The sequence below is a fragment of the Pseudomonas frederiksbergensis genome, from assembly GCF_003732705.1.
In the GTDB taxonomy this organism is placed as follows: domain Bacteria; phylum Pseudomonadota; class Gammaproteobacteria; order Pseudomonadales; family Pseudomonadaceae; genus Aquipseudomonas; species Aquipseudomonas frederiksbergensis_F.
Genome location: NZ_MOBR01000005.1, coordinates 562 through 57,754, shown reverse-complemented (window position 1 = coordinate 57,754; position 57,193 = coordinate 562). Strand labels below are relative to the sequence as shown.

Genomic DNA, 57,193 nt, shown 5'->3' with positions numbered 1-57,193 from the left:
GAGTAGAAATTCAACTGCGTCCCGGAAGCATCGCTGCTCAAGTCCACAAACACTTCCGCCGACCGGGTGTAGACCGTCGAACCACCCTTCTTGCCCGGTTGCAGATAAGCCCCGGCATCCACCCCGAACACCGCTTCGTCCTGCCAGGCGAATTGCACGCACTGGGCGACGACTTTTTCCGGTTTGTCCGAGTTCATGACCTTGGTCGGGGATTTGCTGCGGGAGTCGTCCATCACCGAGCCCGCGCAGCCCGCCAGCAGGGTGGCGGCCAGCGCCACCATCAGAATTCGCATCGTGTTCGCTCTTCAAGAAAAAGCGGACTGTATCACCGTGGCGCGGCGTATCGTTCTGCTTTACTTCATTTATACCGCGACACCGCGTGACGATTCGCGCACCCTGTCGCGCAATTAACAGTGCATCACCTCTTTTTCTGGAAAGCCACATGACACCCAACGCCGAATTCTACAAACCTACCGCCGAATACGCGGACAAGCTGATCAGCCAGATCGGTCAGACACCTTCCTGGATCGCCAAGCGAATCGGCGTCACCGACAAGCGGATTCGTTACATCCTCGACGGCGAAAGAACCGTCAAGGGCGAAACCACGCCGATCCAGATGACCTACCCCGAGCAGTTCGCCCTCGAATGCCTGGCCGCAGCGGCCAAGGCCAAGAAGCAATCTTCGTAACCTGACCTGCAAGGAGCGACCATGGCAGTCACCGAACAGCGACACGAGCAGGCACTGAACAGGTTTCTCGATGAGCGCCCGGAACTGCGTCACGAGCTCGATAACCTCAACCCCCTGCTCGCCCAGGCCAAAGGGGAAACCCCGGCCCAGTACCGCGACGAGCGCTTGCACGAAGCCTTCGAAGCCGAGGCCGAGCGCCTGGATTTGTTTGCCTGGGAACTGACCCTGCAACTGACCGCGCCCACCGCCGAGGACTACCAGGTCCAGCGCATGGAAGTGCACAAGGAAGTCGCTGAAATGGCCGGCATGGACTGGCTGGAGTATTGCGAGTTATATGGATTGAGCAAGTGACCACCACGGTCGCTGCCTGAGGACGATTTACGCCGATGCTGCCATCCGCCTCGACTCACCGGGCCAGCCCTGGCCACCTGCATATCCAGAAATGGCGCGGGCGCATCGGCATGATGCTGGTCGCCACACTGTCGGTGCTCGCCGGCATGACCGATGCCATTGGCTTCATGGCCAGCGGCGATTTCGTGTCCTTCATGAGCGGCAACACTACCCGGCTCGCCGTCGCGATCAGTGATGGCGACCTGGGCCTGACCCTGCGTCTGTTGATTCTTGTGGCGACGTTCATCGTCGGCAACGCGCTGGGCATTGTCGTCAGCCGACTCGGCGGACGCCGGGCGTTGCCGTTGCTGCTGTGCATCGCCACCCTGCTCTGCGGTGCAGCCGCGTGGCCCTATGACGAACAACTGCCGGCGCTGCTGGCGGCGATCATCGCCATGGGCATGCTCAATGCCGCCGTGGAAGATGTGAATGGTTTGCCCGTTGGCCTGACCTACGTCACCGGCGCCCTGTCGCGCTTCGGCCGTGGCCTGGGGCGCTGGATGCTTGGCGAACGGCGCAATGGCTGGCGGGTGCAGTTGATTCCGTGGAGCGGCATGTTCGCCGGCGCGGTACTGGGCGCGGTGCTGGAACATCACCTGGGGCTCAAGGCGCTGTTTGTCAGCGGCTTGCTGGCCGGTGTGGTGGGATTGCTGTCGCTGAAAATCCCGCGGCGCTGGCAGTTGGGCTACATGCCGCGTTGACACAGTGATCGTTCCCACGCTCTGCGTGGTAATGCATCAAGGGACGCTCCGCGTTCCAATGGGACGCAGAGCGTCCCGGGCTGCATTCCCACGCGGGAGCGTGGGAACGATCACTCGGGAGCGTAATCGCCCTTCGCCGCTTCTGCGATAAAGCATTATCATGGCCGCAGTTTTGCTGATCGAGTCCGTCATGAAGTTCGCCATCGCGCTGTTTTCCGCCGCCCATGCGCCCTCCTCGCGCCGTGCCTTGCTGTTCGCCCAGGCTGCGCTGGCCGGCGGGCATGAGATTGTCCGGCTGTTTTTCTATCAGGACGGCGTCTATAACGCGTCCCGCAGCGTGGTTACGCCACAGGACGAGCAGGACTTGCCCAAGCAATGGCGCACCTTTGTCGCCGAGCATCAACTGGACGGCGTCGTATGCATCGCCGCTGCTCTGCGTCGCGGTGTGCTGAACGAGGAAGAAGCCAAGCGCTATCAACGTGAAGCGGTCGCCGTCGGCGCACCGTGGGAATTGTCCGGTCTGGGTCAGTTACACGACGCGGTGCAAGATGCCGACCGCCTGATCTGTTTCGGAGGCGCGTGAGATGGCTAAATCCTTGCTGATTATCAGTCGCCAGGCGCCATGGTCCGGGCCGAACGCGCGAGAAGCGCTGGACATCGTGCTGGCCGGCGGTGCGTTCGATCTGCCGATCGGCCTGCTGTTTCTTGATGACGGCGTGTTTCAACTCGCCGCAAAACAAGACGCCAAGGCCCTGCAACAAAAAGACCTGAGCGCCAACTTGCAAGCGTTGCCGATGTTTGGTGTCGATGACCTGTTCGTTTGCGCCGACAGCGCCGCCCAACGTGGTCTGGACCCGAACACTCTGGCACTGGAAGAAGCTCAGGTACTGGCCGCCGCCGAAATCACCGCCCTTATCGACCGTTATGACCAGGTGATCACCCTCTGATGTCGACTCTGCATGTGTTGTCTCATTCCCCGTTCGGCGACGATCGTCTGTCCAGTTGCCTGCGCGTGATCGGCGCCGACGATGCGCTGTTGCTGTCCGGCGACGCGGCGTATGCCTTGCAACCGGGCACGGCGCCGTTCAACACGCTGAACGCTCGCAGCCTGAAACTGTTCGTGCTGGCCGAAGATGTCCAGGCCCGAGCGTTGGTGGTGCCTGACTGGGCCGAGGCCATCGATTACCCGGCCTTCGTCGAACTGTCGATCCACTACGACAAGGTCAACAGTTGGCTATGAATTCCCTGACGGTCGGCGCCCACGCCATCGAGCTGGACAAGGACGGTTTCCTGGTCGAACTGAGCGACTGGTCCACCGACGTGGCCAGTGCTTTGGCCGCTGTCGAAGACATCGAGCTAAGCCCCGAGCACTGGGAAATCCTCGAACTGCTGCGCAGTTTCTACGCTGAATTCCAGTTGTCCCCGGCGACGCGCCCGCTGATCAAGTACACCGCGTTGAAGCTCGGTCCGGAAAAAGGCAACAGCCTGCACCTGAACCGACTGTTCAAAGGCACCCCTGCCAAACTCGCCGCAAAACTGGCGGGCCTGCCCAAACCGACGAATTGCTTATGACCGACTTCCCTGCACTGACCCTCGAAACCCCCGCCGAGCACCCGTTCGCCCAGTTCGTGCGGATCCTCGGCAAAGGCAAGCGTGGCGCCCGTGACCTGACTCGTATCGAAGCCAGGGAGGCCATGGGCTTCGTGCTGGACGACAAAGTCGAGGACACTCAGCTCGGCGCGTTTTTGATGCTGCTGCGGCACAAGGAAGAAAGCGCCGAGGAGATGGCAGGGTTCACCGAGGCCTTGCGGGAACGGCTGAAAGCGCCGGCTCTGAAGGTCGATCTGGATTGGCCGACGTATGCTGGCAAGAAGCGTCATCTGCCGTGGTATCTGTTGGCAGCCAAGTGTCTGGCACAGAACGGCGTGCGCATTTTCATGCACGGCGGTGGCGCGCATACGGCGGGTCGACTGTACAGCGAGCAACTGCTGGAAGCGTTGAAAATCCCGCTGTGCCGCAATTGGCAACAGGTGGGCGAAGCGCTGGATAACGGCGGTCTGGCGTTTATGCCGCTGGTGGATTGGGCGCCGCAACTTCAGCGCATGATCGACCTGCGCAACACCCTGGGCCTGCGTTCACCGATCCATTCCCTGGCGCGGATTCTCAATCCGCTGGGCGCGCGCTGTGGCCTGCAAAGTATTTTCCATCCGGGCTACCAAGCTGTGCACCGCGATGCCAGCGGCTTGCTCGGCGACACCGCGATTGTGGTGAAGGGCGATGGTGGCGAAATCGAGATCAACCCGGACGCCGACAGTCACTTGTACGGCACCACTGGCGGCGAAAGCTGGGACGAGGAATGGCCGCAACTGTCGGCGCAACGCCACGTCAAACCGGCGTCGCTGGATCCTGAGCATTTGAAAGCCGTGTGGCGCGGTGATGTGGTCGACAGCTACCCGCAAATGGCGCTGATTTCCACCATGGCCCTGGCCCTGCGCGGCCTCGGCCAGACCCGCGAACAAGCCTTCGAAACCGCCCAGCACTATTGGGATGCTCGGGACAGATCGATTTAACCGATCATAGCTGCCCAACCTTTGCGCTATTTAATCGAACCTATGCGCATAGACTCCTCTCCAACGCTTATCGGTTGAGGAGTCTTGAAATGGGTTTGTTAGTTGAAGGCCGCTGGCACGACCAGTGGTACGAAAGCAGCAAGGACGGCGCGTTCCAGCGCGAACAAGCGCAGCGCCGCAATTGGGTGACCGCTGGCGGCCAGCCGGGCCCGAGCGGTGTCGGTGGTTTTGCGGCCGAGGCCGGGCGCTATCACCTCTACGTGTCCCTCGCCTGCCCCTGGGCGCACCGCACGCTGATCCTGCGCAAACTCAAAGGTCTTGAATCCCTGATCGACGTGTCGGTGGTCAGTTGGTTGATGCTGGAAAATGGCTGGACCTTTGACCAGAGCCTCGGCTCCACCGGCGACAAACTCGACCATTTCAACTTCATGCACCAGCGCTATACCGCTGACACCGCCGACTACACCGGCCGTGTCACCGTGCCGGTGCTGTGGGACAAACAGCAGCAGCGTATCGTCAGCAATGAATCGGCGGAGATTATCCGCATGTTTAATAGCGCGTTCGATGACCTGACCGGAAATGACCTGGATTTCTACCCGGCGCCGCTGCGTAGCGAAATCGATGCCCTGAACGAACAGATTTATCCGGCGGTGAACAACGGTGTGTACCGCGCCGGGTTTGCCACGTCGCAGAAGGCCTATGAAGAGGCTTTCGATGATGTGTTTGCCGAGTTGGATCGTCTGGAATGGCTGTTAGGCGAGAACCGTTACCTGGTTGGCGAATACCTGACGGAAGCGGACATTCGATTGTTCACCACGCTGATTCGCTTCGATGCGGTGTACTACGGGCACTTCAAGTGCAACCTGCGGCGGATTGCCGATTATCCGAACCTGTCGAACTGGCTGCGGGAGTTGTATCAGTGGCCGGGGGTTGCCGAAACGGTGGATTTTGAACATATCAAAAATCATTACTACGGCAGCCACAAGACCATCAACCCGACGGGGATTGTGCCGAAAGGACCGGCGCAGGACTTTACCGCAGCGCATGATCGGGCGCGGTTGGGTGGGAAAGGGGTTTGGCGCCAGGCCTGACAGCAGATCGTTCCCACGCTCTGCGTGGGAATGCAGCCCGGGACGCTCCGCGTCCCATCAAAAGCCGAACGCGGAGCGTCCGTGGAGGCATTCCCACGCAGAGCGTGGGAACGATCGGTTACCGGGTTCAGACCTGCGCCTGAGCCCCTTCAAACCATGCCAGTTTCTCGCGCAGTTGCACCACTTCCCCAACGATCACCAGCGTCGGCGCATGCACTTCATGCTCCGCTACGAGTTGTGGAAGATCGGCCAACGTCCCGGTAAACACCCGCTGATTGACCGTGGTGCCCTGCTGAATCAGCGCCGCCGGCGTGTCCGCACCGCGACCATGCTTGATCAACTGCTCGCAAATGATCGGCAAGCCCACCAGCCCCATGTAAAACACCAGGGTTTGCGCGGGTGCAACCAAATCGGCCCACGGCAGATCGGTGGAACCGTCCTTCAGGTGCCCGGTGACGAAGCGTACTGACTGCGCGTAATCACGGTGCGTCAGCGGAATCCCGGCATACGCCGCGCAACCACTGGCCGCCGTAATGCCCGGCACGACCTGGAACGGAATGCCATGGGCCGCCAGCTCTTCGATCTCTTCACCGCCACGGCCGAAGATGAACGGATCGCCGCCCTTCAACCGCACGACCCGCTTGCCAGCCTTGGCCAAATCGACCAATTGTTTGTTGATCTGATCCTGCGGCACAGCGTGATCGGCGCGGCGCTTGCCGACGTAAATCCGCTCGGCATCGCGACGGCACAAATCCAGGATCGCCGGGGCGACCAAGCGGTCGTACAGCACCACATCGGCTTGCTGCATCAGGCGCAACGCGCGGAATGTCAGCAAGTCCGGATCACCCGGGCCAGCGCCGACCAAATACACTTCGCCCGTAGCTTTCGGGGCCTCACCGGCGATTTTCGCCAGCATCAAACGCTCGGCTTCAGCGCCCTGCCCGGCCAGTTGCCGGTCGGCAATCGGGCCCTGGAACACATCTTCCCAGAACGCCCGACGCTGCTGCACATCCGGAAACAGGCCTTTGACCTGACTGCGAAAACGCGCCGCCAGACCGGCCAGTTGACCGTACGTGGAAGGAATCCAGGTTTCGATTTTGGCCCGGATCAACCGCGCCAGCACCGGCGCATCGCCGCCGCTGGAGATGGCAACGATCAGCGGCGAACGGTCGACAATCGCCGGGAAGATCACGCTGCACAGGGCCGGCGCATCCACCACGTTGACCGGCATGCAACGCCGATGGGCATCGGCGGAGACTTGCGCGTTCAGCGGTTCGTCGTCGGTGGCAGCAATGATCAGCCCGCAACCGTCCAGATCCGCTTCGACGTAGCCACGCAACAGGCATTCGCCACCGCTGCCGGTCACCAGTTCACGCAATTGCGGTTCTATTTCAGGTGCGACCACCCGCAGCTGCGCACCGGCTTCGGCCAGCAGGCGGGACTTGCGTAAGGCAATCTCCCCGCCGCCGACGACCAACACACGACTGCCGCGCAGGTTATGAAACAGCGGCAGATAGTCCATTTAGCCGATGACCTCAAGGCCACCCATGTACGGTTTCAGTACGGCTGGCACACGGATCGAACCGTCGGCCTGCTGGTAGTTTTCCAGCACCGCCACCAAAGTACGACCGACCGCCAGGCCGGAACCGTTCAAGGTGTGCACGAGTTCAGGCTTGCCGGTTTCCGGGTTACGGAAACGCGCCTGCATACGACGGGCCTGGAAATCACCGCAGTTGGAGCACGACGAGATTTCGCGGTACTTGTCCTGGCTCGGGATCCACACTTCCAGGTCGTAAGTCTTCACGGCGCTGAAGCCCATGTCGCCGGTGCACAGCGCGATGGTGCGGTAAGGCAGTTCCAGCAATTGCAGGACTTTCTCGGCGTTGGCAGTCAGGCCTTCCAGTGCGTCCATCGAGGTCGATGGCTCAACGATCTGCACCATCTCAACTTTGTCGAACTGGTGCTGACGGATCATGCCGCGCGTGTCGCGACCCGATGCGCCGGCTTCGCTGCGGAAGCACGGAGTGTGGGCAACGAACTTGATCGGCAGCAGTTTCGAATCGAGGATTTCGCCGGAAACGATGTTGGTCAACGACACTTCGGCAGTTGGGATCAGGTACAGATCGGCTTCGCCTTCGCGGCTGATCTTGAACAGGTCTTCTTCGAACTTCGGCAACTGGCCAGTGCCTTGCAGGGCCGGCGCCTGGACCAGATACGGCGTGTAGGCCTCTTCATAGCCGTGTTCGCTGGTGTGCAGGTTGATCATGAACTGCGCCAGAGCGCGGTGCAGACGGGCGATCGGGCCACGCAGCAGAGCGAAACGGGCGCCAGACAGCTTGGCGGCGGTTTCGAAGTCCAGCCAGCCAAATTTCTCGCCCAGGGCCACGTGGTCCTGAATCGGGAAATCGAAGGCGGTTGGAGTGCCCCAGCGGCGCACTTCAACGTTGCCGTCTTCATCGGCGCCGACCGGCACGGATTCGTGGGGCAGGTTCGGGATACCGAGCAGGATCGAGTCCAGGTCAGTCTGGATCTGGTCCAGTTCTACCTTGCCGGCGCTCAATTCGTTCGCCATGCGCTCGACGTCCGCCATCAACGGCGCGATGTCTTCGCCGCGCTGCTTGGCCTGGCCGATGGATTTGGAGCGCACATTACGTTCAGCCTGCAGTGCTTCGGTGCGGGTCTGGACGGTCTTGCGCTGTTCTTCCAGCGCTTCGATGCGCGCAACATCCAACGTGTAGCCACGGGATGCCAGGCGGTCCGCTACGTCCTGAAGGTTGCTACGTAACAGTTTGGAATCGAGCATGTCGGTCTCTCGTTTATCAAAGTTTGGTCAAGGATAGGCCAGCCCACGTGGCGAGCAGCCCGCCGAATACGCTAATGGCCAAATAACCGAAGGCCATCGGTGCCTGCCCGGTTTCCAGCAGGCGCAACGTATCCAGTGAAAAGGATGAAAAGGTCGTTAGACCGCCTACAAAACCGACGATCAGGCCGGCGCGAATTTCGATCGGTATTTCCGGGCGCATCAGAAACCACCCGTAGAGCAAACCGATAATCAGGCAGCCCACCAGATTGACGGCCAACGTCGCCAGATAAAAATGCCGGGGCCAATTGGCGCTGACCCAAGTGCTGGCGGCGAAACGCAGTAATGTACCAGCGATACCGGCGACGGACACCGCAAGAATCGTTCGAATCACTATTTTCTCCGCTGCCGGGGGCTCAGACGATCAAGTTGGGCGAGGTGGTTGAGCTTCTCGCCGATCTTCAATTCCAGGCCTCGCGGCACCGGTTGATAGAACGGTTGTGGCTCGAGTTCTTCCGGGAAGTAGTCTTCACCAGCGGCATAAGCGTCCGGCTCATCATGGGCATAACGATATTCATCGCCATAACCCAATTGCTTCATCAACTTGGTCGGCGCATTGCGCAGGTGCAGCGGCACTTCCAGCGAACCGTGTTCGGTGGCGCTGCGCATCGCGGCTTTGAAGCCCATGTACACCGCGTTGCTTTTCGGCGCGCAAGCCAGATAAGTGATGGCCTGGGCCACCGCCAATTCGCCTTCGGGGCTGCCGAGGCGCTCCTGCACTTCCCACGCCGCCAGGCACAGGCTCAGGGCGCGAGGGTCAGCGTTGCCGATGTCTTCGCTGGCCATGCGCACCACGCGCCGGGCCAGGTACAACGGATCGCAACCGCCGTCGATCATGCGCGCGAACCAGTACAGCGCGCCGTCCGGGTTGGAGCCGCGCACGGACTTATGCAGTGCGGAAATCTGGTCGTAGAACGCTTCGCCACCCTTGTCGAAACGCCGACGGGTATCGCCGAGCAGACTTTGCAGCAGCTCGATGCCGATCTCGCTGTTGTCTTCGGCCAGGTCCGAGGCGTTTTCCAACAGGTTGAGCAGACGCCGGCCATCGCCATCGGCGGCGGACAGTAGCATCTGGAAGCCTTCATCGCTGAGGGTCAGTTGCCGCTTGCCCAAGCCCCGCTCTTCGGTGAGGGCGCGGTGCACCAGTTTGCGCAGGGCCGCTTCGTCGAGGCTTTTGAGCACGTAAACGCGCGCCCGTGAGAGCAAGGCGTTGTTGAGTTCAAAGGATGGGTTTTCGGTGGTCGCGCCGATGAAAATCAGCGTGCCGTCTTCAACGTAAGGCAGGAATGCATCCTGCTGGGACTTGTTGAAGCGGTGCACTTCATCGACGAACAGAATGGTCCGGCGACCGTATTGCCCGGCTTGTTGCTTGGCGATTTCTACCGCCTGACGGATTTCCTTCACCCCGGCCAGTACCGCCGAAACGGTTTCGAAGTGCGCATCCGAGACCTCCGCCAGCAACCGCGCGAGGGTGGTTTTCCCCACGCCCGGCGGGCCCCAGAAGATCATCGAGTGCAGGGCACCCTGCTCCAGCGCTTCACGCAAAGGCTTGCCGCGAGCGAGAAGGTGTTCCTGACCGACGTACTCATCCAGATTGGCGGCACGCAGACGGGCGGCCAAGGGCTGAGCAATCGGGGCACTGCGAAACAGGTCCATCACGTGCGTTTAAAACCTCACTGATTCTCTAGCCCCTGTAGGAGCGAAGCTTGCTCGCGAAAGCGGTGGGTCAGTCGCCTTTAATGTCGCCTGAAACACCGCTTTCGCGAGCAAGCTTCGCTCCTACAGAGATCTACGGTTATTCCTGGATCACGTCCGCACCCTTCGGGATGTCGAACTTGAACTTGGACGCCGGGATCGGCTCGTTGGCCTTCACGCCGGTGAACAGCAGGTTGGTGCGCTGACCGACGCTGTCGATCATTTGCATGTCATTCAGCAAGCCATTGCGGAAGGACAGACGCAGGCTGTCGAACAGGGTGTCCTTGGTTTTCGGCTTCAGGGTGAAGTCAATCACGCCGCCGGCTTCCTTGGCGCTGATGTCGAAGCTCTGGCTGATCTTGGACACATCACCGGACAGCAGCAAGGCCGGGGTCTGGGTCAGACGCTCGTCAAGCTTCTTGATGGTGGCCTGTTCCAGGTCCGGGTCCCACAGGGTGACTTTCTTGCCGTCTGAGACCATGGTTTGTTCAGCCGGCGCATTGGTGTGCCAGTAGAACAGGCCCGGACGCTGCAACGACATCTCACCGGTGGTTTCCTGCAACTGGGTACCGCTGCCATCGAGGGTCAGTTGGGAGAAATTCGCGGTCAGGGTCTTGGATGTTTCCAGCAGTTGGGTCAGGCGCGTCACGTCCTTGCCATCGGCGTGGGCCGAAAGCGTGGTCAAAGCCAGAACCGGCAGCAACAGCATGCGGATAAGACGCATGGGAGTCCTCTTGATATTCGTGGGGTTCAGGCAGCGCGTCACTGCGCCACCCTTTTTGATTCAATTCAGTCGCGCACCGGGCCAGGGGCCAGGACTTCGCGCGAACCGTTGGTGTTCATGGACGTCACGACCCCGGCCATTTCCATGGCTTCGATCATGCGTGCGGCGCGGTTGTAGCCGATCTTCAGCTTGCGCTGCACCGCCGAGATGGATGCCCGACGGCTTTCCAGCACGAACTGCACGGCTTCGTCATAGAGCGCGTCGGACTCGCTGTCTTCATCGCCGCCGCTGCCGCCTTCAAAGCCGCTACCCGGCTCTTCGACGCCCGCCAGGATCTCGTCGTTGTATTCCGGCGCGCCGCGCAGTTTCCAGGCCTCAACCACCCGGTGAACTTCGTCATCGGACACGAACGCACCGTGAACCCGGATCGGCAGGCTGGTGCCCGGTGGCATGTAGAGCATGTCACCGTGGCCCAGCAGTTGTTCGGCGCCGCCCTGGTCGATGATGGTCCGGGAATCGATCTTGCTCGATACCTGGAACGCCATGCGCGTCGGGATGTTGGCCTTGATCAGACCGGTGATCACGTCAACCGACGGACGCTGGGTCGCGAGGATCAAGTGGATACCGGCGGCACGGGCCTTCTGGGCGATACGGGCGATCAGTTCTTCAACCTTCTTGCCGACGATCATCATCATGTCGGCGAATTCGTCGACGACTACGACGATGGTCGGCAACTTGTGCAGCAACGGCGCTTCGTCGTGAATGCTTTCGCGCTTGTACAGCGGATCGGATAGTGGCGTACCGGCCTCCTCCGCATCCTTGACCTTCTGGTTGAAGCCGGACAGGTTACGCACGCCCATCTTCGCCATCAGTTTGTAGCGACGCTCCATCTCCGCCACGCTCCAGCGCAGGGCGTTGGCCGCGTCCTTCATGTCGGTGACCACTGGGCAGAGCAAGTGCGGAATGCCTTCGTAGATCGACAGCTCCAGCATTTTCGGGTCGATCATGATCAGCTTGGCGTCTTCCGGGCCGGACTTGAACAGGATCGACAGGATCATTGCGTTCACACCCACCGACTTACCGGAACCGGTGGTGCCGGCCACCAGCAAGTGCGGCATTTTCGCCAGGTCGGTGATGACCGGCTTGCCGCCGATGTCGTGGCCCAGGGCCAGGGTGACCGGCGATTTGAAGTTGTCGTACTCGGGGGATGACAGCACTTCGGAGAAGCGCACGATCTGTCGGTCTTCGTTGGGAATCTCGATACCGACCGTGGTCTTGCCCGGAATCACTTCCACCACCCGCACGCTGGTCACGGCGAGCGAACGCGCCAAATCCTTGGCCAGGTTGGAGATGCGGCTGACCTTGACCCCGGCGGCTGGCTGAATTTCGTAACGGGTAATGACCGGGCCGGGGTGAATCGAATCCACGGTGACTTCGACGCCGAATTCCTTGAGCTTGATTTCCAGCAAGTGGCCAACCGCCGCCAGGGATTCGGGCGAGTAATTGAGTTGTTTCTTTTCCGCAGGGTCGAGAATCGAGATCGGCGGCAAGGTGCCTTCCACAGCGCTGTCGACGAACAACGGCGCCTGTTTCTCTTTTTCCACGCGCTTGCTCGGTGCTGCCGGTTTGGACGGCGCGGGTGCAATCACTGGCGGCACCTGCTTCTCGCGGTCCGACATGTGCTTGCTCAGGGCCTGCTCGCGCTCAATCAGGCGTTCCTTGACCTTGGCCTGCTCGCGTTTGTCGGTCACGGTCGGGGCCACCACGTCGTGGACGCGGTCGTCGACTTCACGCAACTGGGCGACCAACTGTTTGCGTTCGACCCGGGCCGCCCACCAGCGATTGGCCGCGCCCTGGAACAGTTCGAACAGGTCGAGGGTGATCTTGCCGGTGAGGTCCATCACCTTGAACCACGACAGGTCGGTGAACACCGTCAGGCCAAACAGGAACAGCGCAATGAACAACAATGTGCTGCCCTGGATGTTCAGGGCATTCCTGGCCAGGTCGCCCAGGCTTTCGCCCAACGCGCCGCCTGCGCCGGCCGGCAGACCGGTCGCTGCATGGAAATGGATGTGCGCCAGCGCCGCGCCCGACAGCACCAGGAACACCAGGCCGATCAGGCGCCAGGAGAACAACCAGCCGCTCCACTGCCACGGCTCATGGCGTTGACGGAAGATCTGGTAGATTTTGACCGCCAGTAACAGCGGGAAGATGTAGGCGAAGTAACCCAGCACCATGAACAGGATATCGGCGCTGTAGGAGCCAACCGGACCGCCGAAGTTCTGCACATCGTCGATCTTGCTGTTATGGCTCCAGCCCGGATCGTCCTTGCCGTAGGTCAACAGGGCCATCATCAGGAACAGGCACAAGGCGCCGATGGCGATCAACGCACCTTCCTTGAGTCGGTAGTGCAGATGCTGGCGCCAAAGCGGTACGACGGCTGGTTTAGGTGCTGCGGTGGATTTCTTCAAAACGCTACTTTTCCTGCGCCTGTGGCGCGTCCATCTGTTGAATGACTATAAAAAACTGCCCAATCCAGGCAGGTAAAAAAGTTAACCGATGCAACTGGGACTACTTTTAACACTGCACCCCGGTGTTTCAAAACAGGGCAGGCACTGCTTTTTTATTACAAGCGCTGTTACAAGCAGGCATTGTACGGGTTTGTTCGCCCGATGCCATGCTTGCCGCCCTTGGGTGTAGCATAGCCAAAAGCACATGACACACGGTTCAATTTGAGCACGCATTCTCTTTTGTGACAAAGGCTTATGAGGTGTTTTTATGAGCGAAGCTAAGCATTCACGCCTGATCATTCTGGGTTCCGGCCCTGCCGGTTACAGCGCCGCCGTTTATGCCGCCCGCGCCAACCTCAAACCCGTCGTCATTACCGGCATACAGGCAGGTGGCCAGCTCACCACCACCGTCGAAGTCGACAACTGGCCCGGCGACGTCGAAGGCCTCACTGGCCCGGCGCTGATGGAACGCATGCAAAAACACGCCGAGCGCTTTGACACAGAGATCGTTTACGACCACATCCACACCGCCAAGTTGCAGCAGCGCCCTTTCGAACTCATTGGCGACAGCGGCACCTACACCTGCGACGCCCTGATTATCGCCACCGGCGCCTCGGCGCAATACCTGGGGTTGCCCTCGGAAGAGGCCTTCGCCGGCAAAGGGGTTTCGGCTTGTGCGACGTGTGACGGCTTCTTCTACCGCAATCAGGTGGTCGCGGTGGTCGGTGGCGGCAACACAGCCGTTGAAGAAGCACTGTACCTGTCGAACATTGCCAAGGAAGTCCATTTGGTACACCGACGGGACAAGTTGCGTTCGGAGAAGATTCTTCAGGACAAACTGTTCGAGAAAGCCGCCAACGGCAATATTCGCCTGCACTGGAACCAGAACCTCGATGAGGTGCTGGGCGATGCCAGCGGCGTGACTGGTGCCCGCCTGCGCGACAGCCATACCGGTGAAACCCGTGAGCTGCCACTGGCCGGCGTGTTCATCGCCATCGGCCACAAGCCCAATACCGACCTGTTTCAGGGCCAGTTAGCGATGCGTGACGGGTACCTGTTGATCAAGGGCGGCAATGAGGGTGATGCCACTGCCACCGAGATCCCGGGCGTGTTCGCCGCCGGTGACGTGGCCGATCACGTTTACCGTCAGGCCGTAACTTCTGCCGGAGCCGGCTGCATGGCCGCACTGGACGCCGAGAAATACCTCGACGATATTCCTGTGGTTTGACGTTCTACTTTACGGTGGGCCCCGTTGCCCGCCACCGCCCTCCCCTACTGCAAGCCCGGATGCCATGCTGACTTGGTTACAACGCAACACCCTGACTTTTCCACCCCTGGAAAAAGCCATGCGCGATCCCAACGGCCTGTTGGCGGCGGGCGGTGACCTGTCCGCCGATCGACTGGTCCAGGCCTATCGCCACGGCTGTTTTCCCTGGTTTTCCGAAGGCCAGCCGATTCTCTGGTGGTCGCCGGACCCGCGCACGGTTTTGTTTCCCGACGAACTGCACGTGTCCCGCAGTCTGAGCAAACTGCTGCGCCAACAACGCTATCAAGTGACCCTCGATCAGGATTTTGCCGCAGTCATCCAAGCCTGCGCCGCGCCACGGGATTACGCCGACGGCACCTGGATCACCCAAGCGATGCAGGACGCCTACCTGGAACTGCACCGGCGCGGCTTCGCCCATTCGGTAGAAGTCTGGGACCAGGGCGAACTGGTCGGCGGCCTGTATGGCCTGGCCATGGGTCAGCTGTTTTTCGGCGAATCGATGTTCAGCCGCGCCGACAACGCCTCCAAATATGGCTTTGCCACACTGGTGCGCCATCTGAAAGACTCAGGCTTTGTGCTGATCGACTGCCAGATGCCCACCGACCATTTGCACAGTCTCGGTGCCCGAGCGATACCGCGCAACGAGTTTGCCGGCTACCTGGCGCGGCACCTGGATCAGCCCAGCGGCGCCAACTGGGTTTGCTGAGCGACTTTTGCGCGGGTGGCTTACACTTAACTTAAAAGCTTATTCCCGAGGGTTGATCATGACCGAGTTGGCGCGTTTGAAGTTCTATGCCACTCAGCCCCACTCTTGCAGTTATCTGCCCGAGGAGCAGGCCACGACCCTGTTTCTCGATCCTAGCCAGCCCATGGATGTGCATGTCTACGCAGATCTGTCGGAAATGGGTTTCCGTCGCAGCGGCGATCATCTCTACCGGCCTCATTGCCAGAATTGCAACGCCTGCGTACCGGCGCGCATTCCAGTGGCTCAGTTTTCGCCCAACCGTCAGCAGAAGCGCATTTTCAAGCGCAACGCCGACTTGCAGGTTCGCCCTGCCCGGCCTGGTTTCAGCGAAGAGTATTTCGATCTTTATCAGCGCTACATCGAACAGCGTCACGCCGACGGCGACATGTACCCGCCGAGCCGCGATCAGTTTTCGACCTTCCTGGTGCGTGACCTGCCGTTCTCCCGGTTCTACGAGTTTCGTCTCGACGGACGGCTGGTGGCAGTGGCAGTGACCGATTTGCTGCCCAACGGCCTGTCAGCGGTCTACACCTTCTATGAGCCCGCCGAGGACCATCGCAGCCTCGGGCGGTACGCAATTCTCTGGCAAATCGCCGAAGCCCAGCGGCTGGGACTGGAAGCGGTCTACCTCGGCTACTGGATCAAGAACTGCAAAAAGATGAACTACAAGACCCAGTATCGCCCCATCGAACTGCTGATTAATCAGCGCTGGGTCATCCTGAACTAAGGCAATCCGTAAACCCCTTGGCGTAAACCCCATTTTTCGGGCACAATGCACGCCGCTTTTGCCTGGCGCAGTTGCACCGGGCCATTCATTGGATACCGAGGGCTTTACTGCATGTCGAAAGAAGACAGCTTCGAAATGGAAGGCACTGTCGTCGACACCCTGCCCAACACCATGTTTCGTGTGGAGTTGGAAAATGGGCACGTCGTAACCGCGCATATTTCCGGCAAGATGCGCAAGAACTACATTCGTATTCTTACCGGCGACAAAGTGCGCGTCGAGCTGACGCCCTATGACTTGAGCAAAGGGCGCATTACTTACCGCGCTCGTTAATCAAGTCAATACAAAACGCCCGGTTATGCCGGGCGTTTTTGTGTGCGGATCGTTCCCACGCTCCGCGTGGGAATGCCTCTACGGACGCTCCGCGTTCGACTCTTGAGGGGACGCGGAGCGTCCCGGGCTGCGTTCCCACGCGGAGCGTGGGAACGATCAATCTTCGCTGTTCTCCAGACAGCAAAAAGGCGCCTTTCGGCGCCTTTTGCTTTGTTGCGGTTAACGTCAGGCCATTTCTGCCGTGGTCTCGAACTCGAAGGTCAGCTCGCCGTCCTTGAGGTCGATGTGAACCACACCACCATGGTCGGCCAGTTCGCCAAAGAGGATCTCTTCGGCCAGGGGACGCTTGATCTTGTCCTGGATCAAACGCGCCATTGGTCGAGCACCCATTGCCGAGTCGTAGCCACCTGCCGCCAGCCAACTGCGCGCTGCGTCGGTAACTTCCAGCTGCACGCGCTTGTCTTCCAACTGCGCCTGAAGCTCGGTAAGGAACTTGTCCACCACGCTTTTGATGACCTCATGACTGAGGCGACCAAACTGGATAATGGTGTCCAGACGGTTGCGGAACTCTGGCGTGAAGCTCTTCTTGATCACTTCCATCGCATCGGACGAGTGGTCCTGATGGGTGAAACCGATCGAAGCGCGGGCTGCGGTTTCGGCGCCGGCGTTGGTCGTCATGATGACGATCACGTTACGGAAATCCGCCTTGCGCCCGTTGTTGTCGGTGAGCGTACCGTGGTCCATGACCTGCAACAGCAGGTTGAAGACTTCCGGATGCGCCTTCTCGATTTCATCGAGCAGCAATACGCAGTGCGGTTGCTTGGTGATGGCTTCGGTCAGCAGACCGCCCTGGTCGAACCCGACGTAACCTGGAGGCGCACCGATCAGACGCGATACGGTGTGGCGCTCCATGTACTCGGACATGTCGAAGCGAACCAGTTCGATGCCCAATGCCTTGGCCAACTGACGTGCCGCTTCGGTTTTACCGACACCGGTAGGCCCGGCAAACAGGAACGAACCAACAGGCTTGTCAGGCGACTTGAGGCCGGCGCGGGACAGTTTGATCGCGGTCGACAACGAGTCGATCGCAGCATCCTGACCAAATACCGTCAGCTTGAGGTCACGCTCAAGGTTACGCAGCAACTCTCTGTCAGAGCTGTTGACGTGTTTAGGCGGAATTCGCGCGATTTTCGCCACGATGTCCTCGACCTGAGGCACCTCGATGCGTTTCACGCGTTTTTCGATCGGCTGCAGGCGCTGGTAAGCACCCGCTTCGTCGATGACGTCGATGGCCTTGTCCGGCATGTGCCGGTCGTTGATGTAGCGCGAGGCCAGCTCAGCCGCCGCACGAAGGGCTTCATCGCTGTATTCGATGCCGTGGTGCGTCTCGAAACGCCCTTTGAGGCCGCGCAGGATGCTGATGGTGTCTTCGACCGAGGGCTCGGACACATCTACCTTCTGGAAGCGTCGTGCCAGGGCACGGTCCTTCTCGAAGATCCCGCGGAATTCCTGGAACGTGGTCGAACCGATGCAGCGGATATCGCCGGACGACAGCAACGGTTTGAGCAGGTTCGAAGCATCCATGACGCCACCGGACGCGGCACCCGCACCAATGATGGTGTGGATCTCGTCGATGAACAGGATCGCCTGCGGACGTTTTTTCAGTTCATTGAGCAACGCCTTGAAGCGCTTCTCGAAATCGCCACGGTACTTGGTCCCGGCCAACAAGGCGCCGAGGTCAAGGGAGTACACCACGCTATTGGCCAGCAGGTCCGGTACCTGGTTGTCGACAATACGCTTGGCCAGGCCTTCGGCAATCGCGGTTTTACCCACGCCTGCCTCGCCCACCAGCAGCGGATTGTTTTTGCGACGACGCGCCAGGATCTGCGCGACACGCTCGACTTCCATCTCACGGCCTACCAGCGGATCGATTCGACCCTGGCGCGCGAGTTCGTTGAGGTTGCTGGCATAAGCATCCAGAGGATTGCCTGAAGAAGAAGACTCACCGCCCTCGTCGTCCTGCATATCTTGCTCACCTTCAGAGTGATCGCCGTGCCCCGGTACTTTGGAAATGCCATGGGCGATGTAGTTGACGACATCAATGCGTGCAACGCTCTGCTGTTTCAGCAGGAACACTGCCTGGCTTTCTTGCTCACTGAAGATGGCGACCAGCACGTTGGCGCCAGTCACTTCGCGTTTGCCCGAGCTCTGTACGTGAAAGACAGCACGCTGCAGAACACGCTGGAAGCCCAGGGTGGGTTGGGTCTCGCGATCCTCGTCATGCACGGGGATCAACGGCGTGGTGGAGTCGATGAACTCCTGCAGGTCATGCTTGAGTTTGTCGAGGTTTGCGCCGCATGCACGCAAAACGGTGGCGGCAGCCTCATTATCCAATAGGGCCAACAGGAGATGTTCGACGGTCATGAATTCATGACGTTTCGAACGAGCCTCCTTGAAGGCTAAATTGAGGGTGACTTCGAGCTCGCGGTTTAACATAGCTTCACCTCATACCCAAGTGGTCGGCGATTAACCGTCCTTCTCGATTTCACAGAGTAGCGGATGCTGGCTTTCCCTGGCGTACTGGTTGACCTGCATGGCCTTAGTCTCGGCGATGTCGCGGGTAAACACTCCACATACTGCCCGTCCTTCTGTGTGGACGGCCAGCATGACCTTGGTCGCCAGCTCGCGATTCAGGTTAAAAAACACCTCGAGCACTTCGACGACGAAATCCATCGGTGTGTAGTCATCATTGAACAAAACCACCTTGTACATCGGCGGCGCCTGTAAAGCAGGCTTAGCCTCCTGAACAGCAATGCCTGCGGAATCGTCGTCGTGTTCCTCCGGGTGATCTTTCTGGAGAGTCGGGCGATCCTGATTGAATGTTAGTCGAATCTGGCTGATTGCATGCATGGAAAGAAAGGTTCGTCAGTTGTGCAAATACAGTGGTGGGGGCGGCTATCAACGATTTCAACTCCGACTACCCAGTCACCTTGACTATCGGGAAAACGGTGTTACAACCAATAGAGCCCACAGTGGGTAAAAAAGGTCCGCGGAGTCAATCTTATTTATGAGATTCGACTGCGGATGAACTGGATGATACTCCAGTGATGGAGTCTGTTGCAGAGGGATATGAGCATGGCAGTCGGCAAGGTCAAGTGGTTCAACAATGCCAAGGGGTTCGGTTTCATAAATACCGATGCCCGGGAAGGTAAAGACGAGGACGGTCATACCATCGATTTCTTCGCCCATTATTCGGCCATTGAGATGGACGGGTACAGGACCCTCAAAGCCGGGCAGCCCGTCAATTTCGAGATCGTCCAGGGGCCTAAAGGCCTGCACGCTGTGAAGATTACGGCTGCGCCTGTTGCGCCTGAACCCGCCAACCCCGCCACTCATCATGACCATCACGAAAAGGTATCGCACTGACACAACCGCTCATCCAGTCATGAAAAAACCGCCCGTAGGCGGTTTTTTTATGCCGGCTCGCTTCTTACATATGCGAGATCAGCGCATCACCAAACGCGGAAGAAGACAGCAACTTCGCGCCTTCCATCAGGCGGTGAAAGTCATAGGTCACGGTCTTGGCGGAGATCGCGCCGTTGGTGCCCTTGATGATCAGGTCGGCCGCTTCGGTCCAGCCCATGTGACGCAGCATCATTTCGGCGGACAGGATCAGCGAGCCCGGGTTGACCTGGTCCTTGCCGGCGTATTTCGGCGCGGTACCGTGGGTCGCTTCGAACATGGCAATGGTGTCGGACAGGTTGGCACCCGGCGCGATACCGATACCGCCCACTTCGGCCGCCAGGGCGTCGGAGAGGTAGTCGCCGTTCAGGTTCAGGGTCGCAATGACATCGTACTCGGCCGGGCGCAGCAGGATCTGCTGGAGCATGGCGTCGGCGATGGCATCCTTGACGATGACGTTCTTGCCGGTTTTAGGGTTCTTGAACTGCATCCACGGACCGCCGTCGAGCAGGGTCGCGCCAAACTCTTCAGCCGCCACTTCGTAGGCCCATTCCTTGAAGGCACCTTCGGTGAACTTCATGATGTTGCCTTTGTGCACGATGGTCAGCGAATCGCGGTCGTTATCGACCACATACTGCAGGGCCTTGCGCGCCAGACGCTTGGTGCCTTGCAGCGAAACCGGCTTGATGCCGATACCGCAGTTCTCGTCGAAACGGATCTTGGTGACGCCCATTTCATCTTTGAGGAACTTGATGACCTTGGTCGCTTCCGGCGAACCGGCCTTCCACTCGATGCCGGCGTAGATGTCTTCCGAGTTCTCACGGAAGATCGTCATGTCGACGTCGCCTGGCTTCTTGACCGGGCTCGGCACGCCTTCGAACCAGCGTACCGGACGCAGGCAGACGTAAAGGTCGAGTTGCTGACGCAGGGCCACGTTCAGCGAACGGATGCCGCCGCCGACCGGGGTGGTCAGAGGGCCCTTGATGGAAACCACGTAATCCTTGACTGCGTCCAGGGTTTCCTGAGGTAGCCAGGTGTCCTGATCGTAAACCTGAGTCGCTTTTTCCCCGGCGTAGACTTCCATCCAGGAAATTTTGCGCTCGCCGCCGTAAGCCTTCTTAACAGCAGCATCGACAACCTTGATCATGACCGGGCTGATATCAACGCCAATACCATCACCTTCGATGAAGGGGATGATCGGGTTGTTAGGAACATTGAGAGAATGGTCCGCGTTGACGGTGATTTTGTCGCCGACTGCTGGAACCTGAATCTTCTTGTATCCCATGCTGAACTCCATTGTTTGGATTGAACATCTGGCTTCGTTCGAGCGTACCCCAGTTAAATCGGCGCGCAAACCCTATGTTCCACCCATCTGCCGCAAAGCTGTGCAGTTCGCGATCTACAAGCCTGAAACCAAAGGGAAAAGCGCCAAACTCAAGCACGGTGCAAGACTCTACGCCGCCCACTCCCCTGCGACCTTTAGACCAATGGACGAGAATCGTTGCATATGAACCATCGGCAGATTGCCAGCTACCTATGTATAATGCCGCCGCTGACCGAAGGGTCACAAAGGCCAAGCTCTCTATTACGAGACTTTCAGCCAGATTGAAGCCGGGTTGTTACCGCAACCCAACCGCTTGACGCTCGACTGATGCACCCAACATCACCGCGAAGAAACTCGACATTCGGCTCATGGATGACTTTGAACGAACGCGCTTACCCGGCGCCCCTCGAGTTTTCTGCGCACGCTCTAGCAAAGAAGAGAGTTAATCCGAATATGCCCACCCGCTCGAAGATCATCTATACCTTCACCGACGAAGCCCCAGCCCTCGCCACCTATTCACTGTTGCCTATCGTAGAGGCCTTCACCGCCTCCGCTGATATCGCCGTGGAAACCCGCGATATCTCTCTTGCAGGGCGCATCCTGGCCAGCTTCCCCGAGCAATTGGGTGACAAAGCCGTAGCCGACCACCTCGCCGAACTGGGCGACCTGGCCGTTACGCCTGAAGCCAACATCATCAAGCTGCCAAACATCAGCGCCTCGGTTCCTCAGTTGCAAGCAGCCATCAAAGAGCTGCAAGCCCAGGGCTTCGCACTGCCGGACTACCCGGAAACCGTGACCACCGAGGCCGACAAAGTAGCCAAGTCGCGTTACGACAAGATCAAGGGCAGCGCCGTAAACCCGGTTCTGCGCGAAGGCAACTCCGATCGTCGTGCCCCGCTGTCGGTCAAGAACTACGCACGCAAACACCCGCACAAAATGGGCGCCTGGGCTGCGGACTCCAAGTCCCACGTCGCGCACATGAGCACCGGCGATTTCTACGGCAGCGAAAAAGCGGCCCTGATCGACGCCGCTGACGCCGTTAAAATCGAACTGATCGCTCAAGACGGCACCGCCACCGTCCTGAAAGAAAAAACCACCGTGCAAGCCGGTGAGATCCTCGATTGCGCCGTACTGAGCAAAAACGCCCTGCGCAGCTTCATCGCTGCCGAGATCGAAGACGCCAAGCAAAAAGGCGTGCTGCTGTCGGTTCACCTCAAAGCCACCATGATGAAGGTCTCCGACCCGATCATGTTCGGCCAGATCGTTGCCGAGTTCTATAAAGACGCACTGGCCAAGCACGCTGACGTGCTGGCGCAGATCGGCTTCAACCTGAACAACGGCATCGGCGACCTGTACGCTCGCATCAAGGCCCTGCCTAGCGATCAGCAAGCGCAGATCGAAGCGGACATCCAGGCGGTCTACGCCGTTCGTCCGTCGTTGGCCATGGTCAACTCCGACAAAGGCATCACCAACCTGCACGTGCCGAGCGACGTGATCGTCGACGCCTCGATGCCAGCGATGATCCGTGACTCCGGCAAGATGTGGGGCACTGACGGCCAACTGCACGACACCAAGGCTGTGATCCCGGATCGCTGCTACGCCACCATCTACCAGGCGGTCATCGAAGATTGCAAGGTGAACGGCGCTTTCGATCCAACCACCATGGGCAGCGTGCCAAACGTTGGCCTGATGGCGAAGAAAGCCGAAGAGTATGGCTCCCACGACAAGACTTTCCAGATCAAGGCAAACGGCGTGGTTCGGGTTTCCGACGGCGCTGGCCGCACCTTGCTGGAACAGTCGGTTGAAGCCGGCGACATCTTCCGCATGTGCCAGACCAAAGACGCGCCGATCCAGGATTGGGTCAAACTGGCCGTCAACCGTGCTCGCGCAAGCAGCACCCCGGCTATTTTCTGGCTGGACCCGATGCGCGCCCACGATGGCGTGGTGATCGAGAAAGTTCAGGCTTACCTGAAGGATCACGATACCTCCGGCCTGGACATCCGCATCATGTCGCCAGTCGACGCGATGAAGTTCACCCTGGAGCGCACCCGCGAAGGCAAGGACACCATCTCGGTGACCGGCAACGTACTGCGCGACTACCTGACTGACCTGTTCCCGATCATGGAACTGGGCACCAGCGCCAAGATGCTGTCGATCGTCCCGCTGATGAATGGCGGCGGTCTGTTCGAAACCGGCGCTGGCGGTTCGGCACCGAAGCACGTTCAACAGCTGCTGGAAGAAAACTTCCTGCGCTGGGATTCCCTGGGCGAGTTCCTGGCCCTGGCTGCCTCCCTTGAGCATCTGGGTGTTACTTACAACAACCCTAAAGCCCTGGTTTTGGCCAAGACCCTGGACCAGGCCACTGGCCAGTTCCTGGACAACAACAAGTCGCCATCGCGCAAAGTCGGCAACATCGACAACCGCGGCAGCCACTTCTACCTGGCGCTGTACTGGGCTCAAGCCCTGGCCGCCCAGTCCGAAGACACTGCACTGCAAGCGCAGTTTGGCCAGTTGGCAAAAACCCTGACCGAGAACGAAGCAACCATCGTTGCCGAGCTCAACGCCGTTCAGGGCAAGCCAGTGGACATCGGCGGTTACTACCACGCCAATGCCGAGCTGATCAGCAAGGCCATGCGCCCAAGCAACACCTTCAACGCCGCGATCGCTGCGCTGGTTTAAGGTTGTAAGGATGCAAAGAAGCCCCGGCCCAGTGCCGGGGTTTCTGTTTCCCCCCACAAACCTGTAGGAGCAAAGCTTGCTCGCGATCCAGGCGCCGCGGTCTTGCAGATACACCGCAGTGATACCATCGCGAGCAAGCTTTGCTCCTACAGTGTTCCGAGGCATATTCATGACCTGGCTACCCCACATCACCGTCGCCACCATCGTCGAGGACGGCGGTCGCTTCCTGATGGTCGAAGAACTCAAGGGCGGACGAGCGGTACTCAACCAGCCCGCCGGCCACCTCGACCCGGACGAAACCCTGATCGAAGCCGCCGTGCGCGAAACCCTTGAAGAAACCGGCTGGGACGTCGAGCCGACCGGCGTGGTGGGGATTTACCTCTACACCGCCCCGAGCAACGGCGTGACCTATCAGCGAGTGTGCTTCATCGCCAAAGCGCTGAAACACCACCCCGACTATCAACTGGACGACGGCATCGTCGGCGCCAAGTGGCTAACCCGTGACGAACTGCTGGCACAGCGCGCAAACTGGCGCAGTGAGCTGATCATCCGTTGTATCGATGATTATCTGGACGGTAAACACTTCGGTCTCGAACTGATCCGCCCTTCTCTTTAGCCTTGCGGGCTTCGGCCTGTTAGAATCGCGTCCTTTTTCAAGACACTCATTGAATCCCTATGCGTGATCCAGCCCCTTCTGACATACAAAAGAAGCGCGTCATTGTCGGCATGTCCGGCGGCGTGGACTCTTCCGTTTCCGCTCTCCTGCTGATCGAGCAGGGTTATGAGGTGGAAGGCCTGTTCATGAAGAACTGGGAAGAAGACGATGGAACGGAATACTGCACCGCCATGGACGACCTGGCGGATGCGCAGGCTGTGTGCGACAAAATCGGCATCAAGCTGCACACCGCCAACTTCGCCGCCGAGTACTGGGACAACGTGTTCGAGCACTTCCTGGCTGAATACAAGGCCGGTCGCACGCCGAATCCGGACATCCTGTGCAACCGCGAGATCAAGTTCAAGGCGTTCCTCGACTACGCCATGATGCTCGGTGCCGACCTGATCGCCACCGGTCACTACGTGCGTCGCCGCGACATCGATGGCCGCACCGAACTGCTCAAGGGCCTGGACCCGAACAAGGACCAGAGTTACTTCCTGCACGCCGTGGGCGGTGAACAGATCGCCAAGACTCTGTTCCCGGTCGGCGAGCTGGAAAAGCCTGAAGTGCGCGCGATTGCCGAGAAGCACGAACTGGCAACCGCGAAGAAAAAGGACTCCACCGGGATCTGCTTTATCGGCGAACGCCGCTTCAGCGACTTCCTCAAGCAATACCTGCCGGCCCAGCCAGGCGAGATCAAGACCACCGAAGGTGAAGTCATCGGCCGCCACCACGGCTTGATGTACCACACCATCGGTCAGCGCCAGGGCCTGGGCATTGGCGGCTTGAAAGACGCCAGTGACGAGCCGTGGTACGTGCTGATCAAGGACCTGGTCAACAACGAGCTGATCGTCGGCCAGGGCAATGACCATCCGTACCTGTTCTCCCGCGCCCTGCTCGCTTCGGACATCTATTGGGTCAACCCGATTGATCTGAGCGAACCACGCCGATTGACCGCCAAAGTCCGCTATCGCCAAAGCGACCAGCCGTGCACGCTGGAAAAAACCGCCAACGGCTACCGTGCGACCTTCGATGACCCGCAACGCGCGGTCACCCCAGGCCAATCCGTGGTGTTTTATGACGGTGAAATCTGCCTCGGCGGCGGCGTGATCGAAATTGCCGAGCCGTGGACCAGCAAAGGCACTGCTCAAGGCGAGGCACAATGAGCCCGACTCAGGAGCAACTGACGGCACTGGGCGGCGTGTTTCTCGCCGCAGTGCTGGTGGACAAGATCGCCAAGAGCGGCCAGACCAGCGAAGCCGGCCTGACCTGCATGCTCGGCAGTCTGCTGATCCGCGACCCCAAGGACACCCTGGAAGTCTACGGCGGCGACGACATCAATCTGCGCGAAGGCTATCGCGCGTTGATCGGCGCCCTGGAACGCGACCCAAGCACTTTGCAGCGCGAACCGTTGCGTTATGCCCTGGCGATGCTGGGTCTGGAGCGTCAACTGGCCAAGCGCGACGACATGCTCGGCGTGATCGGCAAGCGTCTGCCGCAGATTCAATCCCAGGTCGAGCATTTCGGGCCAGCCCACGAGAACGTGATCGCCGCGTGCGGCGCGTTGTACCAGGACACCCTGAGCACCCTGCGCCAACGGATCCAGGTCCACGGCGACATGCGCAACCTGCAGCAACCAAGCAACGCCTCGAAGATCCGCGCCCTGTTGCTGGCCGGGATTCGTTCGGCGCGCCTGTGGCGGCAGCTGGGCGGTCACCGCTGGCAGTTGGTGATCAGCCGTCGCAAGTTGCTGAAAGAGCTTTACCCGCTGATGCGCAGCAGCTGAACCGCGCCCGCAACACCGCTTTAGATCTGTAACGCGTAATACGCCGGTCAGTTGGCAACGGACCGGCGGATTTTTTCATGTATGATACGCGCCCCATTTCGTTGCCCGACTGTCCGAGAACACCCCATGCAGCTTTCTTCGCTCACTGCGGTTTCCCCTGTTGACGGCCGCTACGCCGGCAAAACCCAGGCCCTGCGCCCAATTTTCAGCGAATACGGTCTGATCCGTGCTCGCGTTCTGGTTGAAGTGCGCTGGCTCCAGCGCCTGGCCGCTCACCCAGGCATCAGCGAAGTGCCGGCGTTCTCCGCCGAAGCCAACGCGGTGCTGAACACCTTGGCGGACAACTTCGCTCTGGAGCACGCCGAGCGTGTCAAAGAGATCGAGCGCACCACCAACCACGACGTAAAAGCCATTGAATACCTGCTCAAAGAGCAAGCGGCCAAGCTGCCGGAACTGGCCAAAGTCAGCGAGTTCATCCACTTTGCCTGCACCAGCGAGGACATCAACAACCTGTCCCACGCCCTGATGCTGCGCGAAGGCCGTGATGACGTGATGCTGCCACTGATGCGCCAGACTGCCGAAGCCATCCGCGAACTGGCGATCCGTTTCGCTGACGTGCCGATGCTGTCGCGCACCCACGGCCAACCGGCTTCGCCGACCACTCTGGGTAAAGAACTGGCAAACGTGGTTTACCGTCTGGAGCGTCAAATCGCTCAAGTCGCTGCCGTGCCCCTGCTGGGCAAGATCAACGGCGCTGTCGGCAACTACAACGCACACATCTCCGCCTACCCGGAAATCGACTGGGAAGAAAACGCCCGCGCCTTCATCGAAGACGAGCTGGGCCTGGGTTTCAACCCGTACACCACGCAGATCGAACCCCACGACTACATCGCCGAGCTGTTCGACGCGATCGCGCGTTTCAACACGATCCTGATCGACTTCGACCGTGATATCTGGGGCTACATCTCCCTGGGTTATTTCAAACAGCGCACCATCGCTGGCGAAATCGGTTCGTCGACCATGCCGCACAAGGTCAACCCGATCGACTTCGAAAACTCCGAAGGCAACCTGGGCATCGCCAACGCATTGTTCCAGCACCTGGCGAGCAAGTTGCCGATCTCCCGCTGGCAGCGCGACCTGACCGACTCCACCGTGCTGCGTAACCTCGGTGTCGGCTTCGCCCACAGCGTGATCGCGTACGAAGCCAGCCTCAAAGGCATCAGCAAACTGGAGCTCAACGCTCAGAAAATCGCTGCCGACCTCGACGCTTGCTGGGAAGTATTGGCTGAGCCGATCCAGACCGTGATGCGCCGCTATAACATCGAAAACCCGTACGAGAAGCTGAAAGAGTTGACGCGCGGCAAGGGCATCAGCCCTGAAGCGTTGCAAACTTTCATCGACGGTCTGGACATGCCAGCCGCCGCCAAGGCCGAGCTGAAATTGCTGACCCCGGCGAACTACATTGGCAACGCTGTAGAGCAAGCCAAACGCATCTGATCGACCGCTTGACCCTTTTGAGACGCCCGGCAGCGCCGGGCGTTTTTATTCCCGTCTGAAAAGTGCATTTTTTCAATAGGTTACACATGAATCCTGATATTCCTCTTCAACTTCTGGGTGGCATCACGGCGCGCGAATTCCTGCGTGACTACTGGCAGAAAAAACCGCTGCTGATCCGCCAGGCGATCCCTGATTTCGAAAGCCCGATCGATCCCGACGAACTGGCCGGACTGGCGCTGGAAGAAGAAGTTGAATCGCGCCTGGTGATCGAACATGGCGAGCGTCCTTGGGAAATGCGTCGCGGCCCGTTCGCCGAAGATGAATTCAGCAAATTGCCAGAAACCGAGTGGACCCTGCTGGTGCAAGCGGTTGATCAATTCGTGCCGGAAGTCAGTGAACTGCTGGAGAACTTCCGCTTCCTGCCGAGCTGGCGCGTCGACGACGTGATGATCAGCTTCGCCGCCCCGGGTGGCAGCGTCGGCCCGCACTTCGATAACTACGATGTGTTCCTGCTGCAAGGTCACGGCAAGCGCAACTGGAAGATCGGCCAGATGTGCGACTCCGAGAGCAAGCTGCTGCCACACGCAGACCTGCGTATCCTCGCCGACTTCGAAGCCACCGATGAGTGGGTTCTGGAACCGGGCGACATGCTCTACCTGCCGCCGCGCCTGGCCCATTGCGGCGTCGCAGGGGATGACTGCATGACTTACTCGGTCGGCTTCCGCGCCCCGAGCGCTTCTGAAGTGCTGACTCACTTCACTGACTTCCTCAGCCAGTTCCTGACGGACGAAGAGCGCTACACCGATGCCGACGCCCTGCCGGCCGTCGATCCGCACCAGATTCAGCACGACGCTCTTGATCGCCTGAAAGCCTTGCTGGCCGAGCACATGAGCGACGAGCGCCTGCTGCTGACCTGGTTCGGCCAGTACATGACCGAGCCGCGCTACCCGGAACTGGTGGTCGGTCCGGAGGAAATCGAAGAAGAAGACTTCCTCGCCAGCCTGGAACAAGGCGCTGTGCTGATCCGCAACCCGAGCGCGCGCATGGCCTGGTCCGAAGTCGATGACGACCTGCTGCTGTTCGCCAGCGGTCAGAGCCGTTACCTGCCAGGCAAACTGCGCGAGCTGCTGAAATTGATCTGCGCTGCCGATGCCTTGCACACCGACAACCTCGGTGACTGGCTGAACGACGAAGACGGCCGCGGTCTGCTGTGCGAGCTGGTCAAGCAAGGCAGCCTGGGGTTTGCTGATGAATAAAATCCACGTTCGTGTCGCAGACTGGCAGAAGGATATCGCCGAGATACGGCGCATTCGTGAGACGGTGTTCATCGCCGAGCAATCCGTTCCGCCTGAACTGGAATGGGATGCTGATGACGCAACAGCGGTGCATTTTCTGGCCTTCGAAGGCGACTTTCCAATTGGCACCGCCCGCCTGCTGCCCGATGGTCACATCGGCCGGGTGTCAGTGCTCAAGGACTGGCGCGGTTTGAAAGTCGGCGATGCGCTGATGCAAGCGGTGATCGGTGAAGCCGAGAAACGCGGATTGAAGCAGCAGATGCTGAGTGCGCAGGTGCAGGCCACGGCGTTCTATGAACGTCTGGGTTTCAGCTTGGTCAGTGAGGAGTTCCTGGAAGCAGGGATTCCGCATGTGGACATGGTGCGGCATTCGGCTTGATACCCCGCACTGATCATTCCCACGCTCTGCGTGGGAATGCCTCTCGGGACGCTCCGCGCCCCATCGCGGCAGGTGACGCAGAGCGTCACTGGCTGCATTCCCACGCGGAGCGTGGGAACGATCACGCCCCGCCATCCTCGGATGCCGGGGCGTTTTGCTGTCTACGATTCAACTTGCCCCACCCCGGGCCGACAAACTGGCAATATCAAGCCTTTCGAAAGCGGAGATAACGGACATGTCCCTACGCACCTTGCTCACCACGCTGCTGCTGACCTGCAGTTTTTCGGTCACCGCCGCCACCGAGATCGTGCCCCTGAACTACCGCACCAGCGCTGACATGCTGCCGGTGGCGCAGAATTTTATCGGCAAGGATGGCCAGGTCAGCGCCTACGGCAATCAACTGATCGTCAACGCCGAACCCGGCAAGATCGACGAACTTAAGTCATTCCTCGCTCAACTCGACACTGCGCCCAAGCGCCTGCTGATCACTGTCGACACCAACGAAAACAACTTCCAGGGTGATCAGGGCTACTCGGTTAACGGCGCCAAACCCAGCCAGACCCGCATCATCAATCGCAGCACCGACAGCCGTGACGGCGGCATACAGCAGGTGCAGGCCAGCGAAGGTGCGCCGGCGCTGATCCAGGTCGGCCAAAGCGTGCCGCTGACCAGTACGCAGACCGACACCTACGGTCGCCTGCAAAGTCAGACCGAGTATCGCAACGTCACTCAGGGTTTCTACGTCACTGCCAGCGTCACCGGCGACATCGTTCACCTGGCGATCAGTACCAATCGTGACCGCATGAGCCAGGAACGTCCAGATGTAGTGAATGTGCAAAGTACCGACACAACTGTCACGGGGCGCCTGGGCGAGTGGATCACCCTGGCCGGCGTGAATCGCCAGACTCAGGCCGACAAACAGGGCCAAACCCGCAGCTACTCTACTCAGGGCCGGGATGACATGACCTTGCGGGTGAAAGTCGACACCCTGGACTAAAGCACCAAAAACTGACTGATGAGTCGTATTAGACTAAAGATGTAGTGCTTGAAAAAAAGCACTACAAAACGTTTGACGAGCCAAAAAAGCAAAGGCATGATGGCCTCGCTCCCGCTAATCAGGGGCCCTGGCAAGGGCCTTCGAGTCGCCGCCTGCATCTACCCCGCAAGCCGATTCGTGTCTGTACCGCCCACAAGGTGTGTTTGACGAGGTTGCCGACTGGAACGAAGTTGTCCCGAGGGACGGAAGCGTAATTAGGTAACCCGGCACCACACTGAAGTTCGTATAGAGGCCCACGACGCCCGAATGCGCCCGCCAGTCCGCCCTTACCTGCTCACTTCCCCTCGAGCCCATCGTTCATCCCGTCGCCATCCCCGCCAAATCCGACTTGACCGCCTAAGCTTCTGGTCAGCGAGCAGCCTTTTACGCTTCCTTGATAGGCGTAACCGGCAGGAGCAGGAATTTTCCACCCAAGACCTATGCGACGAGGTTTATCTCCATGGCACTGACACGCGAACAGCAAATTGCAGCCCTCGAAAAAGATTGGGCTGAAAACCCACGCTGGAAAGGCGTGACACGCGCTTACTCCGCTGCTGACGTCGTCCGCCTGCGCGGCTCGGTTCAACCCGAGCACACCTTTGCAAAATTGGGCGCCGAGAAGCTGTGGAACCTGGTCACCCAAGGTGCCCACCCGTCCTTCCGTCCTGAGAAAGATTTCGTCAACTGCATGGGCGCCCTGACCGGCGGCCAAGCTGTACAACAAGTCAAAGCCGGTATCCAGGCGATCTACCTGTCGGGCTGGCAGGTTGCTGCGGACAACAACTCCGCCGAATCGATGTACCCGGATCAGTCGCTGTACCCGGTGGACTCGGTTCCAACCGTAGTCAAGCGCATCAACAACTCGTTCCGTCGTGCTGACCAGATCCAGTGGAAAGCCGGCAAAGGTCCGGGCGACGAAGGCTACATCGACTACTTCGCGCCAATCGTGGCTGACGCTGAAGCCGGTTTCGGCGGCGTACTGAACGCTTACGAGCTGATGAAAAGCATGATCGAAGCAGGCGCCGCCGGCGTTCACTTCGAAGACCAACTGGCTTCCGTGAAAAAATGCGGCCACATGGGCGGCAAGGTACTGGTTCCGACCCAGGAAGCCGTACAAAAGCTGACCGCTGCTCGCCTGGCGGCTGACGTTGCCGGTACACCGACCATCATCCTGGCCCGTACCGACGCTAACGCCGCTGACCTGCTGACTTCCGATTGCGACCCGTACGACCAGCCATTTGTGACTGGCGAACGCACCCAGGAAGGCTTCTACAAAGTACGCGCCGGCCTCGACCAGGCCATCGCTCGCGGCCTGGCCTACGCGCCGTACGCCGACCTGATCTGGTGCGAAACCGCCAAGCCGGATCTGGACGAGGCTCGTCGCTTCGCCGAAGCGATCAAAAAGGAATACCCGGACCAACTGCTGTCGTACAACTGCTCGCCTTCCTTCAACTGGAAGAAAAACCTGGACGACGCGACCATCGCCAAGTTCCAGCGCGAACTGTCCGCCATGGGCTACAAGCACCAGTTCATCACCCTGGCCGGCATTCACAACATGTGGCACAGCATGTTCAACCTGGCGCACGACTACGCCCGCAACGACATGACTGCCTACGTGAAGCTGCAAGAGCAAGAGTTCGCTGACGCTGCCAAGGGTTACACCTTCGTGGCTCACCAGCAGGAAGTGGGCACTGGCTACTTCGACGACATGACCACCGTGATTCAAGGAGGCTCGTCGTCGGTGACCGCGCTGACCGGTTCGACTGAAGAAGAACAGTTCCACTGATACCTGAGCAAACGGCCGTTGCGGACCCGATAGAAAGCTAACCGCAACGTCGCACAACTAACGCCCCGACTGGTTCGGGGCGTTTTTTTTGCCCGCGTTTTACCGGACCACCACAAATCCCCTGTGGGAGCGGGCTTGCTCGCGAATACGGTTGAACATTCAACATTGATGTCGACTGACCCACCGCTTTCGCGAGCAAGCCCGCTCCCACAGGTGACGGTGGCGCCACGAGACAAAACATTGATCCAGAGCGGTCCCGCGATCAGAAAAATGCGCTAAAACGAGCGCCGCTGCTACTTGCAGTAACGGCTATATAAGACAACTTCCCACCCACTCACCCGCTAAATAGTTTAAAAACCGAGCCAAACAATATTGATTATCATTTAGACGCAACTATGTTCGTTACATTCCCTACAAAACATAATTGATGAAAAGCCTGCTAATGCCCGCACCGCATGGGCTACAGGGCTTTGGAGGTGGGCTATGTCCTTATTCCTATAAATAATTTCGCTATAGGAATTTTACTTGCACGGTGTTGTGCCATAAAATCACCGCGATTGATTGCTGCGACATATCGTCACTGCTTTGTTTCTTTTCAAGCTCAGAGACCTTTGCTCTCTGTTAAGGATTACCAGCATGCCCGAAGCGACAGGACTCATGGCCCACAACTGGGGCTTTGCCATTTTCCTTCTGGGCGTTGTCGGCCTTTGCGCCTTCATGCTTGGCGTTTCCAGCCTCCTCGGGTCAAAAGCCTGGGGCCGCAGCAAAAACGAACCGTTCGAGTCCGGCATGCTACCTACAGGTGGCGCCCGCTTGCGGCTCTCAGCCAAATTCTATCTGGTCGCGATGCTCTTCGTGATCTTCGATATCGAAGCCCTCTTTCTCTTTGCCTGGTCTGTGTCCGTCCGCGAAAGCGGCTGGACCGGATTCGTCGAAGCTCTCGTTTTCATAGCAATTCTGTTGGCAGGTCTTGTCTACTTGTTCCGAGTGGGCGCCCTTGACTGGGCTCCGGAAGCTCGTCGCAAGCGGCAGGCGAAGCTGAAACAATGAGGCTTTGGCAATGCAATACAATCTCACCAGGATCGACCCCGATGCTCCTAACGAGCAGTATCCGATTGGCGAGCGGGAAACCGTTTCCGATCCGTTAGAAGATCAAGTTCACAAAAACATCTTCATGGGCAAGCTCGAAGACGTGCTTAACGGCACGATCAACTGGGGGCGCAAGAACTCCCTGTGGCCGTATAACTTCGGTCTTTCGTGCTGCTACGTGGAAATGACCACCGCCTTCACGGCGCCCCACGACATCGCGCGCTTTGGCGCCGAGGTTATCCGGGCATCGCCGCGTCAGGCGGATTTTATGGTTATCGCCGGTACCTGCTTCATCAAGATGGCGCCGATCATTCAGCGTCTCTACGAGCAAATGCTCGAACCTAAATGGGTTATCTCCATGGGTTCGTGCGCCAACTCCGGTGGCATGTACGACATCTACTCCGTCGTTCAAGGGGTGGATAAGTTCCTACCCGTGGACGTCTACGTGCCTGGCTGCCCGCCCCGTCCTGAAGCTTTTCTGCAAGGCTTGATGCTCTTGCAGGAGTCGATTGGACAGGAGCGTCGTCCGCTTTCCTGGGTCGTCGGTGATCAAGGCGTGTACCGCGCCGAGATGCCTTCGCAAAAGGAACAGCGCCGCGAACAGCGAATCGCAGTCACCAACCTGCGCAGCCCCGACGAAGTCTGATCCAGCTCTGCTTCTTTTATAGAACGAGACACTGGCTTCATTCTTTACGTTGACCGAAAGCGATAAATAACCATGACTACAGGCAGTGCTCTGTACATCCCGCCTTATAAGGCAGACGACCAGGATGTGGTCGTCGAACTGAACAACCGTTTTGGCCCCGAGGCGTTCACCGCCCAGCCTACCCGCACCGGCATGCCGGTGCTTTGGGTTGCCCGCGCCAAACTCGTCGAAGTCCTGACCTTCCTGCGCAATCTGCCCAAGCCGTACGTCATGCTCTATGACCTGCACGGCGTGGACGAGCGTCTGCGCACCAAGCGTCAAGGGCTGCCAAGCGGCGCCGACTTCACTGTGTTCTATCACTTGATGTCGATCGAACGTAATAGTGACGTAATGATCAAGGTCGCCTTGTCCGAGAGCGACCTCAGCCTGCCGACCGTCACCAGCATCTGGCCGAACGCCAACTGGTACGAGCGTGAAGTCTGGGACATGTACGGCATCGACTTCAAAGGTCACCCGCACCTGACCCGCATCATGATGCCGCCGACCTGGGAAGGTCACCCGCTGCGCAAGGACTTCCCTGCCCGCGCCACCGAATTCGACCCGTTCACCCTGAACCTGGCCAAGCAACAGCTTGAGGAAGAAGCCGCGCGCTTCAAGCCTGAAGACTGGGGCATGAAGCGTTCCGGGGCGAACGAGGACTACATGTTCCTCAACCTGGGTCCTAACCACCCTTCCGCGCACGGTGCGTTCCGCATCATCCTGCAGCTGGACGGTGAAGAGATCGTCGACTGCGTGCCGGACGTCGGCTACCACCACCGTGGTGCCGAGAAGATGGCCGAGCGTCAGTCCTGGCACAGTTTCATCCCGTACACCGATCGTATCGACTACCTCGGCGGCGTGATGAACAACCTGCCGTACGTGCTCTCGGTCGAGAAGCTGGCCGGCATCAAGGTGCCCGAGAAGGTCGACGTCATCCGCATCATGATGGCCGAGTTCTTCCGGATCACCAGCCACCTGCTGTTCCTGGGGACTTACATCCAGGACGTCGGCGCCATGACTCCGGTGTTCTTCACCTTCACCGACCGCCAGAAAGCGTACACGGTGATCGAAGCCATCACCGGTTTCCGTCTGCACCCGGCCTGGTACCGCATCGGTGGCGTCGCCCACGACCTGCCGCGCGGCTGGGAAAAACTGGTGAAAGACTTCGTCGAGTGGATGCCGAAGCGTCTGGACGAGTACCAGAAAGCCGCGCTCGACAACAGCATCCTCAAAGGCCGGACCATCGGCGTCGCTGCCTACAACACCAAAGAAGCCCTGGAATGGGGCGTCACCGGTGCTGGCCTGCGTTCGACCGGTTGCGACTTCGACCTGCGTAAGGCACGTCCATACTCGGGCTACGAGAACTTCGAGTTCGAAGTCCCGCTGGCGGCCAATGGCGATGCCTACGACCGTTGCATCGTGCGCGTCGAAGAAATGCGCCAGAGCCTGAAGATCATCGAGCAGTGCATGCGCAACATGCCGGAAGGCCCGTACAAGGCGGATCACCCGCTGACCACGCCGCCACCGAAAGAACGCACGCTGCAGCACATCGAGACCTTGATCACGCACTTCTTGCAAGTTTCGTGGGGCCCGGTCATGCCGGCCAACGAATCCTTCCAGATGATTGAAGCGACCAAGGGCATCAACAGTTATTACCTGACGAGCGATGGCGGCACCATGAGCTACCGCACCCGGATTCGTACCCCAAGCTTCCCGCACTTGCAGCAGATCCCTTCGGTGATCAAAGGCAGCATGGTCGCGGACTTGATCGCGTACCTGGGTAGTATCGATTTCGTTATGGCCGACGTGGACCGCTAAGCATGAACAGCACGCTTATCCAGACAGACCGTTTCACCTTGAGTGAAACCGAGCGCTCGGCCATCGAGCACGAGCTGCATCACTACGAAGACCCGCGCGCGGCGTCGATCGAAGCCCTGAAGATCGTCCAGAAGGAACGTGGCTGGGTGCCTGACGGCGCGCTCTACGCCATCGGCGAGATCCTCGGCATTCCGGCCAGCGACGTTGAAGGGGTGGCGACGTTCTATAGCCAGATCTTCCGTCAGCCAGTCGGCCGTCACATCATTCGCGTCTGCGACAGCATGGTCTGCTTCATCGGCGGCCACGAGTCCGTGGTCAGCGAAATCCAGAGCAAGCTCGGCATCGGCCTGGGTCAAACCACCGCCGACGGTCGTTTCACCCTGCTGCCGGTCTGCTGCCTCGGCAACTGCGACAAGGCGCCGGCGTTGATGATCGACGACGACACATTCGGTGACGTGCAGCCTGCTGGCGTCGCCCAATTGCTCGAGGGCTACGTATGACCCTGACTTCCTTCGGTCCTGCCAACCGCATCAAGCGTTCGGCCGAGACTCACCCGCTGACCTGGCGTCTGCGCGATGACGGCGAGGCCGTGTGGCTCGACGAGTACCAGGCCAAGAACGGTTACGCCGCTGCGCGCAAAGCCTTCGCCGACATGGCCCAGGACGACATCGTCCAGACCGTGAAAGATGCCGGCCTTAAAGGTCGCGGCGGTGCAGGCTTCCCCACGGGCGTGAAGTGGGGCCTGATGCCCAAAGACGAATCCATCAACATCCGCTACCTGCTGTGCAACGCGGACGAGATGGAGCCGAACACCTGGAAAGACCGCATGCTGATGGAGCAACTGCCCCATCTGCTGATCGAAGGCATGCTGATCAGTGCTCGCGCGCTGAAAACCTACCGTGGCTACATCTTCCTGCGCGGCGAATACACCACCGCCGCCAAGCACCTGAACCGTGCCGTGGAAGAAGCCAAGGCAGCAGGCCTTTTGGGCAAGAACATCCTGGGCAGCGGCTTCGATTTCGAGCTGTTCGTCCACACCGGCGCCGGGCGTTACATCTGCGGTGAAGAAACTGCACTGATCAACTCCCTGGAAGGCCGCCGCGCCAACCCGCGCTCCAAGCCGCCCTTCCCTGCCGCCGTTGGCGTGTGGGGCAAGCCGACCTGCGTGAACAACGTTGAAACCCTGTGCAACGTCCCGGCAATCATTGCCGACGGCGTGGACTGGTACAAATCGTTGGCCCGCCCAGGCAGTGAAGACATGGGCACCAAGCTCATGGGCTTCTCCGGCAAGGTTAAGAATCCGGGCCTGTGGGAACTGCCATTCGGCGTCACCGGTCGCGAGCTGTTCGAAGACTACGCCGGCGGCATGCGCGACGGCTTCAAGCTCAAGGCCTGGCAACCAGGCGGCGCCGGTACCGGTTTCCTGTTGCCGGAACACCTGGACGCACAAATGTACGCCGGCGGCATCGCCAAAGTGGGCACCCGGATGGGTACCGGCCTGGCCATGGCGGTGGACGACAGCGTCAACATGGTGTCCCTGCTGCGCAACATGGAAGAGTTCTTCTCCCGCGAATCCTGTGGTTTCTGCACCCCTTGCCGTGACGGTTTGCCGTGGAGCGTCAAGCTGCTGCGCGCGATCGAGAACGGTGAAGGGCAAGCCGGCGATATCGAGACCCTGTTGGGTCTGGTCGGTTTCCTTGGCCCGGGCAAGACCTTCTGTGCTCACGCACCGGGCGCCGTGGAGCCATTGGGCAGCGCAATCAAATACTTCCGCTCGGAGTTCGAAGCCGGCATCGCGCCTGTCAGCGCCGCCGTCCCGCCTCTGGCGAGGCCGATCGTAGTCGGCGCGTAAACGCTTAAAAAGGCGAAGGGTCCGTGCCCTTCGCCTTCTCGTTCGATGACGCCTTTCAAGGGCTGTTTGGATTCGGACGAATAACAAGATTCCATTAGCCACGCCCGCTGACACCGGGCCAACGAAGAACTTTGAACCATGGCCACTATCCACGTAGACGGCAAAGAGCTCGAAGTCGATGGGGCAGACAACCTGTTACAGGCATGTCTGTCGCTAGGCCTCGATATCCCTTATTTCTGCTGGCACCCCGCCCTTGGCAGCGTTGGCGCTTGCCGCCAGTGCGCGGTCAAGCAGTACACCGACGCCAACGACACCCGTGGTCGGATCGTCATGTCCTGCATGACCCCCGCCACCGACGGCAGCTGGATCTCCATCGAAGACGAAGAGGCGAAAGTATTCCGCGCCAGCGTCGTCGAATGGCTGATGACCAACCACCCTCACGACTGCCCGGTCTGTGAAGAAGGCGGTCACTGCCACCTGCAAGACATGACGGTAATGACCGGCCACAACGAGCGCCGTTACCGCTTCACCAAGCGTACCCACCAGAACCAGGATCTCGGCCCGTTCATCGGTCACGAGATGAACCGCTGCATCGCTTGCTACCGCTGCGTACGCTTCTATAAGGATTACGCCGGCGGCACCGACCTCGGTGTGTTCGGTGCCCACGACAACGTGTACTTCGGTCGCGTTGAAGACGGCACCCTCGAAAGCGAGTTCTCCGGCAACCTCACCGAGGTCTGCCCGACCGGTGTGTTCACCGACAAGACTCACTCCGAGCGCTACAACCGCAAGTGGGACATGCAGTTCTCGCCGAGCATCTGCCATGGCTGCTCCAGCGGTTGCAACATCTCCCCGGGCGAGCGCTACGGTGAACTGCGTCGGATCGAAAACCGCTTCAACGGTTCGGTCAACCAGTACTTCCTGTGCGACCGTGGCCGTTTCGGCTACGGCTACGTCAACCGCGAAGACCGCCCGCGTCAGCCATTGCTGGCCAACGGCGCCAAGCTGACCCTCGACGAAGCGCTGGACAAAGCGGCTGACCTGCTGCGCGGTCGCAACATCGTCGGTATCGGTTCGCCCCGTGCCAGCCTTGAAAGCAACTTCGCGTTGCGCGAACTGGTCGGCGCCGAGCACTTCTACTCCGGTATCGAAGCCGCCGAGCTGGAGCGCATCCGTCTGGTCATGCAGGTTCTGAAAGACAGCCCGCTGCCGATCCCGAACATGCGCGACATCGAAGACCACGACGCGATCTTCGTCCTCGGCGAAGATTTGACCCAGACCGCTGCACGCATGGCCCTGTCCCTGCGCCAATCGGTCAAGGGCAAGGCTGAAGACATGGCCGACGCGATGCGCGTCCAGCCGTGGCTCGACGCTGCAGTGAAGAACATCGGTCAGAAAGAACTGAACCCGCTGTTCATCGCCAGCCTGGCTGAAACCAAGCTCGACGACATCGCTGAAGAATGCGTACACGCCGCTCCAGACGACCTGGCCCGCATCGGTTTCGCCGTGGCTCACGCCCTCGACGCCAGCGCTCCAGCGGTTGAAGGCCTCGATACTGAAGCCCTCGACCTGGCCAAGCGCATTGCCGACGCCCTGCTCGCTGCCAAGCGTCCGCTGATCATTGCCGGTACTTCCCTGGGCTCCAAAGCCTTGATCGAAGCCGCTGCCAACATTGCCAAAGCCTTGAAGCTGCGCGAGAAGAACGGTTCCATCAGCCTGATCGTGCCAGAGGCCAACAGCCTCGGCCTGGCCATGCTCGGTGGCAACTCGGTCGATGACGCACTGCAAGCGGTGATCGACGGCAAGGCCGACGCCATCGTCGTGCTGGAAAACGATCTGTACACCCGTACCGACAAAGCCAAGGTCGATGCTGCCCTGAACGCCGCGAAAGTGGTGATCGTGGCTGACCATCAGAAGACCGCCACCAGCGATCGCGCGCACCTGGTTCTGCCAGCCGCCAGCTTCGCGGAAGGCGACGGTACATTGGTTAGCCAGGAAGGTCGCGCCCAGCGTTTCTTCCAGGTGTTCGATCCGAAATACATGGACGCGAGCATCCTGGTTCACGAAGGCTGGCGCTGGCTGCATGCTCTGCGCGCAACCCTGCTGAACCAGCCGATCGACTGGACCCAACTGGACCACGTCACCGCTGCCGTCGCTTCGAGCACGCCGCAACTGGCGCGTATCGTTGACGCCGCCCCGTCCGCCGCGTTCCGCATCAAGGGCATGAAACTGGCCCGCGAACCGCTGCGTTACTCCGGTCGTACCGCCATGCGCGCTGACATCAGCGTCCATGAACCGCGTACCCCGCAGGACAACGACACCGCGTTCAACTTCTCGATGGAAGGTTACTCGGGCTCGGTTGAACCGCGTCAGCAAGTGCCATTCGCCTGGTCCCCGGGCTGGAACTCGCCGCAAGCCTGGAACAAGTTCCAGGACGAAGTCGGTGGTCACATCCGCGCTGGCGACCCGGGCACCCGCCTGATCGAAAGCACTGGTGATTCACTGAACTGGTTCGCCAGTGTTCCGCGCGCATTCAACCCGGCGCCAGGTACCTGGCAAGTCGTGCCGTTCTTCCACCTGCTCGGCAGCGAAGAGAACTCTTCCAAAGCCGCACCGGTTCAGGAACGCATCCCGGCCGCCTATGTCGCCCTGGCCAAATCCGAAGCCGATCGTCTGGGTGTCAACGATGGCGCCCTGCTCAGCGTGAATGTCGATGGCCAGACCCTGCGTCTGCCGCTGCGTATTAATGAAGAGCTGGGCGCTGGCCTGGTGGCATTGCCTGCAGGTATTGCCGGCATTCCAGCGGCGATCTTTGGCAAAACCGTTGACGGTCTGCAGGAGGCAGCTCAATGACCTGGTTCACGCCTGAAGTGATTGACGTGATCATCGCGGTCCTCAAGGCCATCGTGATTCTGCTCGCCGTGGTGGTGTGCGGCGCGCTGCTGAGCTGGGTCGAGCGTCGTTTGCTCGCCCTCTGGCAGGACCGTTATGGTCCAAACCGCGTCGGCCCGTTCGGCGCGTTCCAGATCGCGGCCGACATGATCAAGATGTTCTTCAAGGAAGACTGGACGCCGCCGTTCGCCGACAAGATGATCTTCACCCTGGCACCGGTAGTCGCCATGAGCGCCCTGCTGATTGCCTTCGCGATCATCCCGATCACCCCGAACTGGGGCGTGGCGGACCTGAACATCGGCATCCTGTTCTTCTTCGCCATGGCCGGTCTGTCGGTCTACGCGGTGTTGTTCGCCGGTTGGTCGAGTAACAACAAGTTCGCCCTGCTGGGCAGCTTGCGGGCCTCGGCGCAAACCGTGTCGTACGAAGTGTTCATGGGCCTGTCGTTGATGGGCATCGTGATCCAGGTCGGCTCGTTCAACATGCGCGACATCGTTGATTATCAAGCGCAGAACCTGTGGTTCATCATTCCGCAGATCTTCGGTTTCCTGACCTTCTTCATCGCTGGCGTCGCCGTGACTCACCGTCACCCGTTCGACCAGCCGGAAGCGGAACAGGAACTGGCCGACGGTTACCACATTGAATACGCCGGCATGAAATGGGGCATGTTCTTCGTCGGTGAGTACATCGGCATCGTGTTGATTTCGGCGCTGCTGGTGACCCTGTTCTTCGGTGGCTGGCACGGTCCGTTCGGCATCCTGCCGCAGATCCCGTTCATCTGGTTCGCGCTGAAAACCGCGTTCTTCATCATGATCTTCATCCTGCTGCGCGCCTCGATTCCGCGCCCACGGTATGACCAAGTGATGGATTTCAGCTGGAAGTTCTGCCTGCCGCTGACCCTCGTCAACATGCTGGTGACCGCTGCGATCGTGTTGCTCAACACGCCCGCCGTCGCGGCTCAGTGAGGATAGAGAATCATGAAGTACATATTTGACATCGTGCATGGCTTCTTCACCCAGCTTCGCAGCCTGGTGATGATCTTCGGCCATGCCTTCCGCAAGCGCGACACGCTGCAGTACCCGGAAGAAGCCGTGTACCTGCCGCCGCGCTACCGTGGGCGTATCGTCCTGACCCGCGACCCTGATGGCGAAGAGCGTTGTGTCGCCTGCAACCTGTGCGCCGTGGCGTGTCCGGTCGGTTGCATCTCGCTGCAGAAAGCCGAAACCGAAGACGGTCGCTGGTACCCGGACTTCTTCCGCATCAACTTCTCGCGCTGCATCTTTTGCGGCCTCTGCGAGGAAGCCTGCCCGACCACCGCGATCCAGCTGACACCGGATTTCGAGATGGCCGAGTTCAAACGTCAGGACCTGGTTTACGAGAAAGAAGATCTGCTGATCTCCGGCCCCGGCAAAAACCCTGATTACAACTTCTATCGTGTTGCAGGTATGGCGATTGCCGGGAAGCCGAAAGGCGCCGCGCAGAATGAAGCCGAACCGATCAACGTGAAGAGCTTGCTGCCTTAAGGAAGAAAGATGGAATTCGCTTTCTATTTCGCATCGGGTATCGCGGTTGTGGCCACGCTTCGCGTGATCACCAACACCAACCCTGTGCACGCCCTGCTCTACCTGATCATTTCGCTGATTGCCGTGGCGATGACGTTTTTCGCCCTCGGCGCACCGTTTGCCGGTGTGCTGGAAGTGATCGCCTACGCTGGCGCCATCATGGTGCTGTTCGTGTTCGTGGTGATGATGCTCAACCTTGGCCCGGCCTCGGTTCAGCAAGAGCGCGTCTGGCTCAAGCCCGGCATCTGGCTCGGCCCTGTCGTGCTCGGCGCCCTGCTGCTGGCTGAACTGCTGTACGTGCTGTTCAGCCATTCCAGCGGTCAGGCCATCGGCCACACCACCGTCGATGCGAAGGCCGTGGGCATCAGCCTGTTCGGTCCGTACCTGCTGGTGGTCGAACTCGCCTCGATGTTGCTGCTCGCCGCAGCCGTCACGGCGTTCCACTTGGGCCGCAACGAAGCCAAGGAGCAATGACGATGCCTGCTATCCCTTTGGAGCATGGTCTGGCGGTCGCCGGCATCCTGTTCTGCCTCGGTCTGGTCGGCCTGATGGTCCGCCGCAACATTCTCTTCGTGCTGATGAGCCTGGAGGTCATGATGAATGCCTCCGCGTTGGCGTTCATCGTTGCCGGTAGCCGCTGGGGTCAGCCGGATGGACAGATCATGTTCATCCTGGTGATCAGCCTGGCAGCCGCCGAGGCCAGTATTGGCCTGGCGATTCTGTTGCAGCTGTATCGCCGCTTCCACACTCTCGATATCGACGCTGCCAGCGAGATGCGCGGATGAATCTTCTCTATCTGACTTTCGTATTCCCTCTCATAGGTTTCCTGCTGCTGTCGTTCTCACGCGGCCGCTTCTCGGAAAACCTGTCGGCGCTGATTGGCGTCGGTTCCATCGGCCTGTCTGCCATCGTCGCGGCTTACGTGATCTGGCAATTCAACGTCGCCCCGCCAGAAGGCGGCCACTACACCCAGGTGTTGTGGCAGTGGATGGCGGTTGAAGGCTTCACGCCGAACTTCGCCCTGTACCTGGATGGCCTGTCGGTCACCATGCTCGGTGTGGTGGTCGGCGTCGGCTTCCTGATCCACCTGTTCGCGTCCTGGTACATGCGCGGTGAAGACGGTTACTCGCGCTTCTTCGCCTACACCAACCTGTTTATCGCCAGCATGCTGTTCCTGATCCTGGGCGATAACCTGTTGTTCCTGTACTTCGGCTGGGAAGGCGTGGGCCTGTGCTCGTACCTGTTGATCGGTTTCTACTACAGCAACCGCAACAACGGTAACGCGGCACTCAAAGCTTTCATCGTGACCCGCATCGGCGACGTGTTCATGGCCATCGGCCTGTTCATCCTGTTCCAACAGTTGGGCACGCTGAACGTCCAGGAACTGCTGGTGAAGGCGCCTGAACACTTCAAGGTCGGCGACTTCTGGATCGTTCTGGCGACCCTGATGCTGCTGGGCGGCGCTGTCGGTAAATCCGCGCAACTGCCGCTGCAAACCTGGCTGGCGGATGCGATGGCCGGTCCTACCCCGGTTTCGGCACTGATCCACGCCGCGACCATGGTAACGGCTGGTGTCTACCTGATCGCTCGTACTCACGGCTTGTTTGCCCTGGCGCCGGATATCCTGCACCTGGTCGGCGTCGTTGGCGGTGTGACTCTGGTTCTGGCGGGTTTCGCGGCACTGGTACAAACCGACATCAAACGTATCCTCGCCTACTCGACCATGAGCCAGATCGGCTACATGTTCCTGGCCCTGGGTGTGGGTGCATGGGATGGCGCGATCTTCCACCTGATGACCCACGCCTTCTTCAAGGCGCTGCTGTTCCTTGCCTCCGGTGCGGTGATCGTTGCCTGCCACCACGAGCAGAACATCTTCAAGATGGGCGGCCTGTGGAAGAAACTGCCGCTGGCTTACACCAGCTTCATCGTCGGCGGCGCGGCCCTGTCTGCCCTGCCACTGGTGACCGCAGGCTTCTACTCCAAGGACGAAATCCTCTGGGAAGCGTTCGCCAGCGGCAACCACGGTCTGCTCTACGCAGGTCTGGTCGGCGCGTTCATGACTTCGCTGTACACCTTCCGCCTGATCTTCATCGCGTTCCACGGTGAAGCGAAGACCGAAGCCCACGCCGGTCACGGCATCGCTCACTGGCTGCCACTGTCGGTGCTGATCGTACTGTCGACCTTCGTCGGCGCCATGATCGTGCCACCGCTGCACGGCGTGCTGCCGGAAAGCGTCGGGCATGCCGGCGGCGAAGCCAAGCACAGTCTGGAAATCGCTTCGGGCGCCATCGCCCTGGCCGGTATCCTGCTGGCCGCGCTGCTGTTCCTCGGCAAGCGTCGTTTCGTCACTGCAATCGCCAACAGCGGCATTGGCCGCTTCCTTTCGGCCTGGTGGTTCGCTGCCTGGGGCTTCGACTGGATCTACGACAAACTGTTCGTCAAGCCATACCTTGCGATCAGCCACGCACTGCGCAGAGACCCGCTCGATCAGACCATCGGTTTGATCCCGCGTATGGCCAAAGGCGGCCACACCGCCCTGAGCCGTACCGAAACCGGTCAACTGCGTTGGTACGCGGCCTCGATGGCAGCCGGCTCCGTGCTGGTCATCGGCGCCATCGTGCTGGTAGCGGTCTGAATATGAACCTTGCGAACTTGCGAAAGGAATTGAGCCCGTCATGATTCTGCCTTGGCTAATCCTGATCCCCTTCATCGGCGGCCTGCTGTGCTGGATGGGTGAGCGCTTCGGCGCTACCCTCCCCCGCTGGATTGCGCTGTTGACCATGACCCTGGAACTCGCGCTCGGCCTCTGGCTGTGGGCCCACGGTAACTATTCATTTGCACCGGCGCCTGGCGCCGATCCGGTCTGGGCGCTTGAGTTCAAGCACATCTGGATCCAGCGCTTCGGCATCAGCGTGCACCTGGCCCTCGACGGCCTGTCGCTGCTGATGATCCTGCTGACCGGTCTGCTGGGTATCCTCTCGGTACTCTGCTCGTGGAAAGAGATCCAGCGTCACGTTGGCTTCTTCCACTTGAACCTGATGTGGATCCTGGGCGGTGTTGTCGGCGTGTTCCTCGCGCTCGACCTGTTCATGTTCTTCTTCTTCTGGGAAATGATGCTGGTGCCGATGTACTTCCTCATCGCGCTCTGGGGTCACAGTTCTTCGGACGGCAAGAAAACCCGGATCTACGCGGCGACCAAGTTCTTCATCTTCACCCAGGCTTCCGGCCTGATCATGTTGGTGGCGATCCTGGGTCTGGTGCTGGTCAACTTCAACAGCACCGGCGTGATCACGTTCAACTACGCCGACCTGCTGAAAACCAAGATGTCGCTCACCACCGAGTACATCCTGATGCTCGGCTTCTTCATCGCCTTCGCGGTGAAACTGCCGGTCGTACCGTTCCACTCCTGGCTGCCTGATGCTCACGCCCAGGCGCCAACCGCAGGTTCGGTCGATCTGGCCGGTATCTTGTTGAAGACGGCGGCTTACGGTCTGCTGCGTTTCGCCCTGCCGCTGTTCCCGAATGCCTCGGCCGAGTTCGCGCCGATCGCCATGACCCTCGGTCTGGTCGGGATCTTCTACGGCGCGTTCCTGGCCTTCGCACAAACCGACATCAAGCGTCTGATCGCCTATTCCTCCGTTTCCCACATGGGCTTCGTGTTGATCGGCATCTACTCCGGCAGCCAACTGGCGCTGCAGGGCGCGGTGATGCAGATGCTGGCGCACGGTGTTTCGGCGGCGGCACTGTTTATCCTCAGTGGTCAGTTGTACGAGCGCACCCATACCCGCGACATGCGTGAAATGGGTGGCCTGTGGTCGAAGATCGCTTACCTGCCGGCCATCAGCCTGTTCTTCGCCGCTGCTTCCCTGGGCTTGCCGGGTACGGGTAACTTCGTCGGTGAGTTCCTGATCCTGATCGGCACCTTCGCCGCTGCGCCGTGGATCACCGCGATCGCGACGTCGGGCCTGGTGTTCGGTTCGGTCTACTCGTTGATCATGATCCACCGTGCCTACTTCGGCCCGTCCAAGTCGGACGCGGTGCTGCATGGCATGGATGGTCGCGAACTGATCATGGTGGTCGGTCTGGCGGTACTGCTGATTTACATCGGCGTGTACCCGCAACCGTTCCTCGACACTTCTGCCGCGACGATGCATGGCGTGCAGCAGTGGCTCGGTACCGCCTTCACTCAACTCGCTTCGGCCCGGTAAGAGCGCTATGGAATTCACGACTCAACACTTTATCGCGCTCGCGCCGTTGTTGATCACCACCGCCACGATCATCGTGGTGATGCTGGCCATCGCCTGGCGCCGCAACCACTCGCAGACCTTCCTGATTTCCGTGGCGGGTTTGAACCTGGCATTGCTGTCGATCCTGCCAGCCTTGAAGGTCGCGCCCCTGGCCGTGACCCCACTGCTGCAGATCGATAACTTCGCTTGCTTGTATATGGCGCTGATCCTGGTCGCCACCCTCGCCTGTGTGACCCTCGCCCACGCCTACCTCGGCGATGGCGGCACGGGTTACCCGGGCAACCGCGAAGAACTGTACCTGCTGATCCTGATGGCCGCTGCCGGTGGCCTGGTTCTGGTCAGCGCGCAACACCTGGCCGGGTTGTTCATCGGTCTGGAACTGTTGTCGGTGCCGGTCTACGGTCTGGTGGCGTACGCCTTCTTCAACAAGCGTTCACTGGAAGCCGGTATCAAGTACATGGTGCTGTCGGCCGCCGGTTCCGCGTTCCTGTTGTTCGGTATGGCTCTGCTGTATGCCGACTCCGGTAGCCTGAGTTTCGTCGGTATCGGTCAAGCATTGGCCGCGACTGGCCTGCCAAGCTCCCTGGCGCAAATGGGCCTGGGCATGATGCTGATCGGCCTGGCGTTCAAGCTGTCGCTGGTACCGTTCCACCTCTGGACCCCGGACGTTTACGAAGGGGCTCCGGCGCCGGTCGCAGCGTTCCTGGCGACTGCTTCGAAAGTCGCCGTGTTCGCCGTGATGGTGCGTCTGTTCCAGATCTCCCCTGCTGCAAGCAGTGGTGTGCTGAGCGACGTACTGACCATCATCGCCATCGCGTCGATCCTGTTCGGTAACCTGCTGGCCCTGACCCAGAGCAACCTCAAGCGTCTGCTGGGTTACTCGTCCATCGCCCACTTCGGCTACCTGCTGATCGCCCTGGTGGCGAGCAAGGGTCTGGCCGTGGAAGCCATCGGCGTGTACCTGGTCACTTACGTGATCACCAGCCTCGGCGCGTTCGGCGTGATCACCCTGATGTCCTCGCCGTACAAAGGCCGTGACGCTGACGCCCTGTACGAATACCGCGGCCTGTTCTGGCGCCGTCCGTACCTGACCGCCGTACTGACCGTGATGATGCTGTCCCTGGCCGGCATCCCGCTGACCGCGGGCTTCATCGGCAAGTTCTACATCATCGCCACCGGTGTCGAATCGCACCAATGGTGGCTGGTCGGCTCCCTGGTACTGGGCAGCGCCATCGGCGTCTTCTACTACCTGCGCGTGATGGTCACCCTGTACCTGATCGAACCGAACCTGCGTCGCCACGATGCACAACTGCACTGGGAACAAAAGGCAGGCGGCGTGATGCTGCTGGCCATCGCTGCACTGGCGTTCTTCCTTGGGCTGTATCCGCAGCCGTTGCTGGTGCTGGTACAGCAAGCGGGTCTGGCGGGTTGATCGTTTAGCGATACTCGGTAGAAAACAGAAACGGCACCTTCGGGTGCCGTTTTTGCGTTTGTGGGATCGTGATTTTCAAACATCGATGTATGTACCACTTCCCAAGCCAGTCCCACAGCCAAGTATCCCGTCTCTTTTATCGAATGCTCTCACCGCACTGGTCGACTCTTCCTACAGGTGTTTTTACAACTGGGGTCTACCGTTGAAATCGGGAACGAAAAGGATGGCTTCGATGCCTTGACCGATTCGATTATCGAGACAACACTATACGTAGGTAGCGTACAGAACATGGATGCTCTATTTGTCGAGTTACGTATGTTTCAGAAACATCGAGACGATTACCTGGATGACGATCTGTTTCGCAGCTTTCAATTGGAGTTGCTGAAGAACCCCGAAGCGGGCGACCTGATTGAGGGCACCGGGGGGCTGCGCAAAATTCGCTTCTGCGACCAACGACGAGGCAAAGGCAAGCGCAGCGGATTACGGGTGATTTATTACTGGTGGTCAGGCTTCGATCAATTCTGGCTGTTCACCGTGTATGGCAAAGACGAGCAAGACGACCTGTCACCCACTCAGAAAAAGCTTTTCAGACAAACGCTGGATAGAGAAATCAAAACGAGATCCCACTATGAAACGTGACATTTTTGCTGAACTGATGGATGGCCTCGAAGCCTTGGCCGATGAGCGCCAAGGCAAGATCACGCTGCGAACCCATAAGGTTCAGTTGCCAGAACTGATGCCCATCACTGCCGAGGAAGTGGTCGCTATCCGCCAACAGCTCAACCTCTCCCGGTCAGTGTTCGCGGCCTATCTGCGCACCAATACCCGAACCCTGGAAAACTGGGAACAGGGACGGGCAACACCCAATGCCCAGGCTACGACCCTTATCCGCCTGGTAGAACGCTTTCCGCAGACGATCGAACATCTCGCCGCCCTGACCTGAAGCCAGAGGGCTTATATCCGATGATTTTCAAGGCAGCCTAATGTGAGGCCTCTGATTTTCGACCTTACGCGCCACGAATTTCAGCGTTGCTGTCAGATGTTAGTTCTGTTGATAAGACTTGGTGACTCAGACGGCCTCTTCGCGAGCAAGCCCGCTCCCACAGTGGTTCGGGGTTGCTCACAAATAATGTGTTTGCCACGGATCCCTGTGGGAGCGGGCTTGCTCGCGAAGGCGGTCCATCAGCCACCAACGAAAACGGCACCTTCCGGTGCCGTTCGCGCTTCACATTACAGCTAGTTACTTACGCGCATCCGCCCACGATTTCAGCAGTTCGTTGTAGCTCACGGTTTCGCCTTTAGGCTTCTCGTTCGCCAATTTAGGCTTCGGTGCCCCCGGCTGATCAAACCAGTACTGCGCATCCCGTTCCGGGTTCATTTTCGGTCCGCAAACCGGTTGCACCTTGGAGCGTTCAAGCCGCGTCATGATGGCGTCCTGGTCCTTGGCCAGACCATCGAGGGCTTGTTGCGGGGTTTTCTCGCCGCTGGCCGCTTCGGCGATGTGGCTCCACCACAGTTGCGCCAAGCGCGGATAGTCCGGCACGTTGGTCCCGGTCGGGGTCCATTGCACGCGGGCCGGGCTGCGGTAGAACTCGACCAGGCCTCCGAGTTTCGGCGCGAGGTCGGTCATGGCTTGCGAGTTGATGTCCGACTCGCGGATTGGCGTCAGGCCGACGATGGTCTTCTTCAGGGATACGGTTTTCGACGTCACAAACTGTGCGTAGAGCCAGGCTGCGAGTTTCTGTTTCTCAGGCGTGGACTTGAGGAAGGTCCAGGAACCCACGTCCTGATAGCCCAGCTTCATGCCCTCCTCCCAATACGGTCCGCGTGGGGACGGCGCCATGCGCCATTTCGGCGTGCCGTCGGTGTTCATCACTGGCAGACCAGCCTTGGTCATGTCAGCGGTAAACGCGGTGTACCAGAAGATCTGCTGGGCGATGTTGCCTTGGGATGGCACCGGCCCGGATTCGGAGAAGGTCATGCCCGCCGCTTCCGGCGGTGCATAGGCCTTGAGCCAGTCGACGTATTTCTGCGTCGCGAAGACCGCCGCCGGGCCGTTGGTGTCGCCGCCACGGGTCACACTGGAACCCACCGGGTGGCAATCTTCAACGCGGATGCCCCACTCGTCCACCGGCAAGCCGTTCGGCAAGCCCTTGTCGCCGCCACCGGCCATGGAGAACCAGGCATCGGTGAAGCGCCAGCCCAGGGACGGGTCTTTTTTACCGTAGTCCATGTGCCCGTAGATACGCTTGCCGTCGATTTCCTTGACGTCTTCGCTGAAGAACTTGGCGATGTCTTCATAGGCCGACCAGTTCACCGGCACACCCAATTCGTAACCGTACTTTTCCTTGAACTTGGCTTTCAGTTCCGGGCGTTCAAACCAATCGGCGCGGAACCAGTAGAGGTTGGCGAACTGCTGGTCGGGCAGTTGATAGATCTTGCCGTCCGGCGCGGTGGTGAAGGAAATACCGATGAAGTCTTTGATGTCCAGGGTCGGCGAGGTGAAGTCCTTGCCTTCGTTGGCCATCAGGTCAGTGATCGCCTCGGTCTTGCCGTAGCGGAAGTGCGTACCGATCAGGTCCGAGTCGTTGACCCAGCCGTCATAGATGCTCTTGTCCGACTGCATCACGGTCTGCAGTTTCTCCACCACGTCGCCTTCTTGCAGCAAATCGTGGGTGACCTTGATCCCGGTGATCTCGGTAAAGGCCTTGGCCAACACCTTGGACTCATATTCGTGAGTGGTCAGGGTTTCCGAGACGACCTTGATGTTCATCCCGCGAAACGGCTCGGCGGCCTTGATGAACCACTTCAATTCCGCGAGCTGCTGATCGGCCGTCAGGGTGGACGGTTTGAATTCGCTGCCGATCCATTTTTTCGCAGCGTCTTCGTAGGCATCGGCCCAGGCAGACGCGCTCAAACCGCTGAGTGCCAGCATGGCTGCCAATGAAATGCTATGTCGCAGCTTATTGTTTTTGTCGAACATAGAGACCTCCTGTTTAAGTTTCGGAGCAACATTGCCGAGCGATTCGACTAGCCCCAACGCATCACAGCCAACAGCCACACCAGGGACAACGCGGACGCGACCCAGATGCTCCAGTCGGTGACGCCGATTACCAGCAAATGCAGGTAGGCGCTGCCGAGAAGACCGATAAACAAACGATCGCCACGGGTGGTGGCAATCGGCAACAAACCACGGCGAAGAATGCTCGGCGAACGCAATTCCCAGGTCGTCATGCCCACCAGGATCAGGCCGATGGCGATGAAGAACGCCGCTGTGGGGGTGGTCCAACTCATCCATTCCATCATCAGCTCCTCAGACCCGGCCCAGGGCAAAGCCCTTGGCCACGTGGTTGCGAACAAACCAGATCACCAGCATGCCCGGCAGGATGGTCAACACCCCCGCCGCCGCCAGTACGCCCCAGTCGATGCCGGACGCCGAGACCGTGCGGGTCATCACCGCCGCAATGGGTTTGGCGTTGACCGAGGTCAGCGTGCGCGCCAGCAGCAATTCGACCCAGGAAAACATGAAGCAGAAGAACGCCGTGACGCCGATGCCCGAGCCAATCAGCGGCACGAAGATCTTCACGAAGAACTTCGGAAAACTGTAGCCATCGATGTAGGCCGTTTCGTCGATTTCCTTGGGAACCCCGGACATGAACCCTTCCAGAATCCACACCGCCAACGGCACGTTAAACAGGCAGTGCGCCAACGCCACGGCGATGTGGGTGTCGAACAGGCCAATCGAGGAATACAACTGGAAGAACGGCAACAGAAACACCGCCGGCGGCGCCATGCGGTTGGTCAGCAGCCAGAAGAACAGGTGCTTGTCGCCGAGGAAGCGATAACGCGAGAACGCATACGCCGCCGGCAGCGCCACGCTCAGGGAAATCACCGTATTCAGGCTCACGTAGTACAGCGAGTTCAAGTAACCGGTGTACCAACTCGGGTCGGTGAAGATCACCTTGTAGTTAGCCAGGGTGAAATCCTGAGGAAACAGCGTCAGGCCGCCAAGGATTTCGGTGTTGCTCTTGAAGGACATGTTCAGCAGCCAGTAGATCGGCACCAGCAGGAACAGGATGTAGATCAGCAATGGAATCAGCTTTCTCTTGCTCATGATGGGCCTCAGCGGTTGGCGTCAGAGTGAGTCATGGCGGTGTAGAACAGCCAGGACACCAACAGGATGATCAGGAAGTACACCAGTGAGAAAGCCGCCGCCGGGCCGAGGTCGAATTGCCCTACGGCCATTTGGGTCAAGGTCTGACTCAAGAAGGTCGTGGCATTCCCCGGCCCGCCCCCCGTCAGCACAAACGGCTCGGTGTAGATCATGAAACTGTCCATGAAGCGCAACATCACCGCGATCAGCAGCACGCTCTTGAGCTTGGGCAACTGGATATGGCGGAACACCGCCCAGGACGACGCCCGATCAATCCGCGCCGCCTGGTAGTACACGTCCGGAATCGCCCGCAACCCGGAGAAACACAACAGCGCCACCAACGAGGTCCAGTGCCAGACGTCCATCACCAGCACGGTGACCCAGGCGTCCATGGTGTTGGCCGCATAGTTATAGTTCAGCCCCATGGCCTTGAGGCTGGCGCCGAGCAAGCCAATGTCCGCGCGGCCGAAGATCTGCCAAATAGTGCCGACCACGTTCCATGGGATCAGCAACGGAATCGCCAGGATAATCAGCACCAGCGACGACCAGCGGCCCTTGGTCGGCATGGTCAGGGCAATGGCGATGCCCAGAGGGATCTCGATCAGCAACACACAACCGGAATAGATGAACTGGCGCAGCAGCGAGTCGTGCAACCGTGGGTCGAGCAGCACCTGTTTGTACCAGTCGGCGCCGACGAAGTAGCGGCTGGACTGGTCGAAGATGTCCTGCACCGAGTAGTTGACCACGGTCATCATCGGGATCACCGCACTGAATGCCACCAGCAGGAACACTGGCAGAACCAACCACCAGGCTTTGTTGTTCTGCACCTTGTTCATGGCTGCACCTCCAGTAGGTAATCGTCGGCATAGACCATCAACCACTGCGCCGGAAAACTGATGTACGCCGTGCCTTCGGGCACCGGTTTGTCCTCCGTCAGACGCACTTTCAACGGTGCGCCATCGAGGTTCAGGGTCATGATCTTGTAGGTGCCGAGGTCTTCGATGTGTACGACCTGTGCCTGCATCGCGTCATCAAACGGCTCGTCCCACACATGCACGAACTCCGGGCGGATGCCGACCTTCAGGGTTTTCCACGGCTTGTCGGCGATTTGTTGCTGCATCGCGTCAGACAAAGGCAAGTGCGTCGAAGCGAAACCGACCCCACCCGGCTGCGGCTGCACCTCGATCAGGTTCATCCCCGGGCTGCCGATGAAATAGCCGACAAAGGTGTGGCTCGGCCGTTCGAACAATTCCCGTGGCGTGCCGAACTGCACGATCTGCCCGCCATACATCACCGCGATCTTGTCGGCGAAGGTCGAGGCTTCAAGCTGATCGTGGGTGACGTAGACCATGGTGATGTTGAATTGCTCGTGGATCTGCTTGAGCTTGCGCCGCAGTTTCCACTTCAGGTGCGGGTCGATCACCGTTAGCGGTTCGTCAAACAGAATCGCTGACACGTCATCACGCACCAGCCCACGGCCCATGGAGACTTTCTGTTTTTCATCGGCGGTGAGGTTGCGCGCCTTTTTGCTGAGCAGCGCCTGGAGGTCAAGCACCTCGGCAATTTCCTGCACCTTGCTGTGAATTTTCGCCTCGTTCATGCCCTGGTTTCGCAGGGGGAACGCCAGGTTGTCGAACACCGTCATGGTGTCGTAGACCACCGGAAACTGGAAAACCTGGGCGATGTTGCGTTTTTCCGGGGTCAGGTCGTTCACCACTTTGCTGTCGAACAGCACTTGGCCCTGGGACGGGCTGAGCAGCCCGGAAATGATGTTGAGCAAGGTCGACTTGCCGCAGCCCGACGGCCCGAGCAAGGCATACGCACCGCCCTGCTCCCAGATGTGGTCCATCTCGCGAATCGCGTAATCCTCAGGACCTGTCGGCGTGCGGGTGTAGCTGTGGGCGAGGTTGTGCAAACGGATTTCGGCCATCAGGCAACCCTCGCAATACGGCGACCGGGCGCCTGGACCAGGCGCCCCTGCATATCGAACACAAACAGTTTATGGGTCGGGATATAGATGCGAATCGGCGCATCAACGTCGTATTCGTGGACGCCCGGCAAGTGCAGCACCAACAGGAAATGCTCGTTGCGCACGTGCAGGAAGGTTTCCGAACCGCTGATCTCGGCCACCTCGACGGTCACCGCCAGTTCCAGATCATCGTCGTTGCTCGGCACCAGGGAGATGTGGCTGGGCCGCACGCCGAAGCGGAACTCGCCCTCGCCTACCGGGCGCAGATCGACGTTCAACGGGAAGTGCACGAAGTTGGCAAAACTCACTTCGTTGCCCGCTATGCGTCCGGGCATCAGGTTGATCGGCGGTTCGGAGAACAACTCCGCTGCCAACACGGTCTGCGGCTGGTGATAGACCTCGGAGGACTTGCCGCTCTGGATCACCCGACCTTCGTGAAGAATGGTGGTGGTGCCGCCCAGGGCCAGGGCTTCGTTGGGCTCGGTGGTGGCGTAGATGGCGATGGTGTGCCGCGCCTTGAACAGCTCGCGCATTTCCTGACGCAGTTCTTCGCGCAGCTTGTAGTCGAGGTTGACCAGCGGTTCGTCGAACAGGATCAGCTCCGCATCCTTGACCAGCGCCCGGGCCATGGCCGTGCGCTGTTGCTGGCCACCGGAGAGTTCGAGGGGATGGCGCTGGAGGAATTTTTCGATGCGCAGCATCTTCGCGGTTTCCAGCACTTTGCTCTGGATCAGTTCGTTGGACACACCGCCCTGGCGCAATGGCGAGGCGATGTTCTCGAACACCGTCATGGTCGGGTAGTTGATGAACTGCTGATACACCATCGACACATTGCGCAGACGCACCGGGCGCTGGGTGACGTCGACGCCGTTCATCAGGATGCGCCCGCTGTCGGGCTTGTCCAGACCGGCCATCAGGCGCATGAGGCTGGTTTTGCCGGACAGCGTGCGCCCGAGCAAAACGTTGAAGGATCCGGGTTCGAAAACAAGGCACGCATCGTCGATCCAGGTCTGGCCCTCAACGGTACGGCTGACGTGCTCCAGGGTTAATGACATGGCTCGGCCTTTTTTATTATTTGGAGTCAAGCGACCGAAGCGATAGAGCGACATTCGTGCCAGAAGTCACAAGCCTTTGATCTGGTTTGAAAATCCGGCGAAAGAGCGGAAAACCGCGTTCGTTGCTGAACAGAAATGAACAGTTGCGGCTGAACAATTGAACAGTTCAACGGTTGACAATGAACAATAGTGAACAACACTCTACGCATGCAATTTGCCCCTGTAGGAGCAAGACTTGCCCGCGATGGCGTCATCGAAAACGCTATCGCGGGCAAGCCTTGCTCCTACAGGTGATGTGGCGCATCAAATGCTTTGTAACACCCATAAAAACAATAAAGCTTTGCTCAGAGATCGACTGCCATGGCCGAACCCGCCTCAAAGCTCTCCCATGACGCCATCATTCAGGACTCCTGGTCCCGCTGCCGCGCGTTCGGTCTCAATCACCACAGCGTGCCGACCTTCGACCAGCTACCGGCCGACGGCATCGCGCACTTGCTGGAGAGCCAGCATTCACTGGTGCAGACCACCCATCAGGAAGTCCTGCCGTATTACGAAAACATCCTCAGCAACTCCAACTGCCTGATCATGCTCGCCGACAATCAGGGCCAGGTGCTGACCTCGTGGGGCACCCAGCGCTTTATCGAGCCGAGCCTGACCCGAGGTTTCAGCGCCGGCGCGAGCTGGATGGAGCGCTGCAGTGGCACCAATGCCATTGGCACTGCCTTGGCTTGCGAGCAAGCGGTGCACATCGAGCACGACGAGCATTTCCTCAAGGCCAACCGTTTCATGACCGGTTCCGCCGCGCCGATTTTCGATGCCGAGCGCAAGGTGATCGCGGTGCTGGATGTGTCCAGCGACAGTTACTTGCCGCCGTCCCACACCCTGGGCATGGTCAAGATGATGAGCCAGACCGTGGAAAACCGGCTGATCCTCAACCTGTTCCACGGCCAGCATTTTCAACTGACGTTCAACACCGGGCTGAACAACCTCGACAGCCAATGGGCCGGATTGCTGATTTTCGACGAGACCGGGCAAGTGCTGTCCGCCAACCGCCGGGCTGACAACCTGCTGGGCATCAGCTTGTCGCGGGTCAGTGTCGAGAGCTTGTTTAAAGTCTCGCTGCTGGAGTTGCTGAACCAACCCGACGGTTTACCGTTTGCCCTGCAAGCCTCCGGGCGCAACCGCTTCCAGTGCTTGTTGAAACGGCCGAAACAGGCGCCGATTCAGGCAAGGGTGTTTGCCGAGCCGACCGTCACGACGCCCACCGCGATCAGCCTCAACACCCTGCACTTCGGCGACAGTCGCGTAGAAAAAGCCGTGCGTCAGGCCGAGCGCTTATTGGAGAAAGACATTCCGCTGTTGATCCACGGCGAAACCGGGGTCGGCAAGGAAGTCTTCGTCAAAGCGCTGCACCAGGCCAGCTCCCGGAGCAAACAACCGTTTATCGCCGTCAACTGTGCGGCGATCCCCGCCGAACTGGTGGAATCCGAGCTGTTTGGCTACGAGAAAGGCGCGTTCACCGGCGCCAACCAGAAAGGCAGCATCGGGCTGATCCGCAAGGCCGACAAAGGCACCCTCTTCCTCGATGAAATCGGTGATATGCCGCTGCCGACCCAGGCTCGGCTACTCAGGGTTTTGCAGGAACGCTGCGTGCAACCGGTGGGCAGCAGCGAGTTGTTCCCGGTGGACATCCGCATTATTTCAGCGACCAACCGCTCGTTGCGCGAACAGGTGCAATTGGGGCGATTTCGTGAAGATTTGTACTACCGGATTGGCGGATTGACCCTGGAATTGCCGCCGCTACGGGAGCGCAGCGACAAGCAGGCGCTGTTCAAACGCTTGTGGGAGCAGCACCGGGAGCCGTCGCAATGGGCCGGGTTGAGCCGTGAGGTGATGGAGTTGTTCAGCCGTCATCCGTGGCCGGGGAATCTGCGCCAGGTCAGCAGCGTGATGCAGGTGGCGCTGGCCATGGCCGAAGAGCAGCCGGTACGGCCGGAGCATTTGCCGGATGATTTTTTTGTCGATCTGGAGATGGAACCGGTGGAGACCGCGGAGCCGTTGGCGGTGGATTTGAATGACGCCGAGGATTTGAATCGGTTGTTGCAGGCGGCCGGGGGCAATATCTCCCATTTGGCTCGGCGGTTGGGGGTCAGTCGCAATACGTTGTACAAACGGCTACGCCAAGCCGAGTGATCGTTCCCACGCTCCGCGTGGGAATGCAGCCCGGGACGCTCCGCGTCCC

At 59.6% G+C, this 57,193-nt stretch carries 55 protein-coding genes (1 of these 55 cut by a window edge); 39 read left to right on the top strand and 16 right to left on the bottom strand.

All coding sequences use genetic code 11. The features are described 5' to 3' along the window. Positions 1-293: the 5' portion of a hypothetical protein gene (locus BK667_RS04060; protein WP_123596838.1), read on the bottom strand. 58 nt of this gene lie to the left of the window's left edge; only the first 293 of its 351 coding nucleotides appear in the window; it begins with the start codon at positions 291-293; the stop codon falls past the left edge of the window. 149 nt (positions 294-442) lie between these two features. Between BK667_RS04060 and BK667_RS04050 the strand changes: the two genes are divergently transcribed. The 9 genes from BK667_RS04050 to BK667_RS04010 all read left to right on the top strand — a co-directional run bounded on the left by BK667_RS04050 (position 443) and on the right by BK667_RS04010 (position 5,440). Next, a complete protein-coding gene (locus BK667_RS04050; protein ID WP_054053620.1) occupies positions 443-688 on the top strand; it encodes a hypothetical protein in 246 nt (81 codons plus the stop codon). Positions 689-709: 21 nt separating this feature from the next. After that, positions 710-1,039: a DUF6388 family protein gene (locus BK667_RS04045; protein WP_123508939.1), complete on the top strand. Its 330-nt coding sequence runs from the start codon at positions 710-712 to the stop codon at positions 1,037-1,039. 35 nt (positions 1,040-1,074) lie between these two features. Then, on the top strand, positions 1,075-1,779 hold the full coding sequence (locus tag BK667_RS04040; protein ID WP_123508938.1) for a YoaK family protein: 705 nt from the start codon (positions 1,075-1,077) through the stop codon (positions 1,777-1,779). Between the two features lie 190 nt (positions 1,780-1,969). After that, complete coding sequence (tusD, locus tag BK667_RS04035; protein ID WP_123596937.1) at positions 1,970-2,362, top strand: sulfurtransferase complex subunit TusD; 393 nt, start codon at positions 1,970-1,972, stop codon at positions 2,360-2,362. Between the two features lies 1 nt (position 2,363). Then, positions 2,364-2,726 carry a sulfurtransferase complex subunit TusC gene (gene tusC / locus BK667_RS04030; RefSeq protein WP_123596837.1) on the top strand — a complete coding sequence of 121 codons (363 nt, stop codon included), beginning with the start codon at positions 2,364-2,366 and terminating at the stop codon, positions 2,724-2,726. Then, on the top strand, positions 2,726-3,019 hold the full coding sequence (gene tusB, locus BK667_RS04025; RefSeq protein WP_123596836.1) for a sulfurtransferase complex subunit TusB: 294 nt from the start codon (positions 2,726-2,728) through the stop codon (positions 3,017-3,019). The genes tusC and tusB overlap by 1 nt, the downstream gene beginning before the upstream one ends. Further along, positions 3,016-3,351 carry a TusE/DsrC/DsvC family sulfur relay protein gene (locus BK667_RS04020; protein WP_123596835.1) on the top strand — a complete coding sequence of 112 codons (336 nt, stop codon included), beginning with the start codon at positions 3,016-3,018 and terminating at the stop codon, positions 3,349-3,351. Before tusB ends, BK667_RS04020 begins: the two co-directional genes overlap by 4 nt. Further along, complete coding sequence (locus BK667_RS04015; RefSeq protein ID WP_123596834.1) at positions 3,348-4,349, top strand: glycosyl transferase family protein; 1,002 nt, start codon at positions 3,348-3,350, stop codon at positions 4,347-4,349. Before BK667_RS04020 ends, BK667_RS04015 begins: the two co-directional genes overlap by 4 nt. A gap of 89 nt (positions 4,350-4,438) precedes the next feature. Further along, positions 4,439-5,440: a glutathione S-transferase family protein gene (locus BK667_RS04010; protein WP_123596833.1), complete on the top strand. Its 1,002-nt coding sequence runs from the start codon at positions 4,439-4,441 to the stop codon at positions 5,438-5,440. 127 nt (positions 5,441-5,567) lie between these two features. Here BK667_RS04010 and cysG read toward each other — a convergent pair whose 3' ends face one another. The 6 genes from cysG to BK667_RS03980 all read right to left on the bottom strand — a co-directional run bounded on the left by cysG (position 5,568) and on the right by BK667_RS03980 (position 13,190). After that, positions 5,568-6,962, bottom strand: coding sequence for a siroheme synthase CysG (gene cysG / locus BK667_RS04005; RefSeq protein WP_123596832.1), 1,395 nt, complete (start codon positions 6,960-6,962; stop codon positions 5,568-5,570). Then, the gene (serS, locus tag BK667_RS04000; RefSeq protein WP_123596831.1) at positions 6,963-8,243 is read right to left on the bottom strand and encodes a serine--tRNA ligase; all 1,281 of its coding nucleotides are present in this window, start codon (positions 8,241-8,243) and stop codon (positions 6,963-6,965) included. It lies immediately after the preceding gene. Between the two features lie 16 nt (positions 8,244-8,259). Further along, positions 8,260-8,634: a fluoride efflux transporter CrcB gene (gene crcB / locus BK667_RS03995; RefSeq protein ID WP_123508930.1), complete on the bottom strand. Its 375-nt coding sequence runs from the start codon at positions 8,632-8,634 to the stop codon at positions 8,260-8,262. Then, positions 8,634-9,956, bottom strand: a complete 1,323-nt coding sequence (locus tag BK667_RS03990) for a replication-associated recombination protein A (protein ID WP_123596830.1) — start codon at positions 9,954-9,956, stop codon at positions 8,634-8,636. Before BK667_RS03990 ends, crcB begins: the two co-directional genes overlap by 1 nt. A 139-nt stretch (positions 9,957-10,095) precedes the next feature. Beyond that, entirely contained in the window at positions 10,096-10,719 is a 624-nt protein-coding gene (lolA, locus tag BK667_RS03985; RefSeq protein ID WP_123508928.1) for an outer membrane lipoprotein periplasmic chaperone LolA, read from the bottom strand. Between the two features lie 65 nt (positions 10,720-10,784). Continuing rightward, a complete protein-coding gene (locus tag BK667_RS03980) occupies positions 10,785-13,190 on the bottom strand; it encodes a DNA translocase FtsK (RefSeq protein WP_083471288.1) in 2,406 nt (801 codons plus the stop codon). 307 nt (positions 13,191-13,497) lie between these two features. On the opposite strand from BK667_RS03980, the gene trxB reads away from it, so the two are divergent. From trxB to infA, 4 genes are all read left to right on the top strand, one after another. After that, positions 13,498-14,457, top strand: coding sequence for a thioredoxin-disulfide reductase (trxB, locus tag BK667_RS03975; RefSeq protein WP_123596829.1), 960 nt, complete (start codon positions 13,498-13,500; stop codon positions 14,455-14,457). A gap of 64 nt (positions 14,458-14,521) precedes the next feature. Continuing rightward, positions 14,522-15,202 carry a leucyl/phenylalanyl-tRNA--protein transferase gene (gene aat / locus BK667_RS03970; protein ID WP_123508926.1) on the top strand — a complete coding sequence of 227 codons (681 nt, stop codon included), beginning with the start codon at positions 14,522-14,524 and terminating at the stop codon, positions 15,200-15,202. Between the two features lie 58 nt (positions 15,203-15,260). Beyond that, a complete protein-coding gene (locus BK667_RS03965) occupies positions 15,261-15,968 on the top strand; it encodes an arginyltransferase (RefSeq protein ID WP_123508925.1) in 708 nt (235 codons plus the stop codon). A 111-nt stretch (positions 15,969-16,079) separates the two neighbouring features. Continuing rightward, positions 16,080-16,298, top strand: a complete 219-nt coding sequence (gene infA, locus BK667_RS03960; protein WP_002553999.1) for a translation initiation factor IF-1 — start codon at positions 16,080-16,082, stop codon at positions 16,296-16,298. A 225-nt stretch (positions 16,299-16,523) separates the two neighbouring features. Here the strand turns inward: infA and clpA are convergent, their stop codons facing one another. Together clpA and clpS are read right to left on the bottom strand one after the other, a co-directional pair. Next, complete coding sequence (gene clpA / locus BK667_RS03955) at positions 16,524-18,794, bottom strand: ATP-dependent Clp protease ATP-binding subunit ClpA (RefSeq protein WP_123508924.1); 2,271 nt, start codon at positions 18,792-18,794, stop codon at positions 16,524-16,526. Between the two features lie 30 nt (positions 18,795-18,824). Continuing rightward, the gene (gene clpS, locus BK667_RS03950; protein ID WP_034146919.1) at positions 18,825-19,208 is read right to left on the bottom strand and encodes an ATP-dependent Clp protease adapter ClpS; all 384 of its coding nucleotides are present in this window, start codon (positions 19,206-19,208) and stop codon (positions 18,825-18,827) included. A gap of 225 nt (positions 19,209-19,433) precedes the next feature. Between clpS and BK667_RS03945 the strand changes: the two genes are divergently transcribed. Then, positions 19,434-19,724, top strand: coding sequence for a cold shock domain-containing protein (locus tag BK667_RS03945; RefSeq protein ID WP_123509053.1), 291 nt, complete (start codon positions 19,434-19,436; stop codon positions 19,722-19,724). Between the two features lie 64 nt (positions 19,725-19,788). On the opposite strand, the gene icd is transcribed toward BK667_RS03945, so the two are convergent. Beyond that, a complete protein-coding gene (gene icd / locus BK667_RS03940; protein WP_010458895.1) occupies positions 19,789-21,045 on the bottom strand; it encodes an NADP-dependent isocitrate dehydrogenase in 1,257 nt (418 codons plus the stop codon). 492 nt (positions 21,046-21,537) lie between these two features. Between icd and BK667_RS03930 the strand changes: the two genes are divergently transcribed. The 24 genes from BK667_RS03930 (at position 21,538) to BK667_RS03810 (ending at position 48,717) form a co-directional block, all read left to right on the top strand. Then, entirely contained in the window at positions 21,538-23,763 is a 2,226-nt protein-coding gene (locus BK667_RS03930; RefSeq protein ID WP_123508922.1) for an NADP-dependent isocitrate dehydrogenase, read from the top strand. 169 nt (positions 23,764-23,932) lie between these two features. Continuing rightward, complete coding sequence (locus BK667_RS03925; protein WP_123596828.1) at positions 23,933-24,379, top strand: NUDIX hydrolase; 447 nt, start codon at positions 23,933-23,935, stop codon at positions 24,377-24,379. Positions 24,380-24,438: 59 nt separating this feature from the next. Continuing rightward, positions 24,439-25,584, top strand: a complete 1,146-nt coding sequence (mnmA, locus tag BK667_RS03920) for a tRNA 2-thiouridine(34) synthase MnmA (RefSeq protein WP_123508920.1) — start codon at positions 24,439-24,441, stop codon at positions 25,582-25,584. Beyond that, positions 25,581-26,204, top strand: a complete 624-nt coding sequence (hflD, locus tag BK667_RS03915) for a high frequency lysogenization protein HflD (RefSeq protein WP_054053662.1) — start codon at positions 25,581-25,583, stop codon at positions 26,202-26,204. The genes mnmA and hflD overlap by 4 nt, the downstream gene beginning before the upstream one ends. Before the next feature lie 126 nt (positions 26,205-26,330). Then, complete coding sequence (purB, locus tag BK667_RS03910) at positions 26,331-27,701, top strand: adenylosuccinate lyase (protein WP_054614119.1); 1,371 nt, start codon at positions 26,331-26,333, stop codon at positions 27,699-27,701. A gap of 86 nt (positions 27,702-27,787) precedes the next feature. After that, positions 27,788-28,957, top strand: coding sequence for a ribosomal protein uL16 3-hydroxylase (locus BK667_RS03905; RefSeq protein WP_123596827.1), 1,170 nt, complete (start codon positions 27,788-27,790; stop codon positions 28,955-28,957). Beyond that, positions 28,950-29,375, top strand: coding sequence for a GNAT family N-acetyltransferase (locus BK667_RS03900; RefSeq protein ID WP_054053668.1), 426 nt, complete (start codon positions 28,950-28,952; stop codon positions 29,373-29,375). Before BK667_RS03905 ends, BK667_RS03900 begins: the two co-directional genes overlap by 8 nt. 235 nt (positions 29,376-29,610) lie before the next feature. Then, the gene (locus BK667_RS03895) at positions 29,611-30,372 is read left to right on the top strand and encodes a secretin N-terminal domain-containing protein (protein WP_123508919.1); all 762 of its coding nucleotides are present in this window, start codon (positions 29,611-29,613) and stop codon (positions 30,370-30,372) included. 499 nt (positions 30,373-30,871) lie between these two features. Next, a complete protein-coding gene (aceA, locus tag BK667_RS03890; RefSeq protein WP_123403070.1) occupies positions 30,872-32,197 on the top strand; it encodes an isocitrate lyase in 1,326 nt (441 codons plus the stop codon). A 636-nt stretch (positions 32,198-32,833) separates the two neighbouring features. After that, positions 32,834-33,247, top strand: coding sequence for an NADH-quinone oxidoreductase subunit A (locus tag BK667_RS03880; protein ID WP_003223812.1), 414 nt, complete (start codon positions 32,834-32,836; stop codon positions 33,245-33,247). Between the two features lie 10 nt (positions 33,248-33,257). Beyond that, the gene (locus BK667_RS03875) at positions 33,258-33,932 is read left to right on the top strand and encodes a NuoB/complex I 20 kDa subunit family protein (protein WP_008146035.1); all 675 of its coding nucleotides are present in this window, start codon (positions 33,258-33,260) and stop codon (positions 33,930-33,932) included. 72 nt (positions 33,933-34,004) lie between these two features. Continuing rightward, positions 34,005-35,789, top strand: coding sequence for an NADH-quinone oxidoreductase subunit C/D (nuoC, locus tag BK667_RS03870; protein ID WP_054053672.1), 1,785 nt, complete (start codon positions 34,005-34,007; stop codon positions 35,787-35,789). A 2-nt stretch (positions 35,790-35,791) separates the two neighbouring features. Continuing rightward, positions 35,792-36,289: an NADH-quinone oxidoreductase subunit NuoE gene (gene nuoE, locus BK667_RS03865; RefSeq protein WP_123403073.1), complete on the top strand. Its 498-nt coding sequence runs from the start codon at positions 35,792-35,794 to the stop codon at positions 36,287-36,289. Beyond that, positions 36,286-37,641: an NADH-quinone oxidoreductase subunit NuoF gene (gene nuoF / locus BK667_RS03860; protein ID WP_123508916.1), complete on the top strand. Its 1,356-nt coding sequence runs from the start codon at positions 36,286-36,288 to the stop codon at positions 37,639-37,641. The genes nuoE and nuoF overlap by 4 nt, the downstream gene beginning before the upstream one ends. Positions 37,642-37,779: 138 nt before the next feature. Continuing rightward, the gene (gene nuoG / locus BK667_RS03855) at positions 37,780-40,494 is read left to right on the top strand and encodes an NADH-quinone oxidoreductase subunit NuoG (RefSeq protein ID WP_123508915.1); all 2,715 of its coding nucleotides are present in this window, start codon (positions 37,780-37,782) and stop codon (positions 40,492-40,494) included. Then, positions 40,491-41,498, top strand: coding sequence for an NADH-quinone oxidoreductase subunit NuoH (gene nuoH, locus BK667_RS03850; RefSeq protein ID WP_123508914.1), 1,008 nt, complete (start codon positions 40,491-40,493; stop codon positions 41,496-41,498). The genes nuoG and nuoH overlap by 4 nt, the downstream gene beginning before the upstream one ends. Before the next feature lie 12 nt (positions 41,499-41,510). Next, complete coding sequence (gene nuoI, locus BK667_RS03845) at positions 41,511-42,056, top strand: NADH-quinone oxidoreductase subunit NuoI (protein ID WP_177331423.1); 546 nt, start codon at positions 41,511-41,513, stop codon at positions 42,054-42,056. A 9-nt stretch (positions 42,057-42,065) separates the two neighbouring features. Then, the gene (nuoJ, locus tag BK667_RS03840; RefSeq protein WP_054053684.1) at positions 42,066-42,569 is read left to right on the top strand and encodes an NADH-quinone oxidoreductase subunit J; all 504 of its coding nucleotides are present in this window, start codon (positions 42,066-42,068) and stop codon (positions 42,567-42,569) included. A gap of 2 nt (positions 42,570-42,571) precedes the next feature. Beyond that, positions 42,572-42,880 carry an NADH-quinone oxidoreductase subunit NuoK gene (gene nuoK, locus BK667_RS03835; protein WP_007905077.1) on the top strand — a complete coding sequence of 103 codons (309 nt, stop codon included), beginning with the start codon at positions 42,572-42,574 and terminating at the stop codon, positions 42,878-42,880. After that, positions 42,877-44,730 (top strand): NADH-quinone oxidoreductase subunit L, encoded by a 1,854-nt coding sequence (nuoL, locus tag BK667_RS03830; protein ID WP_123508912.1) that lies wholly within the window; start codon positions 42,877-42,879, stop codon positions 44,728-44,730. The genes nuoK and nuoL overlap by 4 nt, the downstream gene beginning before the upstream one ends. A gap of 40 nt (positions 44,731-44,770) precedes the next feature. Beyond that, positions 44,771-46,303, top strand: coding sequence for an NADH-quinone oxidoreductase subunit M (nuoM, locus tag BK667_RS03825; RefSeq protein WP_123403083.1), 1,533 nt, complete (start codon positions 44,771-44,773; stop codon positions 46,301-46,303). A gap of 7 nt (positions 46,304-46,310) precedes the next feature. Beyond that, on the top strand, positions 46,311-47,774 hold the full coding sequence (nuoN, locus tag BK667_RS03820; RefSeq protein WP_123403085.1) for an NADH-quinone oxidoreductase subunit NuoN: 1,464 nt from the start codon (positions 46,311-46,313) through the stop codon (positions 47,772-47,774). A gap of 288 nt (positions 47,775-48,062) precedes the next feature. Next, a complete protein-coding gene (locus BK667_RS03815) occupies positions 48,063-48,413 on the top strand; it encodes a toxin (RefSeq protein WP_123403135.1) in 351 nt (116 codons plus the stop codon). Next, positions 48,403-48,717 carry a helix-turn-helix domain-containing protein gene (locus BK667_RS03810; RefSeq protein WP_123596825.1) on the top strand — a complete coding sequence of 105 codons (315 nt, stop codon included), beginning with the start codon at positions 48,403-48,405 and terminating at the stop codon, positions 48,715-48,717. The genes BK667_RS03815 and BK667_RS03810 overlap by 11 nt, the downstream gene beginning before the upstream one ends. A 297-nt stretch (positions 48,718-49,014) precedes the next feature. Here BK667_RS03810 and BK667_RS03805 read toward each other — a convergent pair whose 3' ends face one another. From BK667_RS03805 to BK667_RS03780, 6 genes are read right to left on the bottom strand one after another with little or no spacing between them, the layout of a single operon-like run. Then, positions 49,015-50,757: an ABC transporter substrate-binding protein gene (locus BK667_RS03805; protein WP_123596824.1), complete on the bottom strand. Its 1,743-nt coding sequence runs from the start codon at positions 50,755-50,757 to the stop codon at positions 49,015-49,017. Positions 50,758-50,804: 47 nt separating this feature from the next. Then, complete coding sequence (locus tag BK667_RS03800; RefSeq protein WP_054053694.1) at positions 50,805-51,077, bottom strand: DUF2160 domain-containing protein; 273 nt, start codon at positions 51,075-51,077, stop codon at positions 50,805-50,807. Positions 51,078-51,087: 10 nt separating this feature from the next. After that, the gene (locus BK667_RS03795) at positions 51,088-51,888 is read right to left on the bottom strand and encodes a carbohydrate ABC transporter permease (protein WP_123508909.1); all 801 of its coding nucleotides are present in this window, start codon (positions 51,886-51,888) and stop codon (positions 51,088-51,090) included. Positions 51,889-51,896: 8 nt separating this feature from the next. Next, on the bottom strand, positions 51,897-52,763 hold the full coding sequence (locus BK667_RS03790; RefSeq protein ID WP_123508908.1) for a carbohydrate ABC transporter permease: 867 nt from the start codon (positions 52,761-52,763) through the stop codon (positions 51,897-51,899). Then, entirely contained in the window at positions 52,760-53,857 is a 1,098-nt protein-coding gene (locus tag BK667_RS03785) for an ABC transporter ATP-binding protein (protein ID WP_123596823.1), read from the bottom strand. Before BK667_RS03785 ends, BK667_RS03790 begins: the two co-directional genes overlap by 4 nt. Continuing rightward, positions 53,857-54,951, bottom strand: a complete 1,095-nt coding sequence (locus tag BK667_RS03780; protein WP_123508906.1) for an ABC transporter ATP-binding protein — start codon at positions 54,949-54,951, stop codon at positions 53,857-53,859. Before BK667_RS03780 ends, BK667_RS03785 begins: the two co-directional genes overlap by 1 nt. 360 nt (positions 54,952-55,311) lie before the next feature. Between BK667_RS03780 and BK667_RS03775 the strand changes: the two genes are divergently transcribed. Continuing rightward, positions 55,312-57,144 (top strand): sigma-54-dependent Fis family transcriptional regulator, encoded by a 1,833-nt coding sequence (locus tag BK667_RS03775; RefSeq protein ID WP_123508905.1) that lies wholly within the window; start codon positions 55,312-55,314, stop codon positions 57,142-57,144. The last annotated feature ends 49 nt before the right edge of the window (positions 57,145-57,193 follow it).

Bases quoted from the DNA above. Each gene is read 5' to 3' on its own strand.
- BK667_RS04020 (WP_123596835.1), top strand. From the start codon at position 3,016: ATGAATTCCCTGACGGTCGGCGCCCACGCCATCGAGCTGGACAAGGAC.
- BK667_RS04045 (WP_123508939.1), top strand. From the start codon at position 710: ATGGCAGTCACCGAACAGCGACACGAGCAGGCACTGAACAGGTTTCTC.
- nuoK (WP_007905077.1), top strand. From the start codon at position 42,572: ATGCCTGCTATCCCTTTGGAGCATGGTCTGGCGGTCGCCGGCATCCTG.
- BK667_RS03990 (WP_123596830.1), bottom strand. From the start codon at position 9,956: ATGGACCTGTTTCGCAGTGCCCCGATTGCTCAGCCCTTGGCCGCCCGT.
- BK667_RS03900 (WP_054053668.1), top strand. From the start codon at position 28,950: ATGAATAAAATCCACGTTCGTGTCGCAGACTGGCAGAAGGATATCGCC.
- aceA (WP_123403070.1), top strand. From the start codon at position 30,872: ATGGCACTGACACGCGAACAGCAAATTGCAGCCCTCGAAAAAGATTGG.
- BK667_RS03775 (WP_123508905.1), top strand. From the start codon at position 55,312: ATGGCCGAACCCGCCTCAAAGCTCTCCCATGACGCCATCATTCAGGAC.
- BK667_RS03965 (WP_123508925.1), top strand. From the start codon at position 15,261: ATGACCGAGTTGGCGCGTTTGAAGTTCTATGCCACTCAGCCCCACTCT.
- tusC (WP_123596837.1), top strand. From the start codon at position 2,364: ATGGCTAAATCCTTGCTGATTATCAGTCGCCAGGCGCCATGGTCCGGG.
- BK667_RS04040 (WP_123508938.1), top strand. From the start codon at position 1,075: ATGCTGCCATCCGCCTCGACTCACCGGGCCAGCCCTGGCCACCTGCAT.
- BK667_RS03785 (WP_123596823.1), bottom strand. From the start codon at position 53,857: ATGGCCGAAATCCGTTTGCACAACCTCGCCCACAGCTACACCCGCACG.
- nuoG (WP_123508915.1), top strand. From the start codon at position 37,780: ATGGCCACTATCCACGTAGACGGCAAAGAGCTCGAAGTCGATGGGGCA.
- clpS (WP_034146919.1), bottom strand. From the start codon at position 19,208: ATGCATGCAATCAGCCAGATTCGACTAACATTCAATCAGGATCGCCCG.
- infA (WP_002553999.1), top strand. From the start codon at position 16,080: ATGTCGAAAGAAGACAGCTTCGAAATGGAAGGCACTGTCGTCGACACC.
- BK667_RS03780 (WP_123508906.1), bottom strand. From the start codon at position 54,951: ATGTCATTAACCCTGGAGCACGTCAGCCGTACCGTTGAGGGCCAGACC.
- mnmA (WP_123508920.1), top strand. From the start codon at position 24,439: ATGCGTGATCCAGCCCCTTCTGACATACAAAAGAAGCGCGTCATTGTC.
- tusB (WP_123596836.1), top strand. From the start codon at position 2,726: ATGTCGACTCTGCATGTGTTGTCTCATTCCCCGTTCGGCGACGATCGT.
- trxB (WP_123596829.1), top strand. From the start codon at position 13,498: ATGAGCGAAGCTAAGCATTCACGCCTGATCATTCTGGGTTCCGGCCCT.
- nuoH (WP_123508914.1), top strand. From the start codon at position 40,491: ATGACCTGGTTCACGCCTGAAGTGATTGACGTGATCATCGCGGTCCTC.
- nuoL (WP_123508912.1), top strand. From the start codon at position 42,877: ATGAATCTTCTCTATCTGACTTTCGTATTCCCTCTCATAGGTTTCCTG.
- BK667_RS04050 (WP_054053620.1), top strand. From the start codon at position 443: ATGACACCCAACGCCGAATTCTACAAACCTACCGCCGAATACGCGGAC.
- BK667_RS03930 (WP_123508922.1), top strand. From the start codon at position 21,538: ATGCCCACCCGCTCGAAGATCATCTATACCTTCACCGACGAAGCCCCA.
- BK667_RS03880 (WP_003223812.1), top strand. From the start codon at position 32,834: ATGCCCGAAGCGACAGGACTCATGGCCCACAACTGGGGCTTTGCCATT.
- lolA (WP_123508928.1), bottom strand. From the start codon at position 10,719: ATGCGTCTTATCCGCATGCTGTTGCTGCCGGTTCTGGCTTTGACCACG.
- BK667_RS03875 (WP_008146035.1), top strand. From the start codon at position 33,258: ATGCAATACAATCTCACCAGGATCGACCCCGATGCTCCTAACGAGCAG.
- BK667_RS04015 (WP_123596834.1), top strand. From the start codon at position 3,348: ATGACCGACTTCCCTGCACTGACCCTCGAAACCCCCGCCGAGCACCCG.
- BK667_RS03800 (WP_054053694.1), bottom strand. From the start codon at position 51,077: ATGGAATGGATGAGTTGGACCACCCCCACAGCGGCGTTCTTCATCGCC.
- BK667_RS03945 (WP_123509053.1), top strand. From the start codon at position 19,434: ATGGCAGTCGGCAAGGTCAAGTGGTTCAACAATGCCAAGGGGTTCGGT.
- nuoE (WP_123403073.1), top strand. From the start codon at position 35,792: ATGAACAGCACGCTTATCCAGACAGACCGTTTCACCTTGAGTGAAACC.
- BK667_RS03805 (WP_123596824.1), bottom strand. From the start codon at position 50,757: ATGTTCGACAAAAACAATAAGCTGCGACATAGCATTTCATTGGCAGCC.
- serS (WP_123596831.1), bottom strand. From the start codon at position 8,243: ATGCTCGATTCCAAACTGTTACGTAGCAACCTTCAGGACGTAGCGGAC.
- nuoN (WP_123403085.1), top strand. From the start codon at position 46,311: ATGGAATTCACGACTCAACACTTTATCGCGCTCGCGCCGTTGTTGATC.
- cysG (WP_123596832.1), bottom strand. From the start codon at position 6,962: ATGGACTATCTGCCGCTGTTTCATAACCTGCGCGGCAGTCGTGTGTTG.
- clpA (WP_123508924.1), bottom strand. From the start codon at position 18,794: ATGTTAAACCGCGAGCTCGAAGTCACCCTCAATTTAGCCTTCAAGGAG.
- hflD (WP_054053662.1), top strand. From the start codon at position 25,581: ATGAGCCCGACTCAGGAGCAACTGACGGCACTGGGCGGCGTGTTTCTC.
- BK667_RS03925 (WP_123596828.1), top strand. From the start codon at position 23,933: ATGACCTGGCTACCCCACATCACCGTCGCCACCATCGTCGAGGACGGC.
- nuoC (WP_054053672.1), top strand. From the start codon at position 34,005: ATGACTACAGGCAGTGCTCTGTACATCCCGCCTTATAAGGCAGACGAC.
- nuoJ (WP_054053684.1), top strand. From the start codon at position 42,066: ATGGAATTCGCTTTCTATTTCGCATCGGGTATCGCGGTTGTGGCCACG.
- nuoI (WP_177331423.1), top strand. From the start codon at position 41,511: ATGAAGTACATATTTGACATCGTGCATGGCTTCTTCACCCAGCTTCGC.
- BK667_RS03905 (WP_123596827.1), top strand. From the start codon at position 27,788: ATGAATCCTGATATTCCTCTTCAACTTCTGGGTGGCATCACGGCGCGC.
- BK667_RS03895 (WP_123508919.1), top strand. From the start codon at position 29,611: ATGTCCCTACGCACCTTGCTCACCACGCTGCTGCTGACCTGCAGTTTT.
- BK667_RS04010 (WP_123596833.1), top strand. From the start codon at position 4,439: ATGGGTTTGTTAGTTGAAGGCCGCTGGCACGACCAGTGGTACGAAAGC.
- aat (WP_123508926.1), top strand. From the start codon at position 14,522: ATGCTGACTTGGTTACAACGCAACACCCTGACTTTTCCACCCCTGGAA.
- BK667_RS03815 (WP_123403135.1), top strand. From the start codon at position 48,063: ATGGATGCTCTATTTGTCGAGTTACGTATGTTTCAGAAACATCGAGAC.
- purB (WP_054614119.1), top strand. From the start codon at position 26,331: ATGCAGCTTTCTTCGCTCACTGCGGTTTCCCCTGTTGACGGCCGCTAC.
- BK667_RS03810 (WP_123596825.1), top strand. From the start codon at position 48,403: ATGAAACGTGACATTTTTGCTGAACTGATGGATGGCCTCGAAGCCTTG.
- tusD (WP_123596937.1), top strand. From the start codon at position 1,970: ATGAAGTTCGCCATCGCGCTGTTTTCCGCCGCCCATGCGCCCTCCTCG.
- BK667_RS03790 (WP_123508908.1), bottom strand. From the start codon at position 52,763: ATGAACAAGGTGCAGAACAACAAAGCCTGGTGGTTGGTTCTGCCAGTG.
- nuoM (WP_123403083.1), top strand. From the start codon at position 44,771: ATGATTCTGCCTTGGCTAATCCTGATCCCCTTCATCGGCGGCCTGCTG.
- BK667_RS03795 (WP_123508909.1), bottom strand. From the start codon at position 51,888: ATGAGCAAGAGAAAGCTGATTCCATTGCTGATCTACATCCTGTTCCTG.
- nuoF (WP_123508916.1), top strand. From the start codon at position 36,286: ATGACCCTGACTTCCTTCGGTCCTGCCAACCGCATCAAGCGTTCGGCC.
- icd (WP_010458895.1), bottom strand. From the start codon at position 21,045: ATGGGATACAAGAAGATTCAGGTTCCAGCAGTCGGCGACAAAATCACC.